This is a genomic window from Nocardia sp. CNY236, assembly GCF_000482385.1.
In the GTDB taxonomy this organism is placed as follows: Bacteria; Actinomycetota; Actinomycetes; order Mycobacteriales; family Mycobacteriaceae; genus Nocardia.
The window spans coordinates 1-47,768 of the sequence record NZ_AXVD01000038.1 but is presented as its reverse complement, the minus strand read 5'-3'; the positions used below and the strand labels follow the sequence as shown (position 1 = coordinate 47,768).

Genomic DNA, 47,768 nt, shown 5'->3' with positions numbered 1-47,768 from the left:
CGACAGCGCCCGTGCCGACCTGCTCGCGTTCACCGCTTTCCCGAAACAGATCTGGCGCCAGATCTGGTCCAACAACCCCCAGGAACGGTTGAACAAGGAAATCCGGCGCCGCACCGACGTCGTCGGCATCTTCCCCGACCGCCAGGCCATCATCCGTCTCCTCGGCGCGGTCCTGGCCGAACAACACGACGAATGGATCGAAGGACGCCGCTACCTCGGCCTCGATGTCCTGACCCGCTCACGCGGGCTCACCGACCCGACCATCGAACAGGAGGAAAACCCCGAAGCGCTCACCGCCTGACCAACAAGGATCACGCGGCGACCGTTCTCTTTACACCACACATTTGGACTTGACCCGACTTCGCCCATGCTTATCGCCGATAAGGTCATATCCTGCGGCGTAGGCTGCGGCTCCAAGTAGCGACGGACCTCATGTTCGAGGTCTCCGCGCCAGGGTGTGGCCTCAATGGTGGGCGCGGGCCATGTCACGCTCCGCAGCAGGGTTGCCTCTCGGTTGTGGCGGGTCGCTGATAAGAGTGGTGGGTTGCTCACTGTTCAGGCTGCGGCCGAGGGTCGAGTGGCCGTCGAATTCCTAGCAGCAGGCGACGATATCCGTGGGTGTCGCTGACCGTGCTGGTTTCGATACTGACTTCCACGGTGTGGTTTGTGATGGTGTGCAGGCGAAGCGGCCGCCAGGGGTCGCGGCGGTAGGTGACGTCCATGCTGTCGGTCCAGCGTGTACGAAACTCCTCGAAACACTGAAGTCGTGTCAACACTTTCCGGGAGGCGGTGGAGGTGCGGTGGCGGCCGAGGATTGTTTTGAGCCGCAGCACGATCTGGGTGGCTTCAAGGTCCCAGTTGGCTAGCACCTGCCGTGCGGGGGGAAGGAAGTGCCACACCACGAGATTGGCCGCGTCCCGTAACCCGGGCAATGCTTGTTCGAGACGATTGTTGATCGCCAGAACGTCCCACAAGGGTGAGAAGTAGCCAGCCAGGATTCCCACTCCGTCGAGATGATCGAGACGTTCCAGGATTTGCGGTGTCTGCCCTACCTGAGCGCGAAGGGTATCCAGCCCGATCAAGGGAATCGCGGGCTCACGTAGTTCACGAATGTGTTTGACCTGCGCAGCTGACAGGCAGTAGCCCGATGCCAACAGTTGCAGTGCTTGCAGGGTGGGAACACGGTTCCCGTCCTCGATCTGCCGTAGATACGCCGCGCTGAGCCCGACCCGGCTGGCGGCCTTCTCGCGCGATAGATGCTTTCTGGTGTCCGCGGGGTGGATGGATTCCCGGATGCGTCGCAGATACGGTCCGAGGGTAGGAAGATCCAGATCCGGTTCCACGGCGGTCTCACCAGGACGGCGCGTACCGACCGTTGTGCGGGTTGGGTGAGGATTGTTGCCGATCATCGGTATTCGTTCTCTCTTTGTCATTTGGCCCCGGTTTCGGGCTGGTGGTCACCGGATGAGGCGGTAGCCGGCCATGCGCCACCCCTCGCTGGTGTGTCGGGTCCATGCGCGGACCTGCATCACCCGGTATGGGGTGGAGGTTCCGTCGATGTGGAGGACGGTTTGGGTGACAGTGGCATCGACCGTGCAGCGTTGCTGATCACAGTCACTGGTTTGTTGTGCGCGGGCGTGGGCGGCGACGACGTCTGCCGCGCGCCGCCACAGCGCCCACTCGGGCACTTCCCGCGCTCCCCCCGCGGGTGCGCTGTCTGCGGCCTCGACTAGCGGCGCGGCCAGCCACGGCTTCGCCCGCGACAGTGCCATCCCGGCACTGACATCACTGGCCGGCCGCCAGGTGAACATCGCGACCAATGCGTGTTCAGCGGCTTGTGATGCGGTTGCGTTGTGCGGTTGCGGCCCATAGGCGGCTGAAGTGACGGGCCCAGGCGCGGCGGAGGGGGGATCGATTCCGTTGCCGGGCAGGGAGGCGATCCATCCCGAGACCACGAGCAATGCACCTCCCACGACGAACGCTCCTCCCACGACCATCGGTATGCGAGTCATACGCCTACACCTGCACCGGGATGGTTCCCGGCGAGCCATGCAGCCGCCAAGGAGGCCACAGCGTGGCGGATCCAGCGGGGTCTGGCCTCGAGATCACGCAATATTCGCGCGTGCGACTGGCCATCCAACGCCGCGATCGCGGTGTCATGTTCCTGCTCCTCGAGCCAGTAGAGCAGCAGGTCTTCGACTGAGGTTCCGCGGCTGCTGCAGCGGTGGGCAGCGAGAATCAACGCTTCGAGATAGTGGTGGGCGATCTCGACGATGAACTCCGGTTGCCGGCCTGGTAACTGCAAACGCTCTGTGCCCGAGACCTCTTGGGCCACGAGGACCTTGATGCTGTCCATCAGCTGCGTCGTCCTGGCCTCGCGCACGTTGTTCTTGAGCTGTTGATCGGCTCCCAGTTGGTCGTGGCGGCGTAGTAGCAGTGACAGACTGTCACGCCAGCGCAGCAAATTCACTGCCGCGCGTGCCTGGGGGAGGGTGAGCGTCGGATCCGGTGGCCCCGCTAGCATACGCGGTAGCGGTGGCCTGGTCGTTGCTTGTGTCGTCATGATAGAACGCTCCGTTTCGGCTATTGGGTCGAGAGGTCGCTGAATTCGTTGAGCGAGGCGAGGATTGTGTCGACATACGGTCGGGTTTGCACCACGTAATCGGCTGCTCCAGTTGGGAATCCGCCCGAGGCCAGCACCGCCGCTTCGCCAGCGTTGTAGGCAGCCAGGTACAACTCGAGTTTCCCGTTGGGTGCGTGCACTCTTCCCTCATCGATCCAGTCATCGATCTTCTGAGCGATGGCGCACATATAGCGGCCTTGACCCATGAGTGCGTCTGCGATGTCGAAGGCCGACACCCGACCGTTTGCGTCGTCGTCAGCGCCGTAGGAGCTCCAGGTGCCCGGCATGAACTGTGCTGGACCCTGCGCGCCGCTACCAGAGACCGCATGCTGGTCGAAACCGCTTTCCGCCGCCCCCTGAGCTGCCAGCAATGCTGCGCTGATCTGCGGGCACAAGGCGCCGGCACGTCGATACCACTGCTCGAATTCCGGTGGCACCGACCCAGATGCGAGATCGCCGTCCTGGCCTACGTCTACCGGCGCACAGTCACCGGCGTGGTTGGGGATGCGACCCGTGGGGCCAATGATCGCGGAGCCGTTGGGATAGCCTCCACCGCGCACCGTGACGTGTACATGGTCGTAGTGATTGGCGGTGTCCCCGCCACGGTCGCTCATCACAGTCCGCTGTCCCTGCGCGGTCGTCGATTCACCCCGCCAGATGAGATAGTCGAGGCGAAATTCCTGGGCCTGCGACATCACGAAGTCAACAATGCTGTCGCCCAGTGCTTTTCCTTCACCAGTGGTGTACTGCGGGATCATGACATCGATCGCTCGGCCCGACGGATGATCGGGAAACGGGTCCGACGGGCGCCACCCGCCGATCGTGCGGACTTCAGGAAACGCTGCGGCTATCGCGCGCGCGGCGCGGATCGCGTCGAGTTGCAGGTGCTCTTCCGATCCCACGCTCGCCGGCAGCGGCGGCAGCGGTGCGCCCGGCGCCGACGCTGCTGCGGCGAGTTCTTCTGTGCCCTGCGAGGACGCGTTTGGTTCAGAGTCTCCGGGGCCGGAGGCGACAGGGTCTGCGGCATCAGCCAGCCACACCGCGGGGTCTGTGGCGTGGCCGCCGGACAGACGACCACCTGCCCAGGTTTCGAAGTGCAGATGAGCCCCGGCCGGGCCAGGCGGAAGGACTTGGCCGTTGTAGCCGACACGCGTAATCTCCTGGCCAGCGTGGACCTGATCACCAGTGTCCACCAGCATGTCGGAGTCGAACATGTGCCCGTAGACAGTCGAGACGATGCTGCCGTCGAGGTTGTGGTCGATCACAATCCAGTTGCCGAATCCGCTGGCCGGACCCGCCGCGGAGACCACACCATCAGCAGCGGCGTAGATCGGTGTGCCCGCTGCGGCGGCGAAGTCGAGGCCCTTGTGGAATTCTTCGCCACGAGGGCCGAATCGCGAACTGATCCGGTAGGTCCCTGCTTTCATCGGCGCGACCGTCGATCCCGCCGGTAGCGAACCGACTCCGCCGGAACCAGCGGGTATACACCGGGAATCGTTCTCGTCGGACTCGTTGATCACCACCACTATCGCCACCAACATCACCGACACGCACACCACGACAGCCATCGCCATGCCACCGGATGACTTCATGGCCCGCTACGAACGTTCATGGTGCGAGCTCACTGGTATCGGCTAGCGAGTGGTGCGAGAAGACGGTCTGCGGGCAACGAAGTTCCCACCTCCCACCGCGTGTGGATCTCAGCAGCCCAACGACGGCCCACCCTTGGGGGTAGGCCTGAACCTCAATCATTTTTTGGTTCGCGCTTCTTCGTGCTCGCCCGCTGTCACGACAATCCACAACCATGGCCCGTCCTACGGGATGCGCGCTGGTGTGGTCTCCTCGGTCGTTCGCCTTTGTGAGCATGAAGTGGGTGTCGTTGGGGTCGCGCCTTGTGGCCGATGGTCCCAGCGATTTGCTGGCGGTGGCGTCACTGTCGGGGAGCGGTGTTGTTATATACCGGCTTCCGGGCGTGGTTGCTATTGCGTAGGAGCACTTCTCGCCCTGCGTCGGTCTGGTGGAGGTTGCGACCGACTTCCTCGGGTTCATCGGCCCGTGTGTCGGCATAGTGTTTCGCCCCGAACCGCCCCTGGCTGCCGATGCGCGAACGATCGTGTTCGCCCCCGACGGCCCTGTCCATGCTCGCGGGAGCCGTAGACGAGCGCGCCGTCGGGGTACAACACGACAAAGTCGGGCTCGGCGTTCATCGACTCGCCTCCGGTGTGCGGTGCAACTGCCCCAATCGCGTCCCGGCCGATGTGGTGCGCATACCCTCAGTCGAGGTGAGGTGACGACCGAGGTCACCGCTGCGACCGGTCAATGCCCGATCAGATCTCTCGATCGCGGTATCTACGTGGTGATGACGACGTGGACGGTTCACGGTGTATCGCATCTACTACTCCATTTCGGTGTGATGTGTGGTGTCGCTGTGCGTTGCTGCGTGCCGCTCGGGCGATAGGAGCGGTGGACACCCGTCGGCGCCGGAATCGGTACTGTTCCCTGACTTTCCTCGGCAACGTGCGGTGCGCACACAAGGCGGGAGAGGCACGAAATGCTGCTGTATGTCGGTCGGTCATGGCGTCTCACCTGCGGTGTCGAAGTCGGCGAAACGGGTGTTGGTGTCGTGGATGCCGGTGGAGCGTTCGGTCTCGGTGAGTTCGACCAGAAACGGGATCCCGGGCTGTCGGCCCTCGCCGACTTTGAGCAAGAATTTGCCTGTTCCGGGTGGGGTCGGCCGAGGAGTGCCAGGTCGGATGGCTTCGCCGGTCAACGCTTGCGGCGCAGACCAGTTGGTGACCATGCCACGTTCGGTGGCAGTGAACGGGATGAACGCCGAAAGTCGAGACACTTCCTCTCCTGGCAGAGCACCAAAAATCTTCGCTCGCGCGCGTTCGAGAAATCCCAGTGCCCGTGAAATTGCCGCGTCGCTACCCAACGCTTGAAGATCTTTGATGGTATGGCTGATCATGATCAGCGCTGTGGCGATCGTGCGTTGCAAGCGGGTGAGTTCATCGACCCGTTCGACCATGAACTCTCCCAAACTCAGTACCTGCCACAACTCGTCCATCACGACCTGGAAGTAGCGTTGCGGTCCCAGCCCGGCATCGGCGAGCATGTTCAACGCCTCGACCGCACTGAATCCCGCACCCCAACACGCCAGCATGACCGCGGCTTTGAGCTTTCGGTCACCTGTGGGGATGTGGGAGACATCGATGCACACCGCGGTCGAGGCCAGATCGATTCCCACCGTGGTAGGGCCGGCGAACACCTGCCCAAAGGGGCCGCGTGTCAACGCCCGCAACGACTGCCGCAACGGCACGACCGCAGTCTGATAGGTCGCGGCGGACTCGGCGGCAGCGTCGAGGTGAAGGTCAGGCCCGCCGGCAACGATCACGTCGAGCAGGTCGTCGAGGACGGGTTGAGTGTGATGGGTGAATCCACGCCCGCCCTCAGTTGTTGGCCGATACAGATACTCCAAGGCGGTAGCGATGATGGTCTCTTCGAAGTCGGCGACCCGCTGCCCTCGCACCAATTCCACCAACGCGCAAATCAGCGAAATCTGTCTCGCCCGCAGTTCTTGGGCCAAGGTCCGCGCGAGCTCGAACATTCCCGCGCCCTGGAGCTGTGCCAGGACTGTGCCCATGACGCCGGAATCAAGTGGGTTGAGCTGCCCATAGCCGTAGCCAAGGTCGATGACCTGCCCACCAACCAACTCCACCAGCGCGCGGTAGTCCGGTTTCACATCAGCCAAGATCAGTGGAGTGATGCCTTGGGCGATGCCACCGAGCACGATACGCCGCACCAGTGAGGACTTGCCGAAACCATTGAGGCCCAGCACGAACAGGCTCGGCGCGGTGATGAACCCGCCGCGCAGAAACCAGTTCATCGGATCGAAGCACACTGGGGCGCCGGTGCGTAGGTGCGGGCCCAGCGGTGTGCCGACCAGCGGCGCCCCCGCCCCAACCGACCACGGCCACAGGCCGACGACTTGCGCGGTGGTGCCTCGCCATTCCGCCGGCCGCCCGACCGCCGACACTCGTCCACCAGTCGGCCCGGCATACCCGTTGTCGGTCAACCGCAGCACGGGGCGATCGAACTGATCGGCCAGCGCAGCCTGTTCATGGACGCCGCGGTTGCGTCGACGGTGATCATCACGTGACAACAGCACCCCGGCCCAGACTGCGCGCACGCCCCCTTTCCGTCGCCGCTGCAGCAGCCTCGTGCGCCGCTCGTCGTCCAACACCTCTGGACCACCCGTACCGCGCGCAGGTCGACTCGTGGTGGGGACGCGAGGGCGGTCCGGGTCGCGAGTATCACGTTCTGCCATAGCTATCCCTCGAACATCTCCGGGACGGTGGCGTGTTCGGGCAGGATCACTCCCACCCCCAACGATCCCGCGAACGCCGCCGATTGGTAGGTGTTGCAGCGGCGAATGGTCAATCGCGCTTGGGTGGACAAGTCCTGGACGAGGGCATCGATGCGGGGCAGGTCTTCTCCCCGGGGCGCGGTCAGGGTGATCAAGATCCCGTAGCGGGTCAAGCCATGGCCACGCGCCTGCTCCTGGCGGGCTTGCTCGGCTCCGGCAACACGGATGCTGGCCGTGGCCGAAACCAGTCCGCCGCGGGTGTTTTGTTCGGCCACCCGGGCGTTGCGGAAGTCGTCGTCGACCAGACGCGTCGCCTCCGCCGCCGAATGCGGCCGGTAGACAACAGCGACCCGTTTGCGCGGCAGATCCGGATTCGGCTCCAACAGTCGCTGCAGTACCCGTTCGGTGACCACACCACGGGGCGCCTCGGTCATCTCCCAGGTGATACTCACCGCCCCGGCGTGTAACAACCGGTCATAGCGTTGCTGCTCGTCTTGCGGGCCAGCCATCTGCCAACTCACCCCATGCCCATTCCGCTCGACCGCTGCGGCTTCTAGATCGGCTTGAGAAGACGGGTCATAGGCGCGGCGCACGAACCCAATCACCTGTTCAGCGCTCATCGGCTCCGCCCGAACTCCGGCCTCGGCCAACGCGGCGAGAATGCCGGGCAGGCGCCGCCCGATCTCGAGGGCCTGTTCTGCGGGGACTTTGCGCCGCTCGGGCGTGGTGGCCTCGAATGTGATCGCGATCCGCGGTTCCAATTGCACTCGCGCGGTGGCCAATTGCGTCGCCAGCTCCCACATCACCTGCGACGCCAACTGGGGTGCCTGCTGATGGGTCATCGCTGACACTTCGCTCATCAACCGGTTGCCTGTCTCGGGCACCGTGTCGATCACCGGCACAATCGCTTTCACATCGGGAGCCGACCCCAGCGACGCCAGAAACGATCCCCACGCCGCAACCCATTGATCCACCAGATCCTGATCGACCGCCTCCCCACCCTGCGGCCACGCCCGCAACACCACGGTGTACTCGTCGAACTTCGGCAGATGGATCATTCCGAAGCGATGTCCGTCCACCGCCTGCCCCTGATACATCCGCGTCGGCGCGAGTAGACCCGGCAACAGCGTCGTACCGCCCGGCATCGCCGAGAACGATCCCGACCGATAGGTGTGTTCACCGCGCCGGCCGCCGCGCCACCATTGCCACAACAACGCCGCGCGGCTATAGCCGGTGCGTCCCCCGATCTGGATCACCAACGGCGCGGTCACCGCTACACCAACCCCCGCGACCACTGCCGCGACGCGCAGCCCCGCGACCGCCTGCGTGAGCACGACCGCCATGATCACCCCACCCGCGGTGATCATCGCCACCCACGACAACCCGAACAAGCCCTCTGTACGTGGCCGTGACCCAGCGCTGTAGGTGCGCTCGATATGCTCATTGCTCACGAAAGCTCCTTTCTGACAGCACATCTCGGCGGCTGTGTCTCAGCGGGGAATGTCATGACGTCCCAGATCCGGCCCGCGAAACGGCGCTGTGCCTGTGGACTCCGTGCCCTCACCGCCACCAGCGGTGTCGGAGCCGATGCGGTCAGCCGCGCGGCCCGCGCCCGTCGCCGCCGAGGCACCCGCCGACCGGGCGGCCCGCTCACCCGAACCTGTCCCCGAGCCCGAGCCCGAGCCCGAGCCCGAACTCGACGGCGCAGACTGCGTCACTGCCGGTTTCGACGCTGCCGAAGCGCCGCGTGGCCCTGGCAGCGGCTTCGGTGACCCGCCGCCACCGGAGCCTCCCCCACCGCCGGGACCTGTCCCCGGTCCGAGTCGAGCAAGTCCGGCATGTCCGGTCGGCGGGCCCGCACCGCCAGAGACGAAGCCAGCTGATCCCGCGCCACCGGCCACCGCACCCCGCCCCAGAAGCGATTTGCCGCCAGTCAACGCCGCGATACCCACCCCGACCGCCGCTCCCGTCGCAGCCGCGCCACTACCGCCGGAGCCGACAGCAGCCAGCGCGGGCGCCACCAACCGCACCAGCGCCGGGAGAATGAACGCCACACTGCACAGCAGGACGATGCCCACCAACGCGCGATGCGCCGAGTCCATCCCTCGCTGCGAATCAACCGTGGTGTTGATTGTGTCCGCAGTGACGAACGCGATCATATACACCAGCGCAGCAACAGGTTTGAACAGCAAAAACGCGATGATCCAGGCGCTGATCCGGTGAAAAGACTGCCGCCCGCCACTCATTCCGGACGCCGCCGCGGTCAACGGATAGATCGCTGCCGCGACCACGAGCAAGGCTTGGCGAATAATGGTCAACACAGTCATCGCCACCGCCCCGCAGATCCCGACGATCGTGACGATGAACACCAACCCTGGTCCGTAGACGCCGAAACGATCAGTACGAACCAGTAGCTCCGCCGCACCGCGAGCGTTTCCGTTGGTGGAGTCGTTGATGACCCACAGTGAAAACGCATCGGTCAGCCTCGCCCCGGCCAACACCGCGAACCCGGCGATCCACGTCGTTGCAGTCGCGCGAGCCATCATCCGAAACGCCTCTTCGGCGTGGTCTGCAGCCATATTGTGGCGAGCGATCCCGATCCGCATCGCGGAGACCACAATCGAGAACGCCAGCAACCACACCTGCAGCTGGCGAGTATAGGAATCCACACGCTGCCACAGCGTGTCCCCACCAGTTCCAGGATCGTCGAGGATACGGTCGTTGGGAATCTGTGCCCACATGATGCTCAGAGCGATCGCTTCGCCCAGACCATGGAGAAAGACCTCGGTCATCTGCCCCACAGTGGAGGCCCAGAGCTTCGATGTGGTGGCCTCGAGAGCCTTGTCCGGGTGAGTGGCGACATTGCCGACCTTGCACACCGCTGAGGAGGCATCACCGAGGAAGCTCCCGAGCGCTGGGATCGATGACAACGTGTCGTGGACCTCATTGCAGGTTTCGTCGAACCCGTAGGTCGTGGACGGCGCGGAATCCGCGGGAGTCGATGGCGCAGTCGGCGGTGTCGAGGGGTCTGGCTGTGCGGTCGCCGGATGGCCAACACCCACAAGGACGACCAGCGCCGCCACAATGAACACCCCGGCCCGCCACCACGTGGTCACGACCATACCGTCCACCCCGTGAGATCACCCACGACCTCGGTCGGCAATTGGCTACCGCTGCCACGCACGCGCCAATCCCCGTTGTGCCAGACCATCGGCACCGTCACGGTCTGCCACGATCGTCGCCCATCAGAATGGCGTTGCCCGTGCGCAGCCAACCGCAGCACCACCAAATCTTCGGCGTAGCTGTCGATCCGGAAAGCGTCCGGCGCCACAAGTGTTCGAGTCACCGAGTCCGGTTGCTGAGCAGGCAATATCCCCGATGCGGCACGCAAATCGAACGCTTCACGCTCCGCGGGAGTCAACAGCATCCGGGCGGCGACAACAGCGCGATCACCCGGGCGCGCGGCAACCTGATTGACACTCATCGCCGCAGCCAACGCCGCCCCTTGCGGCGTGCGCGCGAATCCGCCGGCCACGCCATCAACAATGCTGGTCGGGCCGTCAGAGGTCGAAAACGGGACCACCGCGCCGTAGACCCGTTGCCACCCACCCGGCTCACCTAAGCCCGCAGGCGCAGCAACCAACCACTGCGGGTCACCAGGCTGACGCTGGCTGGCGGATTGATCACGCAACTGTCCTGCCGGATTTCGCGGGACATCCACGCGGCGACCGAACAAATCCACTTCAGGGACCTCGAACCCGTGGCCCGTCGTCGGTGGGGGTGCAGTTGTAGCTGTCACAGGCGCAGAACTGGCGATGGTGGGTTCGGTTTCGGTGCGGCGCAGCGCGAACGTAATCGATGCGGCGATCATGATCACCGCCAGCAACAGCACCGACGCCACCGTCCAGGCACTGATCCGCTGTGGTGGCGTGCCTGGTGTGTTCGGTTCCTCGGTCACAGCGGAGCCTCCAACCTCACAGACGCCTCGACGCTGCCTGCCTCCCGCACGACAGGATCGTCCTCGTCCGGGCCAGGCAGCTGCAGCCGCCAGTCCCCGGCCACCCACACAACGGTCGCAGTATTCACCGCGACAGATCCGTCGGGAAACGAGGTGTAGATATCCACTCGGGAACGCTCGGAGCCGTAGTCGATGATCGTGTAGCCACGCAGCCGTGGCGCTGTCGCGGGGTCAGCGGGAGTCTGGATCGACAACAGCACCCGTGAAGACACCCAGGCGTCTTTGCCGTCTCCTGCTGCGATTTCGTGTGCAGCGATACTGGCCCAATGCTCATCCGGCGCCAACGACATCCGCACGGTGTGCACAATCGCCGCCAACGCCGCCCCTTGCGGGTTTTGAACGAACCCTGTCGCGGCCTGCGCCGTGAACTCATCTGGGCCATCACTGCCGACCGGGACGCTCACCCCGCGGTAGTCCACCCACCGCACACCATCTGGAACGGCTGTGAGGTCAGGTCCGTGCGGCATCGGCGGCCCCTCACCACCACCTGCCCCGCACCCGGCGAGCACAAGCAGCGCGGTGAGTGCCGCGAGCGCCGCAGCAACCTCAATACCACCCAAGCCGCGGGTATGAATTCGGTTCATGCTCAGTCGCTTTCCCACGTGAATGGCAATCACAAGGCAAGATCCATCAGGAGAGATCCAGCGATCGGCCAGGCGACTGTGGCGAAGATCCACGACACCAGCACTCGCGCTACCTCCGCAGGCGCTGCCGGGGGTCCAGGGGGCGGACGAAAGAACTCCCACCCCAAACGCCCACCGACCCAAATCAGGCGCGCGATCAACGCGACTTCCACGCCCCACAACAGCCACCCGAACACCTGCCGCAGCTGGTCGGTAACCTCTGCAGGCATCTGCTTGTAGGCCAGAGTCGTCTGCACCATCGTTATCGTCATCGTCGCCGCTCAGGTGCCGATGATCTGGTCCATGATGGTCCCGGCGCTGGTAGCGACAATGCCGCCGACCAGCGCGCCGACGACCATCTTCGGTGACTCGAGCATTCCGCCGTGCCACTTCTCCCACGCGAAACGGCCACCAGCGAAAATGATTGCGCTCACTCCCGACAACATCACAAACCACTGCAGCCACCGCACCAGCGTGAGCAGCCGATCGGTGCCCGGCGGCGCCTCCGGCTTGAAGTCCTCGACCCCGAGCACAATGGCATGCTCTGTCGCGACCAGTAACCAATTCATGATCGTTCTCCGGACGTGTGCGAGTAGTGCAAGGTGGTGATCGCATCGACGAGTTCGCGACCCATGCTGCGGATGTCCGCTGGTGGTGAGGCAAGTTCATCGCGGTGGTGACTGGCTCCCGGCGAATGCTCACCCGGGCTCCACACCGGCAGTGCATCGTGGCCAGACAACATCCATGCCTCATGCCAGTCGACGTGCCAGACATGCTCGACCAGTCCGCTGTAGAGCGCGCGGTCGCGCCTGATCTGAGCCGGCAGCCGTCCCGGGCGCGCAGCGACAGTGACCAGACCCACGACGGTGCTATCTCCAGCCAGCCCCGCGTGATGCTGGCGCAACAATGCATCCGCAGCCGACAGCCCGACCACGGCTGCGCGGGCCACCACAACCACATACGGTGACTCGCGTTCGGCCGGCGCGGGCCAACGGCGGTGACATTCCGCAGCCGGCGCCAGCAAGCGCTGCAAGGTGGTAGCCCCGGCACCACCGTGCGCTCCCAGCAGCCACACCAACGGTGGCGCTCCACCAGGTATCGCGTTGTGGGGCACAGGAACTGGACGATCCCACACCGCCGCGCGCTGCGCCGGCGGTGGCGCGACAACCGTACGAGCCGACCGCGGCCGCACCCGCTTGCGCCCACCTCGAGGACCCAGACCGACCGAACGGGTGAGGATTTTCATCGTCTCGGCACTCATGCGGACTCCACCGCCAGCACAAACGAGCGAGCATCCCGGGTGACGGTCGAGATCAATTGATGATGAACAACAGTCGAGTCGTCGGGCCATCGTTCGGTGATGGTCACCGCCCAGCGATCCACATCGACAGGGCTGATTTCGACGCAATGAGCAGTGTCTGTCGGGACCGCGTCGATCCCGGCCTGGATTTCGGCGTTCGTGCCGAATCGCCCTTCCGGAGCCAACAGTGCCCGTACCGCGGTGGCGTCGCGATAGGTGTAGTAGGCATACTCCAGCGCCAAGATGACATCTTGGGCTGAGGCGATGGATCCTTCACCGTTACCGCTGACCCGTTCGGCACTGACGTGGCTCTCACACCACGCGTCGGTCACTGTGGGGCTGGACTGCGTCGTGACCTCTACCGCCGCACTGCTGCCCGCAGCCGCCGCTGGAGGCGGCGCATGCGCAGCATCACGCGGCCACACCACGATCGCAGAAGCCACCGCCGTAGCCGTGACCATCAGCCCGATCAGCGCAACCAGTCCTCGTCGTGTTCTCCGTGGCCCAGGAGCCGGTTGAACTACCCGTGTCACCGGTAGTTCAACCGGCTCAGCACGCTCGGTCGGAGCCACCGAATGGGAAAACCAGGTCGTGTAATCAGGCCCCGTCACCGCCGCCCCGTGTGGTTGGCCATCATCGTCGGGGGCCTCGCTCCAGTCGGGCCAGGTCGGTACCAACGGAGAGGTTTGCCGACCGGCAGCGACGTCGCCGGCGTCATCGGGGTCGTTCGACAACATCTCTCCCTCCGTTTTCGCATGTACCTGAGCCGGCACTGAAGCGGTCATTGCGGTGTTGGTGAACGCGTGGGTGATGACCCGAAAGACTCGCCCTCGCTGCGTGTCCGGCTCGTCGTCGGCGCCACGATCGCGCTGGGCCGGCTGTTGCTGGCTGTGGTCGACGGCGCTGAGGAGCTGCCCGAGGCGTTCGAAACGGCCTCAGGGTGTGCGGCAGCCAGATCGTGGACTATGGCGGTAAACCAATCGGCGGTGAACTGCACAGGTGTCGCGCCGTCTGCCCCTACAGGATTGGTGGTGTAGGCGCCACGCCGGGTGATCACGTCGCTGTATTTCACTCCAGCCGCAGTCTCGACCAAACCCGCGTTGTCAGCCACGTTCGATACCAACGCCTCGAACGCTTGATTGACCAGACGCGACGCGGTCGTCGGCGGGATCAGTTCCGGGATTGCGCCCAATAGTTTCTGTCCCAACACCGCCATACCCGCCGCCGGGTTCGCCAACCCTGCTGCGGCGATCTCGGCGATGTTGGCCGGCGTGATCACCGACTTCGCGACCGTAACCACCGAGTTCAACGCGATTGTGCCGACCTTCAATACCGCTTTGAGCACCGCATCGATATCCAACGGCGTATTGGGGTCGGATGCCTCTGCAACACGCCCCGACAACGAGGTGCGAGACGACAGCGACAGCGAGGCCAGCGAATTACCCTTGATGTCGTGGTTGACCACATTCGTCGCCGTCTTGATAGCGGTGAACGCCAACGCCTGAGTCACCGAGGCCAACGCACGCAGCGGATCCCCACCCGACTGATCAGCCGCGGAGGAAATATTGGCGACAACTTGAAGGATTGGTGCCCGCTCTGGAGCGTCACACGCCAGATCGCCCGCGATGCAGAAACTCGCCACCCGCCCGGCCAGGGCACCGAAGTCCACGGCTGCGCCGCGCTGTGAGCCAATGCCGCGGCCAGTCAACGGCTTCTGCGACATCGCCTGAATTCGACCTACCCTTTCACCAGGCGTCCCTGGCGCCGCGTCGGGCACCGTCTTGCCCGGCCGGCCAGGAAACAACGTCGCCGACGCGGATCTGCTCGGATCACCGAACACCGCAATCCCAGCAACTCGATCAGCCGGAACGGTGCTGCTACCGGCTCCTACCTGCTGCGCGAACTGCGCAGCGACCTGAGCGCCTTGACCATCTCCCGCGACCGCAAGCTGACCGCGTGGGCACCGTGAAAGGAACTCCCGCGCGGTCTGTGACAGCTCCGAAACCCCAGCAGAGATGATCTGGTCATACGGAACATCCCCCGCCGCAGAAGGATTCGCTGCACGAGCTGGTGAGCCGACACGTACATACAGACGCTGCACCGACCCGCCGCCGGCCTTCGTCAATAGCGGTCGAAACAGTTGCCCCAGCATCCCTGAGTCGGTGTCAGCCGCTGTATCGGCAGAGGCTTGTTCAATAGGCTGCACACCGATCACCAACAACACCGGACACCCCTGCGTCGATGTCGGTTGCGCGGCAGCGTTCTGCGTGGCAGCCATCACCGCACCTACCGCGACAGCGATCACCGCCACCACCGACCGGCGCCACAGGCCTGTCATGCCGGCGCCTCATCAACACCAGCGCCAGAACCCTCCGATCCATCACTGGTGAGCGCACTGTCCTCACTCACCTCCCCCGCCTCCGGTGGCTCAGCCATCACAGGTGGCGCGGAAGCGATAGGCTCAGCAGACTCAACCGGTGCCGGTGGTACATGTGCTGCGCCTGGCTCAGGGGGCGCGGGTGGTGCGCCCGGCTCCGGCGGTGCGGCCGCGTCGGGATGTTCAGCTGGATCGGGAGGGTCGATATTCGAGGTCGAACCCAAAGCCGCAGCCCCTGCGGCGCCGACTCCTGCACCGACTGCCACCCCCAGCACTTGTGTTGGAACACCCACCACCACCGCGCCGCCCATGCAGCCGGCAACCCCGCCGACAAATGCCCCCAACGGGGCCGCGAGCCCGCCTGTCGCTGCTCCGCCGATCACACCACCGGCGACGCCGCCGACAGCCATTCCCGCCGCGCAGCCTGACAAGCCGCCCACTGCCCCCCCGATACCGGAGCCGACGTAGGAACCAGTGATCCCGCCAACCATTGTTGCGGCCGCCCTGCGATCGGATTGCTCCACGGGAAGCCCCGCTGCATCGAACCCAGCGGCGATCCACCATTCAGCGGTGTCCGCCAGATCCTGCGCCACCGCTTGCGCTTCTGGTGGGACCCAGTCCGGCACCACGACAGCTTCGGTGCCGATCCGCAGCATGCGGGCAGGCGGAACGGAAGGTGGGACAGCCTCTGGAGCAGGATCCTGCTCCGTATGCTGCTCGTCGTCGATCACCGGATCGGGCGCAGGGTTTGTGACCACCGGATCGGGCGCAGGGTTTGTGACCACCGGATCAGGCGGTGGAGTCGTGACCACAGGATCTGGCGTGCGAGTGGTGATTACAGGCTGGGTCTGTTGCCGCGGGCGCGGGCGGGCAGGCTTCGGCACCAGATCGACAACAGTTGGGATGTCGTCCGGTTTCTGAGTTTGGTCTTCGGCCGGTGACGGTGGCGGTGGCGGTGGTGTGCTCAACCCCGGCTGCGCTTGTCCTGGTGACTCCAGTCCAGGTTGATCAGCATGAGCCGGTCCCGCCGCCAGCGCCGCAACCGCCACAGTCGCAGCAACCGCCAGCATCGGCTTCTGTCGAATAGTCATAATTCCTCAAATCCGCAATCCCGCGACAAACAGCTCGGATTCGCCACTGTCAGAAAGATCGTCGGCCGCAAGATCCCAAAGTCCGCTGTGACGACCGCACGTGATGTTGGTGGCGGCCAACACAACCCACGATGCTTCACCACACTGCTGTCGGAGAGGGCCTGCAACCACTATCGCTACCCGCTGCCGGTACCCAGCGGTGACGGTGGCAGCAATCCGGAGACGACCCCGATCAACCTCTTGATCATCGATTCTGCAGCAGCGGCCAGAGTTCGGCCGATACCTGGCGTGGGGTCAGGCATCGGCGCGGGAACAATAGGCACACCTGTTGTCTTGACCCGAAACGTCTCATTCACCGGCGTTGATACCGAATCGGCAGACAATTCCCCAGTGACTGTACCCGTGGGCTGCATCCCAAGTCGCTGATCATCCCCGACAGCCGCAGCGCAGGTTCCCGCCAGTGCTGCGGAAATGAGAATTGCCAACATACCGAGCAACGCAACACGGTGGAAACGATGCCGAATACCCTCGCTCATTATTGGAAACTCCTGATCCGATGGGCCCCTGCGACCATGTCGTGGGTCATGCCTCGATCGGTGACCTGACAACAGTCGCCGAGGATATGCCCCCATCCACAGGATGCGATCACCCATCACGTACGCGATGTTCACTCGATTCGGAATGTCGCCGACCTTCAATGGCATACGCCAAGAATCCAACGACGCCGCATCTGACTCCGCCACCAGCGAGAGACCAGGAAACCCGTCACTATCGGGCGCACTTGTACTGTAGGCCGGCAAGCGTTCAACCGCAACGCTGTTGGCAGTATAAGCCAGGCATGTGTCGCAACGGCGCCTACAGCTACCTCGCCGCCGACACCTTTCAACGCATGCCAGCGATCGCCATGCCCACAACTCGAAGAATCCGACAGAGGCCTCGATCACCGGAACTGATGAGCGCGCCGATCAATTCCACGTATTCAACCGAAATACACCCAGACTGGGTGCATTTCGAGCACTCTCAACTGAAAATCATGCACCAAATGCACCCCAACTGGGTGCCCCCCTGGCCTTGACAGAATACCGGCCACATCGGCTACTTTGAGAATCGGCAGGAGATTCTCTGCTTGGCGAGGAACTGAGAACTCACAATGCGTCGGGAAAACCCGGCCGATACCCGAGCGAGTTCTCATCTGGCGCTGTCTTTCTTCCCCCGAGGAGACAGCGCCAGAATCCGCTAACACCCGCCACAACGAGCCAGCCAGTACCGATTCCTACACCGGTCGTCCTCGAGCGCTGCGCATCTCACCCGCATGGGCATCACTGATCCGCCAAATCTGTGCCACCATCCATCCAGCCTTGCACCATGTGAGCTCGCGGCATGAACCGACCACGTGGGCTCTCCCGCACATGCGATACGGTCGAAGATGGCTCTACCGTACAAGTTCTGCACCAGTCAACTCACAAGCCCGCGACGCGCCGCCTCCACACCGCCTGTGGTGTAGCGGCGGTCCTGCTGCGGGACACGACCGAACACGGCCCCTCTACCGCACATGCGGGCCGCTGGCTATCGAGCCGTACGAGGACAGGTGGACCGATCCACAGCTGGCACGCGACAGCGAGGACTGATGGCGAGAACTTGACCCATCCGCCGACAACTGCCCGCGGCCTTCCTCCTCGACACCTGGAGCTGCCCGCAGCAATCGGCCAGACCGCCTCCCGGAGGCAGATGCGGGCGGACTGATGTCCGCCCACCCCCGCCTGTGGTGCTGTCGCTGCCGCCGGCGACGTGCCCGCCGCACGCGTTCGAACACCACAGGCGCGGCCTTTCATCCGACTCGAAGCCACTCCCACAGACACCGCACCCTGCACCGAAACCCTTCCGCCGTACCGGGCTTCCTAGCGCGATCAGGTGGTTTGGCAGCACTAACACCATAAGATCGATAGCCCGCCCGGCTCCCAGGCATGGAACCAACCCCACCAGGGGACACAGCTAGCTCGTCTCTGCTGGCCAGCACAACTGCTGCGCCCACGCCGCGGCGAGGTCAGGCTGGTCGATGAACGCCGGCAGGCGGGGAATATCGACGAAATCCAACAGCGTCGTGCTCAACTGGGGGGCAAGCGCGCTATAGCGAGTGCTGAGCTGGCGACCGATCTGGGTAGCACGTAGGGCAGAAAGCCGACCGTTGACCGCATACCAGTCGTAGTGCGCTGTCAGACGTTCAAGGCAATACACAGCAGTGAGCTCGGTCAACAACGAGCGAGCGGCAGGGTCGTCGCTGGTTTGTGCCCATTCGGACAAGGCGTCAGCGGCCACTCGTTCGGCCACAGCGACCGCGATGTCGTTCGCAGTGGAACTGGGTCCGCACTCACCGACTGCGCGGGGCTCGCCGGTTCTCGCAGCGGCGACCAGCGCCTGCTCGCGTTCGTGCAACATCAACTGCCACCATGGCAGATCCGTGTCGTCGAGGACCGTGAGGTGGGAGATGTCTGCGTGAGCGGGAATGTGGCCGGTGGCGGCGAGTTCGGGGGTGCGACCGGACGCGACCCTGATCGCGCGGTTGCTGCCTTCGGCAATGCGGATTCCGTTGACCCTGAGGATGTAGTCACCGAGATGATTCATGCACGACAATCCCTGTGCTGCGCACAGCTGCAGGCAATCGTCCAAGACGCGGTATGCGGTATCAGATGCCTCTGGTTTGGCCAGCATCGCCAACGCCGGGCCCGACGGATGCTCCTCGGCCAGTCGTCTGCGGGCAAGACCAGCCAACGCGGTGGCCGCATACAGTCGCGCTAGGGCCGAAATCAAAGTGCGTTGGGTCGCGTCATCATCGATCAGGCGGCGTGTCTTATGCGCGATGATGTATCGCTGAGTGGCATAGCGGACTGTGATCGCCCACCCGGCCCGCCCACACGCGGCGGCTGCCCCAGCGAACAGTGCGCGCCCCGTTTGCAGTGACCCGATCGCGGCATGGAAACGGTCATGGCGCCCAAGGTCGCAGTGGAATACGCCGCTGTCGACGTCGAATCGCGCCAACTGACCACACAACAGACTATCGGCTGGGACCGCGGCATTGTCGAAGCGGAACACCGCATGGTCCATAGGCGGTCCCAAAAGATTTTTCGGCAGTGCAACGACCGAAACACCCTCGGCCAAACCATGTGTGGTGCGCAGTCTCACGACAAATGGCCACACACCCTCGTCGTTGCCATCGATGATCAACCGCGCGATCACGACGACGGTCTTGGGTACATCCGGGTCAGCGATGTTCGGCCAGAACTTGACCGCATCGGCACTGGGAGTGTGCAACCGAAACACCCGCCCACCCCGATCCCATACCGCGCGGGTGCCGAGGTTGAGCAGATCGTTGCCGTGGCCGAGTTCAGTGGCAGCAAGCACCCCGACGGCGCGGGCATCATCGAGCTCATCCAGACATTGACGCTGGTAGTCACTGCCGTTGCCGAGCCTTTCGATACTCGCGACGGCGAGATTGAAATGCGACAGCGGTGGTAACAATCGTGGCGCGAATATCGCTGCATTGTCATAGATCGCCGACAACATCTGCATGTCACGAGCAATTGCACGGGCCGAACCGCCCAGCTGCGCGACAAGGCTCCGCAGCAGCACGTATCCGTGGTGCGCCTCCTGGTGATAGCCGCGGTCGGCAACAGGCCTGTCATCCAGGCCGACAATCACCTCCCGCACTCGCCGCTGTTCGGGAAGGCCAACACCGCGCCTGCCGTGCCCCGCAGCGACGCCCGCGGGACGGTGAGCCGTGCTGGCGTGGACAGCGCGCCGGTATGCGGGGCCGTTATGGGTGGTGGATGTGGTCACAACAATGTCCTCAATTCTCGAGCGATCGAAGTGCAGTCCGCCGCCCAGTGGGACGGAATGCATCAGTGCGCGGCATGCCTTCAGCTGGGGCGAACATCACCCGACTCGCCTACGACGCCGCAGGGTGCGCCGCGGGCACTGATGGCGGCCCGGTCTCGGGCTCAATCGGGTGCTGCGGCGGGTGATTCAACGACATCGGTTGGAAATCCAGCGCCGGGTCGCGTCGGGTCATTCGCGCGTAGGTTCGGGCGGTCGACGGCCACGGGTTGGTCACCCGACCAGAGTCCGTCTTGTACCAGCTCGATCCCCCCTCTGGCCACACTGTGCGCGAAATCGCCTCCCGCAGCCACTGGTCGTAGTCCCCCACGGATCGGTCGCTGACCTCGATCGCAGCCGCACCGGACTGCTCGCGCAACCGGATCGCGGCCATTATGTATCGCAGCTGGTTCTGCTTCATATCAACGTTGGACCCGGCGGGGTTGAACGTGTTGGGTCCAGCCATAATGAAGGCGTTGGGGAATCCTGGCACCGCCAGGCCCAGAAACGTCGCGCCCCCTTCATCCCAATAGTGGTGCAGTACTCGGCCGCCGCGGCCGGTGACGACCATCGGGGCCAAGAACTCCGTCGCGCGGAACCCGGTCGCGTAGATGATGGTGTCCGCCGAGTGAACGGCACCGTCGACAGTTTGGATTCCGCTCTCGGTGACACGACCGATTGCAGTGGTCGTCACCGAAACGTTGTCGCGGCCGAGGGCACGATAGTAGCTCTTCGACAACACGATCCGTTTGGCGCCGATCCGATGGCGTGGGGTCAGCGCGGCGCGCAGCCGGGAATTGCGAACCTGCACGCGCAGATAGGCTCGGGCAAACCATTCGGCCGGACGAGCTGACCAGCCGTTGGTCATCACGGGGGCCAACACGAGATCCGCTGCGTAGTACAGTGCTGCCCGATAGATTCTGTGTGCCAGCGGGATTCGGTGCAACGCCCAGCGAGTTGGGCGGCTGAACTGGGCACGCGGTTTGGGCAGTACCCAGGTCGGTGTCCGCTGAAAGACCTCGACATGCGCAGCCGTCGCGGCGAGCTCGGGGATCACCTGGGCGGCGCTGGCGCCTGTTCCGATGACCGCGACGCGCCTGCCGGTGAAGTCACGGCGATGGTCCCATTGCGCTGAGTGGAACCACGATCCGGTGAACGTGTCGCGGCCAGGGATGTCGGGCAGATAGCGGCGATGAAGCATCCCCGCAGCGAATATGACGATCTCGGCGTAGATCGTGTGCCCATCCGCGGTGACCAGCGTCCAGGTTGCGTCCTTGTCATCGAAATCGGCTTGGGCGATAGCAGTGTTGAACCGCAAATGCTTCATCAAGCCGTGCTCGCGGGCCACGGTACGCAGATAGTCGAGAGTTTCACGTTGGCCCGGGTAGCGAACATCCCCCTGATAGGGCGCCTCAGCCAGCGAATACAGGTGGGCGGGAACATCACAGTTGCACCCGGGATAGGTGTTTTCGCGCCACACGCCGCCGACCTCGGCGGCCTCCTCGAAGATCAAGAAATCTGATAGTCCCTCGCGCTGGAGCGCGAGGCCCGCTGCCAGGCCACCGAAGCCTGCCCCGACGACTGCGACCTTCATCGATTGTGAATCCATAGAGCTGCTGCCTCACTGCATCAGCTGTCCGATACCCGCTCCAGCCTGCGTTCTGATAGTTGAGTTGCGCGACGATCCACCCGCCGCGAATTACCCCCGAACTCCCACACGACGGGCACCGTTGCCGCGCCGAGGGATCACGCCGCCGGTCAAGGAGGATGCTGACCGCGCACCGCACCCGCCCTACACAACGTGTGATCTGTCTGCCGACCAGTCCGCTGTCCCTCGACGACACTCGACAGCAGACCGACCGGCTGCACCGCCATCACAGACACTGAGGACACCGCTGCTGGCGGCGTAGCCTCGAAAAGGGTGGTCGATACCGTTGTCAACCGCGACCGCCGACCATCCGCCGCCAGCCTGGTCCGCCGCGCCTGAATCCGTGCACAAACCAGCCGCTCCGCGCTAGGCGGACCTTTCGTCACCGCGATCAGTGGCCAGGGATGTCGGGTCTGTGGCCCACATTTTGGCGGCGTTGCCGTCCGGTGCGTCACTGGCTGCCTGGCAGCCGACCACAGGCCTACTCCAGCGACACCCAACCCAGCGGGGAGATGATCGAGGCTCATACGGCCTCCAATCGGCTCTGCTCGCCCGGAACGTTTCGCTGGCACGCATGTCGAACTCCCAGCCGCACATCGAGCATCGCCTGGGGAGCCTCACCGCGGGTGAGTACGCTCCAGCGGGCGTGCACGGAAAACCAATCCGCCACGCCCCAGCGCATCCGCCACTGGCTGTGCGCGGTGTCGTCCCCGCTGAGCAACCGTTTTCGGACACAGGCCAAACCCGCCACATCCCGTGGATGCACGACCGGTACGTCGCGTAGCCACCGGTTCAGCGGTGGACTGCCCTGGGAAATCCATTCATGCACAAGCCCAGTTCGCAGATCCACAAGTCCGACCGCGTGATCCGGCGGGATCGGCACCGCCTGGATCAACCGGGTCGCCAACGCCGGAGCAGGAACCGGGCAGCTGGCGCCGATATCGTGGACAACCGCGCGTACTGTTCGCTCGCGGCCACGGCCGCTGCCACAGGCTGCGATGGACACATGTCGGCGCCTTCCACTGCTGACTCCCGCCGTTACCGCAGTACCAGACCACAGGCGTGGCTCTGCGGTGGTCTCGGCGAACAGCCCCAACAATCCGGGCTGATCCTCGATCCGCTCGAAGTGCCGCATCAAATCCGGCAGAGCGCGCGTGGTCGCGGCATCCGCACCACTATCGAGCAAATGCTCCAGCTTGCATGTGGTGCCTACGAACCCACCATCGGCCGCGACCCAGGCCCACACACCGACCTCGGGCAACGCGGGCACCGCGCTCTGCGGCGGACCTGACCACACATGCACAGCACACACGGTCTGATCCGGCCCCAACACCGGTACGGCAACCACACGCATCCCTCCACCAGAGGGGCGAGACACCGCCAACACCTGCCGCTGCCCACTGGTGATGACCCGCTCGAGCAATGCCGGCAACTGCCTGGACACCGTGGCACTTCCAGCGATCCGGGTGCGCGAGAGCCGTGTGAAGCGTCGTGGACGTGTCCCCTCAGCAAGCACCCATCGCGGCGCGGCGTCGGCCAACGATTCCACCAGCACCCACGCCGGGGCATCTGTCCCCGCACGCGACCCCGCCGCCGGCGCGGCGTAAGCCGCGGGCGCGATCACCGAGGTCCTCCTCGACCAGTGCGCACGCAGTCGCGGCACTCGCTGTTCGCGCACCGCGGGCGATGCCCGCACACAGCAATCGCGACGTTCGCGACAATCGTGGCCGCTATCACCGCTGAATACATCAGCGCCGAAGTCGCCATCACGACCGCACCCCGGTCTGCTCATCGATGTCGAAGGACTCACCATCGAAAAGATCCTGCGCTTCGAATGGCCAGCCAATCGATTTCGGTGGCGGTGCGGCCATCGCGATCGCAGAGTTGAGCGCCACCGTCACCACTGCGAACCCGACGAGAAACGCGATGTCTGCGATCAACGGGCCACCTCCATCATGGCGACAGACCTACGCACTGAGTGACGAAGCCGCTCAACCCCGACGACTGACCTGCCGACTCGGACTCCAGCGGCGTCGAGGTCGCCCACACCGTCGCCGACACCGCAATCACAGCGGCAAAGCCCCCGACGATACCCGCTACCGGCCATCGCATTTCCGATCCACGCTCAACGGTCAAATCCCCTGTTCTACAGCTCATTGCACATTCCGGTTTCTGCCCCACCGCGCCACTGCCCGCGCTGACCCACGACGTACGGGGCTGGCGGCAGTAGCGGCCGCGGGAGGTGAGACCATCGCTCAGGTGTCGGTCGGTTTCTCCCGTTCCAGCAACTGGGTCTGCATACGCAATTCACGCTCCACCTCGCGTAGGGCAGTCAGCACTGTTCCCATCAGCTTCATCGCGACCGGCAATTCGCCACGGCGCCGGTGGGCTTTGGCGATACTCACCATCGCCGAGTTGAGTTTCGTCAACAGCAACGACTCGCACACCGGGTCGCCCGCAGTGGCGGCTTGCTGAGCCAGCACATATGCCGTATGCGACAAGCTCGGTCCCTGACCCTCGCCAAATGGTCGGCGGCGGCTACCGGGCTGCAGTCCACCGCGAGCGAGCTCGTGCGATGCGCTGGCGATCGGGCCGACGGAGGTTCCCTCCACACGCAGCGACCAAATCGACAGCACTCCCGCCAGCCGGGTGGCCGCCCACCGCCAGGCCTGGTGATCAAACGCATCCACCTGCCACAGCCAGTCCGTGAATTGCGTGGCGTCGACCAACGCTCGCCGCCACATCACCGGAGACGTCAGCAGCACCGATTCGCGTCGCTGCAAGTCGCTGACCACCCGTGTCTGGCGCCACTCCGCCGTGGCCTCCAGGTGCGCCTGTTCACTGTGATCCCATTCCAGACGTAGCTCATCGAGCCGACAGTCCAGACCCAGATCGCCGTCGAATATTTCCGGACCCAACGGAGCTATGCGCGGATCGCGCAGCCGATACCCCACGATCATCGAGCCGGCCATATTGGTCAGTGGTTGCAGCATGACACCTGGCGTGCGCAGCCTGCGCACGAACTCGGCCTCGCTGATGCTGGCGATCGCGGCCGCTCGAACGATGCGGCGCAGCAGCTCGAAGCCCGAAGCAGCGTCGCGCCGCTCGATGCCCGCGAGCGCATTCTCGGCCTCGGAGCGATCCGCGGCGTGAAGGCCACTTGTAGACAGCCCGTATCGCTCCAACCAACCCAGTGCCGAACGCATACGATCCGGTTGTTCGCTGTAGTTCACTATGTCTCCGTGCAATTCGGTGATGATGACGCCCAAGATGCGGCCCACACTCCGCCGGTCCGCGCGCCCGAGACTCTGCTGTGTCATGAGTTGTCAGCCAGCCCTCTGCACGCCCACCCGAGGCGTGCGCTGGTCGATAGGGCGATGGCACAGCCTTTGCGGTCGAACCAGCCCGTACGCCCTTACGGACGCGGTGGTGTGGTCGCCCACACCACGACCCATACGTCGGTGTTGCGGCACCGACTGCGGAAGCGATCATCAGGAACCGCGCCCTGCGGCGCCCGTCCAGTGCAGAGAGCAGCGAGGTCGGCGTAACGCTCTCCCCCACCTGTGCGACCAGGTCCACTGTTGTCGCCGCAGTTGTCGGATCCGTGTTGGCCTGTCCACCTGTTGTGCCTGGGCTACGAGCCTTGCGGCAGTTGGCGCTGCGGCCGCACCATGTCCACACCAGGTGGTGCGCCGCCGCGTCGACGTCACTGAGATCTCCCGCCGCCGGTGCACCCGACGACCGTGCGATGAACCCACCTGCACACGCTGCGCTGGCTGCTGTGCAGCGACCTGATGGTGCACGCAGGGTGCGCACAGCCGGCAGATGACTCATCGAGCGTTCCTGGCGGCCAAGTCCTGCGACATCGCGGCGAACCAATCGGCTGCTCTACCAGTCTGACCAGTGGCCCCATAGCTGGTGTGTGCAGCAGGGACAGTGGCGTAGTGCAGCACAGTGGCCGGATTCAGCAAGTCCGCGTTGGCGGCTACCTCCGCGCTTAGCGCCGCGCCGACCTGACCGGCCAACCGCGGAAGGTGTCCTAACGGATCCGCCGCGATCGCGGCGGCGATCTGCTCGGTCTTGTCCGCGGCGGCCTGCATCTGCTGCGGCGACGGCGCAGGTGTGCGCGGATCAGCGGCATCCGCCAACCGCTGCGACACCGTTTCGGCCGGACGGTAGTCCACCTGCCCACTAGGCGAGACGGTCACGTCAGATAGGACAATGGTGTTGCTGGCCTCAGCGACAGTTTGCCCTGAGATCTGCGTCAAACTCGGGATCGCCGCGAGTGGATTGCGCAAATCTGCCTGTGCCGCGATACCCGACGCCACGCGCAGCGCTGACGCACGACCGGGCGCATCACAGGCAAGATCACCTGGCGAGCAAAACTCACCCACCCGCCCAGCCAAGGCCCCGAAATCAGTTCCATCCGAGGCGATCCCGCCACTGACTGGAACCGGAGCCAGTCGAATCTCAGAGGTTCTCGCGCCATCAGTGCCGGGTGGCGCACTCGGCGAGAACTGTCGCGGCCGTCCCGGGAGCGGCTCTCCACCAGGCGGTCGTGTCGGATCGCTCAGCAACGCCACGCCCGCAACCCGATCCGGAGCCACCGGACCCTTTCCGGCACCGACGTCTTGAGCCCATTCCGAGACCACCGCAGAGCCGGACGAGTAGCCCGCGGCCGCGATCTGTGTATTCGGGCACTGCTGCACCACCTGCGCGGCAGTAGCATCCAGCCGCGACCTCGCGTGTGTCATCGAGACGGTAAATGGATCAGTGCCCGCTCCCGTGCCAATGGCGCCGCCGAACGACGCCGGATAGGGAATATAGATGCGGTCGATATCGGTGCCGTTGGCAAGCATCGGCGCGAACATCGTGCCGAGCATCCCGCTATCGTGTTGTGTCGGCGCAGTCAGCGACGACTCCGATGTACCCTGAACCCCCAGCACCAACAGCGATGGGCATCCCGGTAGCGGAACCGGACCCGTCTCAGCCGCGCCAGCGCCAGCACCGTTGACCAACACAGCAGCGGTTGTCACTGCCGCAGCCCCCCACGCCCCGGCCCTCGAGCGGGCACTCCGACGTTCGTACTTCCTCACACGCCTGCCCTTATCCCAGATGCCGCCGATAGCGCGACAGAATTTGCGATGCGGATCAGCAGCGGGTGAGTCACTGACGCAGGACAAAGAATTCCCCTCCCTCGATGAGTATCTTTCGCACGAGACGGCCCACACTGCAATCCATCGTCATCGGACCGAATACTCACAGATCCCGGACTCCCCGTTGAATCCAGAAATCTGTGAGTACTCGCCGAATCGGACCAAAGTGCGCTGGGCCCGAACTGGTCAGAAAATCCCGACCGACTGAATGAGCTGCAGCCCGTTCACCACGGCCGACAAACCGTTGTTTATGATGCTGGAGACTGTATACACCAGACCCAGAATGTCCATGGACGAATCAATCCTTTCCTAACTGAGACACGGATCTCGCGCCTCAGAATCCGGCAGACAGCCCAGAACAAACCAGGGAACACCTCATCAAGGCGTACCCTTCGCTGCCGATTCCAGGCACAACAGAGAAATCGTGCTACCCGCACAGAACACATGCGTGAACAAAAACGGGCGTACTCCTCCCCCACCTCCCGGACAATTGGCTCACCATCCATTCCGGTCTGCTACCGCCCGGATGGCGTCGATCCCACCCCGAAGAGCAGGACTGACTAGGAGTATTCGGCAGCAGCGCAACCCTGTCAACGCCCGTAAGGCACCCAATTTGTATGCACTGACCCCAAATGGCGCACCGCAATATGACCGCTGTCACGGAATAGGTTGAAACCCACCCAGCGCGGGTGGCTAAATTGTGAAATACAACGATGAGCCGACCCCGAATTGCTCTTTCGTCGTCACGACAACAGGCTCCCGTAGTCGCCACCCCACCGGCCCGAGTGACGTGACAGTCGTCGCAGTGGCGACACTGGACAACAGACGGCCGAGGCACTCGCCCCGGAAGCCAGATGCACTGATCCCCGCCGACCGCGCAAGCCAACGCCACACCAGATCGCCACGCGCACAACGCCACCAAGACCAGACGCAACCGAGCCGGCACGGGCAACGGCCTCGATACCGCCGCCAGCCGGCCGCGCTCGTATGCCACATGTGATCTCCGCTACGCACGCCAGCCGTTGGCGCACGGCGCGCACCCGCATCCCGCCCACGAGCGCGAGGAGTCGGCACAATCGATGACAACTGTTTCGATCCCGCAGGAGGTAGTCCCCATGACAGAACCCAACATCGACTGGCTACAACGGTACTGGGATCTTTTCGAGCCACTCGATGAGCACACCCGCCGAGTGATCGCACGAACCCTGGGCAATCACGCTCAAGAGGTCGGAATCGAACCCGACCGTGAGACGGTGGCCGATCTAATCGCTGCCGCAACAGGAGAAATCACATCCGAGGAGTACAACCAGCGGTCGGCAGAGTGGGCAACACGAGGCGATATCGCGCGGCGCTGATGTCTGAACCACCGCAGTGGCGAGATCCCTACCTATGGCCCGCACCACACGACACCGTTCTGCGCAACCGGTATGGACTCAAAGACCCCGACCAGCTCAAGCGTCGCGAATACCGCGAAACCCTGCTACGGGAAACGGAAATCAGGCAAGGACGTGCCGATATCCCCACCACTGGCACTGCTGAGGAATGGCGCGCAATCCATCTCCATTTGTTCTCCAATGTCTACCCGTGGGCAGGAGAGTATCGCACTGTCCGACTGTTCAAGTCTGGACTGGAATTCGCCGCCCCGTCTGGGCTCGAACAAATCCTCGCGGATACAACCGGTGAAATATCCCAGATAGATTGGTCCGCACTGGATTTGAATGGGTTCATCGACCGCGCCGCCCGCGCGCACATGCTGCTCAACTATGCCCATCCGTTCCGGGAAGGCAATGGACGCAGTGAAAAAATATTCCTGGACCGCCAGATTGCATCAGCCCGATACGAACTGGACTACACGCAGGTCACAACCCACGAATGGAACACCGCAGCCGTGTGGTCTCTATCGCATAAATCGCACGGTCAGAAGCCAACGGATCACCGAGATCTCCTCGGAGTATTTCGCCGCATCACCGTTCCACGCTCCAACCCGTCAGCCACAGAGAAGCCATTGGACCCAACCATTCATCGCGACCTCAACACGATTCTCGCGACGATCCGGGAACAAGTATCCGGCAGCAGTATCGGCGATGCGATCGACGCTGCTGGGTTGACGAAATCGATCCAGTCCACCTCACAGACCGCCGCTGTCTCCGAACAAACGGATCGTCAGCAGCAGCAGCAACCATCGGCCGCCCCCAGCCTGGAATACTGACCGCGCCACAAACGGGCGGTGTCAGGAGTCGGTGCGCCATGAGTCGGTCGGCTGGGAGGATTCCGGTTCGAGTGTCGTGGTCAGGTGTTGTGTTGGGTGGGTCAGGAGAAGATCTCTCGGCGGTGGGCGGTCGGTGAGAGCGGGCGGGAGATCGCGTGGTCGCTGGATCGGCATGACTCGGTGGTGAACCGGGAGGTCGCCGCGGGTGGTGGCCGCGCCGGCTATCGAGCGGTGGAGTCGGATCGGCGGGCAGTGATGTGTCGACCTCGACCGAAACTGCGTCGGGTAGAAGTGGATACGTGGTTGCTGGCGCGGGTGAACGCGGGGTTGGCGCAGAAGTGGTCGCCGCGGCAGATCAGCCGCCGGTTGTTGTTGGTGGTGGACTTCCCCGGCGACGACACTATGCGGGTGTCGCATGAACAGCGGTATGAGGCCCTGTATGTGCAGCGGGACCGGTTGACGGTGGTGTTGGCCAGTGTGTTGCGCCGGGGTGGCACGACGCGCGTCGGGCGTGCCTCCTGGCGCCGGATCGCCGAGTCGAAAAGCAGGTCATCGCGTCGATGGTGATGATCACCGACCGGCCCGCCGCGGTCGCCGATCGCGCTGTCGCCGGACACTGGGAAGAGGATCTGGTGATGGCATACCGCTGAAGGATGGCGCGCAGTCCTATGGTAACCGGTTCAGAAAGTTTGGCCCGCGCTGGTTTTGGATGAATTCATCAACCATGCGGCCCGCCCACATGCTTCTCAACTGCGCTCCGCTCTTTCGGGAGGCAATTAGCGGCAGCGAGCGAATCGAACGATCCCGACACAACGCCACAGACAACCAAGCACGCGGTCGCCACCCACAGCGGATAGACCATCATGAAAGCCCCCACAACCTCAGAAGGACGAAGCAGTCTTGGATTGCGCAGCTCAACGATCGGTGACCGGACTCCGAAGGTACAGCGAATAGATGACAGAGGATGGGGCTGGCGGGAACTGAGAGAAGGTTTGTCTGGTGCTATACACTGTGCATTGGCCGGTTTCGGGATCTTCAATTGCTATTGAGTTGTCATCGATCACGTCCTGCGGTGGATCTTGCGACCAGAGTGAAGAGAATTCCGGGAATTGCTGCCATTGCTCATAGGCTTCCGCGAATCGAGTGGGATCGATGAAGGGACGCATGATACGGATCGCGAAGAGCATCGCGCTGATACGGTCCTTCCTTCCCCTGATAGCCTCGCACGCAGGATCGTCCATCATCACAGTGATGATGTTGGTTGGGCGCTCCGAGCCGGGCGGCGCAACCCTGACCGCGGGGACGACACGATCCCATTCGCTATTGGTCGCGAAGATGTCGTAGAGGATATTCTGATAGCATGCGGGTCCCTTGAAACTTTCAAGATAATCAAGGTCGTCAGGGGTGGGGTCGCGATACTCGCCAGAGGAAACTAGGTTGAACTCCGGATTGACAAATGCCCGCAGCATCAAGGCGAAATACCACTTAACATTCAGCTCTTTGACCAACTGAACGATAAAGGTGTCCGAAGGGATACGAGACCCGTTCTCCCATTTTTCGACAGTGGCCGCGGAGGAGTCCAATAGGGCACCCATCTGCTTCAGGGTCAGCCCTCGTTCGGAGCCACGAGGAGAGAGGTGGCGCACCTTTTCTGGAACAAGCGACGTTCTCCGTAGAAATCGTAGGCACTCCGACAGAGTAGCCGGTTCCTGGCCTGTGCCAAGCGGTTTGACTCTTTCCAAATCGTCGTCGACCACTTGCTTCCGATCCTCCTACAGCGCATTCCTCTGTCGTGCCCTCAGTGCCCGTACGGCCCAGCAGTATTCATCCGGGTATGTCACACTGTAGGTGTGGCCTGCTCTCCGCCCTGGCGCTGAGGTGAACCTGCCACCCTACTACCTCGCCGCATGACCATCGTGTACCTCCAACGATGCTGCATCCCGCCATAACAGGCGATGATGCTACTCAGCGGGACTCAGTCGACATCTAGCGCAACTGTGTGCTGCCGGCAAGGACTACCCTCACCTCCCGCATCGCCTTGGTCGTCCCATCCGGGGCCTGGCGGGGCGTACTCGCGAAGAGCTGCTCGAGCGCAGCGTCAACAAGGGGTGGGTCCGACGCCGGGCAATATCACCCGAGAGATCGCCACGTTCGCACGATCCGCTTGCGGCCATTCCTATATCACATACCTGCTGGTGGTTACCACTTCCCGCAACGCTGATCAATAGTCCTGCACCACTCTGTATCGAAGTTGTCGCTGGGTGCAGCGGCACAATAGTGCATTCCTCATGCAGATGAAAATTCACCCTGCCTGGGTGGCATCCAAGGTAAAAGTCACCCAAAGTGTCTGGCTTAAAACTGTTGACGCTGCGCAATTGTCCTTGAATGCTGGGAGAGCGGTTGTCATCTCGCAGGATGGGGGTCCTACTTCGTCTTCCGGAGTGCGGTCCAGCCGCGGCGATCAAACCCCGAATAACACAAAGCCGTTGAGTCCTAGGCCAACTCGGCATGGGCATCGGCCCGCTCTCGAGAAAGCAGCTGGATGGGTCCGAAACAGGTACAACTGGACTACTACTGGGCGCGAAGGACCAAGGGAACGTTGACCGCCGTACAGGAAGCGCAGGTCTACGCACAGCTCGCTGGCCGCGCCGCGCGCGACCTCCCCCACGCCCTGCTTGCCAAAGTCCGCGCCCACCAGACAGGAACCGGACGTCTGGACCTGGACAATCTTCGGATCCCCGATACCTCCCTGACTCGTGCCGCCGTCACTGCTGCACAATCAACTCTCAGTCCCAGCCTTCTCGAGCATTCATTCCGCACGTACCTGTTCGGCCGGGCTCTGGCCGAACTCGACAACAGCGACTATGACCCAGAACTGCTCTATGCGGCGTCCCTACTACACGACATCGCCCTCGAAGACCCTGTGCCGGGCACCTGCTTTTCTGTCCGCGGCGCACGCCGAGCACGTGACATCGCCCACCAGTCCGGCATATCCAGCGACCGTGCAGACGAACTCGCCGCAGCAATCGCCACCCACATGACACTCAATGTCCGACCGGACACACCCGCCGGGATCGTTGGCGCCGGCACAGCTGTCGACCTCTTCGGCATGCGCGTCGATGACCTCGACCCCCACTTCGTCCGACGAGCAGTCGCGCGCCACCCCCGCCACAGACTCAAACCTGTTGTGATGGAAGCGATGAAACGAGAGGCTGCAGCACACCCGCGCGGACGCACCGCGATTCTCCTCCGGTGGCCTCCCACCCTCGCACGTATCCGTCAAGCACCCTTCGCGGAGTGATCTCATGCATGCCGAGTTCCACGGTAGCCAAAGCCAACTCGAGTGGTCGGTGTGTCGCGCCGACTTCACTGACCCGACATCGGGCAGTATGCTCCATGCTGGTTCAAGTTGGTTCAGGTTGATGCCGGGCCTACAGTGGAGCACCACAGGACCAGGCTGATCCGTTTTGAGAGGAGGTTGCGCTTGTGCCAACTAGATTCAAGGGAGACCGACAGCATCTCCGGGTGAATCGGAAGGCCGTTGAGCGGCTCAACGACCAAGTGAAGCGTCAGATCGCAGGAGAGCAGGTGTACACCTCCACGGTGGTGAATGACATTCTGTGCTTCTTGGCTGGTATGCAGAAGGCGCACGCGGCAAGAGAGCGTCTGGACGACGAGCACATCGTGAGGGCCATCCACCCCGACGCATTGCGTCGGATCGTGGAGCTGGCAGGCGAGATCGAGGCCGCTCGCTCCACAGACCCGATTGCCGAAGACGAACAGGAGACAGGAGCGAATCTGCACCTCATGCGAGTTTCCTGACCTAATCGACCACGACCGACCTCGTCCGCAGGAGGCCAACCAGGACACCGATCAAACAACCACCGGACCTTAACTCCGGTCTCGTTCCCAACTAAATATGACGATGTCGGGCCCGCACAAAGGAAAAGAACCCCTCGACTGGGCAAGTCGAGGGGCCCACTGGGTCCCAAGTGTGGTCGATGAGTTGGCGCTCATCTCCCTGATGTCGTCCTCCCGGCCGAAAGGACTCGATTAACTTGACGGGTCTCACGATACAGCATGTCCCAAAATGGGTCCACTGAGCCACGCGAACAGAGGACCACACTCCAGATTCTTCGCAGCTCAAGGCACTCCTGCAGTCGAAGCCGACACTGCTGCGCCTCCCACGAAGCCACCCGCGGCGATAGCCCGCTCGTGGTCCTCGCACTCACAGCAACCTCGCCCTGCCGACGACCCACACCAGGTGTGGCGTGCTCTCGCTCCCCACATCGCTGCCCGTAAATCGGTGCGCCTGTACTGTGCAGCGACAGGCAAATACGACCGCTGGGCACGGCTGAACCCACGGCAACGACCCGATATTCCAGCCGCTGTCCCGATTTATTCAGCGGGTCGGCGCACCACCCTATTGGTGCTCGACTTCGACCCGAGGCCACCCAGCCACACTCCGCCCACAACCATGTCGGCGCAAGCGGCTGTCGACCGTGATGTCCACCAGGCCGTTGCCTGGATCCGCCAATGCGGTGGACAGGCCGTGGTCGATAGCTCCACACGCCATGGAATGCATGTCTATGTTCCACTGGCCGAGTCACTGCGCCGGGACCGGCTCACGCATCTGCTGACCCTGCTCAAAGCACGCCTGCCCACCCTAGATATCACCCCAATGCTCAACCCCAACACCGGGTGCATCACCCCGCCCGGTTCGCCCTGCAAGTCAGGCGGACACCGGCGACTGGTGAATATGACTATCACCCAGGCAATCGCTGCATTCACAACCCGCTCTGCCCCGGGGCTGCCGCATCGGCTGGCGAACCTGTTGGATCATCGTCCGCTCAGCGCCACCGCCGCGAATGACACTGAGGACCCCCCGACAGACCGCACATCCGCGCCCGCAGACTACAAACCCGGACCTGCCGAGGACGCGAGAATCGCACACCCCTCCGCAGCACCCCTACGCCCCTGGGTCCCCGCCTTTCTGACCACAGGCACACCCCCGGACCTCGTCGACCCGAGCGGGCGCCCATTCACCCGCAGCCATGCCCGACTCAGCATCCTGGAACAGCACGCCGCCCGCGGCTGGTCACTCATCGACATCAAGGCCACCCGCCACGACCCCACCTGGGCCGGGTTCTGGTCTGGATACGCCCACCGCCGCGACGCACAAAAGCGACTCACGATCGACTGGGAACGCGCCTACCAACACGCCGAGAAGCGACTCAGCCCAACCGGACAGAAATCGTCTCAACCCGCGCATAAACACAAACCAACGCACACAGGGGGGGTGGGGGGCCTCCGCTGGAAACTTGCAGCGGCGCGAAAATGGGTTCTGATGTCAGGCCACTTCACAGGACGTCAGCAATGGACCGCGCTGGTAGTGATCACCGCGTTGGCCTACGGGATCTCGCTCACCGACGGGCAAACCGTGGCGACCGGGGGGCGCTGGCTGTCGATAGCCAGTGGCTTGACCGGAGAAGCATCAGTATGGACCGTCCTTCGAAAGTTGAGATCGATTGACGGATCGCCACTGATCTACCTCGAAGGGTGGAACGCACGCGCCCACACAGGAGATCGCTACACACTGGTCACCCCAAAGCTCGACGGCCGCACACTGCACGCAGCCGAATGGGAGGCATTTGCTGCACGCATCGAACCGATTGATCCGGTCTGGAGTGAACTCGGCCTCGCGGCATGGTGGTGCTATGAGATTCTGCGGGCGATCCAACCCAACGCCGGAGAATCCGTCCACCCCAACGACCTCGCGGCCGCAGCCCACATCAGCGTCAAGACCGTTCACCGCGCGCTAGTGAAGCTGCAAGACCACGGGCTTGTCGACCACGGTTGGGGATGGGTCGCCCACACGGGTCGGTCTCCTCGTCGCCTACCGATACTCACCGCACAGGTCGATGAACGTCGCGCCGCGCGGATCACCCGCCACAGAGCCATTCGCGCCGAATTCTGGGCCTTCATCGACCTGATCAGCGCCAACTACCACATCACCGACATCCCCAACTACGTCTCCCACACCGAACCAGCTCACCACCCCGCCGCCCGCGACATCGTCCTCGACCGCCGACACACCCCCAACCAACCACCTCCACCAACCCCGCAACCGAAACCTCGAAACAAGCAATCCCCCACGCACATCGCCGACACACACGCCCTGGCACTACTACAAAACGTTCTCGGCGCAACACCACTCGCGACAATCGCACAAAGAGGCAAGTCACCCCCAACCAACAGTGATCCGTCTCGTCGACGAGCCCGCAAACGTGGTGATCATCGATAACCACGTGCACAACCGCTCAGAACGACCGCCCCACGCACCCGCCGCCCGCGGGTGATCCATGGATCGCCGAGGTCCACCCGCGATCGAGCGACAACCCTCAGCCTGGATCCACCGGCCAATATCCGATGATCAACCGACCTTGAATTTCTGATTTCGGGTGTGAGGGGCCGGCCGGCCTCGAAGCCGGTGTGTCCAGGGTCCTCGGTCGGCGGGTTGCGCGGTGCAGGCGAGGTTGAGCCAGGCGGCGTTGGCGTTGAACTTTCCCGATGGCAGGTGCGTCAGCGGTCCGGAGATCAGATTGGCGAAGAACTACTCGACCACGGCATGTCGGCGGTGCATGGCTTCGGCCTCGACCAGTGCGAAGGTGACGTCGGTGAACACGGCGTGATACCGGTAGGCCGGCAGGAGTCCTCCTGGCCGTCGGTGCTGTTCAGGCGGCGGACGCGGCGGACGATCAGCCGGGCGGTGACGCGGTGGCGCTTCCTGGATTCGAAAGCGGTGTAGGTGGTGAGGTGACCATGACTGAGACCGATTTCGAATTCACTGGCGCCTAAGCACTGAGCGCTCCTATGCCACGCTGGCACGGATACTGGGGACCAGAAACTGTTGATGTTGAGACATTCGTCGCGCAGTGTTACGAAACCTGTTGCCAGGCACAGGGCTGCGCAAAGGTCCTCACCCGCCGCAGCATTGGTCGTACAGGTTACTGGCGTAGCCGGGCAGCACCACCGTTGCTTGTTTATAGTATCCATATGGATACTGAGGTAGCGGCGGGTCCGGACGACGAATCGGAGCCGCCGAACCCGCCTCGGCACTACTCGACGGGCAGGCTCACCGCCGCGCAGGCGCGGGTGCTCAACAGGTGGCGGCGCCAGCTCACGACGACCGATCCGCGCTGGCGCACTCGCGGTCAGCGGCCGCCGGCGTCGAGTTCGGATTGCCTCGCGGCCGCGGTGATCGATCTGCTCGACCACGCCGAACCCGACCATCTCGAGCTGATCCGCTACGCCGCCCGGATCCGCGAGAGCATGACCGCGACCCGCGGCCGTGACCTCCCGGCAGTATCAGTGGTGTCGTTCTACCTACCCGGCGACTACGCCGACCGGCTCGACACGCGGTTGACCGCCGCCCAGGAGCATCACCACGACCTGCTCGCTGGCGCCCGCGACCGAGTACTCACCGAACTGCCCGGCGCGACCAACACCGCGCAGGCGCTACGGATGATGAGCGTGGTCACCGAACTGGGCGTGCCACCCAAGGTCTACAAACTGCCCGCCGGCACCATCGCCCGCCTCGCGATCGACCGCTGGGCGCGCCGCTCCCCCACCACCGTGGTCGCCGCCGCCGTCGGCTACGCACGCCACCACCACGAACAAGCCCACCGCGCCCGCTCCGACATGGGAATCGCCGACACCTGACCGAAAGTATCCATACGTATGCGCTACTACCGGTTTCACTGGGCTGACTGCCCGGAGTTCAGTCCTGAGAATGCGTTTTCGGCACTATGGGGGACAGAGCGCTCCGCCGATGGTGAACGCACGCGCTGCGGGTGTGAGGGGCGTGACTGGGGAGTCCAACGAGACTGCCCGGAATGCAGACACGACGATCCTGACTGTCTCGCGTGTAACGGCGCTGGCATGCTCGAAGAAGTGAGCTGCTCGCTTTGTGGTGGCACCGGCTGGCAGGACTGCGTGCGCGGCTATTCCTGCCTGACCGATCCGGAACAACTGATCGAGTACATGGCAGACCGCACCCTGATCGGCGAAAACGACGGCCAGGTCATCGTTTTCGAAGGCATCCAGACCGATACCGGATTCGACGACGAGCCGACCGTGGTACCTACCAAAATCCTCCAGCGTCTGAGCTGGCAGGAATTTCTGGCCGATACGGCCGAGCGAGAGGAACGATGACGCACCCGGTCAGGTACCTCTCACTCGGATCCGCACCGCTAAATTACAAATGTCAGCTGGCTCCAGACCCCGAAGGCCGTCCTCAATGCCCCCTCAGCATCCGCCGCCGACGCTACCGAGACGCCGCGTGATTGGCCAGCGGGCATCCTGGTCGCCGGGACGCTCTACCACCTGGACGCCGCGGCCACCACTGACACCCTGGCTGTGCTGGCCGACGGCACCGCCGCCGTGCGCCAGGAGCCCGCCGGCCGATGGGTGCCCGCCGACCCGCCCTGGCGCCCTGGACGTATGGAGCGCCGATTGTGTCGATCGTGACCGCATCATCGCCCAGCAGGCCGATCAACTGGGGGATTCTGTGGCCGATGAGCTGCTACTGCCGGAGTTGCAGGAGACGCTCGAGGCCATGCTGGATGCCTGGGATATGCCTGAGTAGGTCAACGGGCCGGGCGTAACCGCGCCCGACGTAACTATCACGGACACAACGTAATTTATCAACATCGAGAGGATTGATCATGACCGCTGCTGTCACTGTCGCCGACATCATCGCCCTGCGAGACGCCCCGCATGAGGACCAGGTCGCACGTCTCGCCGCCAACATCGCGGCTGGATTCGGTGAGGTGGCGGTGTGAGCGGCACCGGGATCCTCACTCAGCCGGTTGTGCGGCTGACACATCACCCGCTACAGAGGGCCGGCGCCTTCGCGCTGCTCCAGCTGGCCGGTCTCGACCCGGTCCAGCGGCATCCCGAATCGCTGACCGAAACGGAGTTCAGGACAGCATGGCACACGATGACCGAGGACGTGGTTGCCACAGCCAGGCTCCGCGATGCCAAGGCACCCGGCGCGTTCTGGCTCGCAGCCAGCTACATATTCTGGCCGAATTCGAAGATGAATCTTAGCATTCGCGCGACGCTGACCGAACGGCAGCGGGCGGAGCAGATCCAGAGCTGGCGGGCACTGCCGGATGCCGCGTCCCCCGCGCTGCCGGGTGTGCCGTGCATCCTGTGCGGGCAGGCGGCGTGCGGCTTCTACGGCAAGGTCGACGTCCCCCTGGCGACCAGAGTGGGTGAACGCAATTCGACAGTCCCCGGACATGACGGGCTGGCATTGTGCCGGGGCTGCCTGGCCAGCTTCTACGCCCTGCCCTATGGATGTGATATCCGCGACGTGGCATCGGTACTGCACAGCTGGGACGACGCCACGCTGGCCTGCTTCACCGCCCGTCAGGTGCGCTACACGCGAGACCGGATCGCTGCGAAACCGGCCGGGCAACCGTATTCGCGTGAAGCCCAGGCGCTTCGCGCGCTTCGGTCCTGCAATGACCCGCTACGTGACGGAGTGGCGCTGCACGTATTCAGCAACTCCAACAAGCGCCAATTCGTGGAGGTGTATGAGGTCGATCAGCCCCTGGCGGAATGGGTGCGGTCCGCCATGCGGTCCCCCGACGTGAGGGAGGGGTTCCGGTACCTCGTCCGCGCCCACTACTCACCGGAATTCTCGGGTTCGGGACGGCTGGCCTACAACATCTTCCGCTACCCCCATCGGGTGCCGATGAGGGTAGCGGATTTCCTTTCCCAGCTCACCGCCGAGGAAGGCGCGCCACCACCGGAGACGGAGGCACTCGCACAACTGTATCGCTCGCTCCTCACGGAGGCATTCGGCGTCGCGCGCCACGAGATCGACCAGATCACGCGTCTCGGCATCAGCATCGGAACACTGCTGAAAAAGGAGCCGGGCCGGGTCGCGCGCGGCGCGCTCAGCGAGTTCGTGCATGCCCAGTCCGGCGGGGAGCCGCTCCGGGCCTGGCTGATGAGGCAGGCAACCAAGCTGACACTCGATGCGTCGACGACCCAGCCACTGGTGACCACCGAGCAATGGCGGTTGCTGTTCGAGCCCGGTGACCGGGTCCGGTTCAATCGTGACCTGCTGCTCGTCGCGGTACTCGAACAGCTGGCGCGGCATCGTTGGCTGTCTGGCACGCCCGGGGATCGCGACGACTGGGACGACGACATTCTGATAGCGCACGAGTGACTCGCACGCCGCATCCACCGGCGCCTGCCATGGTCGAAGTTCCTAAGCATCATCTGTGACCAGTCGTGACCCGCCGGCTGGGCAGGATTTGCAGCCAAGACCACCCCAGCGTGGTCGGGTCGGGTTTCGTGGAGTACGAGTAGGTCCCTGGGAGGTTCTAGCTCCCAGGGACCTACTCCTCGCGGCCGCGGTGATCGATCCCCTCGACCATCTTCGGATTCGCCGGAGCAGGAACAACACTCAGGTTCACACCACACAACTGACGCACCGCATTGGCGCGCCGTGCTCATCACCCCGGACTGTCCGTCCCCACAGACCACCGACCAGATCAATGCTCAGAGTCGGCGATTGGAAACACACAGAATCCCACACGTGGGATTTTGCCCCGCGTGTCGACTACTGCTATCTGATAGCAACGATTAGGTTGGCGAGCATGGCACAGCGCGACAAAGGCGTGAGAAACCTCGTGCAGGTCCGCCTACCCAGCCCGGTGTATGGCGAGCTGAAGGACCTCGCACCCACGCGGACAATGGGGCCCTACACAGCTGACCTCGTGGCCCTGAATCTCGCTCGCCCAGACTTGGTGACCGACTGGCACGGTGTCGGGTCGCTGCCGACGACGCGCGCGGTCTACGACGCGGCATTCCACGAGGCCACCCGCCTTGGCGTCCCGCTGGAGAAAGTCGTGACAGAGCTGCTCGCAGAAGCACTGCACCGGCCTGACTTGGCCACGACTGCCGAAACCACAGAGCGGCAGGAGGTGCTGCCGATCGGCAACGACGCCGCCGCCTAACCGGAGCACCCTCCTATCCGGTGACACCCTGAATACAGCTCGGCCCCCCTACCGCCTGGAAAACGCTGGGGGGCCGCACGCAGAACCCTTCGAGGGCTGCCGCTTGGCACCAGATCGGCACCTCGAGCGGTTGTGCATTACGAAAGGGACTGTATAACGTTGAGCAGGTCTCACAGTAGCGGTTTGCCTGCACACAGAGCAACCGCGACACACGCAAATACCGCAACCGCACCACCGGATCGTGTGTGGTCAGTGCTCACTCCTTTGATCGCCGCCCGCCGATCACACCGCCGCTACAACCTAGCCACCAAGACCTACGACAATCGCGCCCGCGGCTACCTGCCACGCACACCTCCAGCAGTGGCAGTCTGCGTGCCCATCTTCCACAGCGGCTACGCCCGCTGTCTTGTATTCGATCTGGACGCGAAGAGCCGCGCCAGCGCCGCCCAGGTCGCCGCGGACTACGCTCGCCTGACAGCCTGGATCAGCGCAGCCGGAGGCCGATACATCTCCGACACCTCGACCACCAGCGCGGGCCGACACATCTACGTTCCCCTCCCAGCAGGTGTGGCGATACGTCGCGGTGACATCGAAACCCTCATGCGGCTGCTCGCTCGACTGCTGCCCAGCCTCGACATCTCCCCGATGCTCAACCCCAGCACCGGGGCCATCGCTCCACCGGGATCGACAAGCAAGCAAGGTGGCATCCGGATGCTGGACGGCACCTTAGGTGACGCAGTAGAAGCATTCACCACACGCAGCGATCGAGGATTCCTCGCACGTCTCACAACATCGCTCGGCATCACCGGAATGCCACCGGCTACAAAGGGACCAACCGCGCCGCGGCCGGGCTCCGACACCAACATGTTGGACACACGATGGTGGGCCGGAAGCGGCGACAATACACGACTGAGGTCGGAATTCCGTTGGAGCACACACCTACCCACCACAATCACGAACTACGCACAAACCGGAACCCGGCCCGCAAACCGACGGTGGCCGACCCACAGCGAGGCCCGCCAGTCGGTTCTCGCCCACTGCGCGGTCCGCGGCTGGTCGCTAGCCGAGGTGCGCGCCCAGCTGCCACAACGCGGTGGTGACTGGACCGGGCTCAGCGCAGCCTACAACCGATACCAACGAAACACCGACAGCCAGCTACGAGCCGACTGGAGCAAAGCTTGTTACTGGGCGAGCCGAATTACCGAAGAAGTCCGGGCCAGTGCACACAAGTTCCCACAGCACACAGGGGGGTGGGCGCCCCGAACCACCACCACACGTCACGCGCGCTGGCTGGCAGCATCAACGGCATGGGTCGACCAGCAATGGCCCAACGCCGCGCGCCGCTGGACAGTGCTAGCCGTACTACAAGCCCTGTCGTACGCAAGCGCCACAACAGGAACCCTGGTGAACGACACACCTGTGGCAGAGATCGGCGTGCGCTCACTGTCGATCATGGCAGGACTCCTGTCGGAAACAACCGTTGCGGCAATCCTGCGGCAGTTGCGCGACACGCCAGGGGCGCCAATCCTTCGGGTACGGCGGGCAGCGGGACGTTTAGCAGACAGATACGCGCTCACCACACCCGTCAATGCGCAAGGCAAACCATACGTGGTCGACGAAACAGCCACCCGCCGAATACAAGTAGCGCCAATACACGCCGCATGGAACGTGCTGGGCTTACGAGGCCGGCGGGTATTCGAACTCGTCGCATTCAGTGGCCTGGAGCGAATAGAGGACATCCGGGCCGCCACCCACATGTCGAGATCCGCGTGCTACGACACCACACTCTCTCTGATCGTGACGGGACTGCTGACACGCGAGCGCGGCCGACTGCGGCGTGGGACGGTGTCCCTCGATGAGATTGCGCACGCCCACGGTCTACCGGACCGGCAGAAAACACGGATCGCCAGACACCGCATTGAACGTCACCAATGGTGGACATGGCTTCAGGCACGATTCGACCAACAATGGACACCAGACCCAACCCCCGCCGAGCTGCCCCGAAGCTTGGCGCCACCATGGGAAGACGCCGACTGGGCGCAGTGGTGTGACGCAGTAGCACACGCCGGGCCACCAGACGAGCACCTCCACCACTACGCCGCCGCCACACATGTACTTACAGACCACCTTGAAGCAGAACAAGTCCACACCCCACCTCGATACCGCAGGCACACTCCCGATCAACATCGACCACCGGGGCCGCCGCGACCGCAACAGCCACCCAATAAGGTATCCAGACAATAAGGGCGTCGCTCCGGAACCCTGCGCGAAGGAGCAGCACACCACCGCCACGCATCCCCCGCACAAAGTTCCGAATCGCGCAGATCACGGTGTGCAACGAATTCGGCCGGTTCACAGGCAGAGTCACCGATCCCGAACGTGACAACGGGAATCGGGCGGATACCCCGGCCGACGCCCACCCGGATGATTCGGAATTCGGGTATCGGCTGCCGGCCGATGAGGCCTGCGCTGCCGGCGAGGTGATGGCAGATCGGACCGCGTGGTGAATGTGTTCATAGCAGGGCTGATAGAGCGAGTTCAAAAGAGGCGTGGCACGAGCCGCCGGGCGAGTCCACCGTTCATGACGATGGCGACAGCCTGCTCGATCGCGTCCTCGACCACGTCGGCGCCGATGTGATCGACTATGGCGTGTCCGAGCACGCGTCGGGTATGCCCGTCACGGAGAGCGCACAGATACATGTCGCCCTCTCCGCAGGTCAGATACGTGAAATCGGTGGTCCACACCGCGTCAGGGCGACCTCGATCGAACACACGCGACACCAGATCCGGCGGGAACGAGACGTCCGGATCCACAACTGTCGTGCGGACTTTGAACGTGCGCGGACTGATACCCTCGATCCCGATCTCGGCCATGATCGCCGCGACCGTCTTATAGTTCACTGTCTGCCCGCGCTCGCGCAGCTCATCGGTGATTCGCGGCGATCCGTGTGCCGTCCGAATCGGTGTGGATGTCGAGAATTTTCACCGTCAGATCCGCGCGACGCTGCTGAGGTGGTGTGAGAACGGTTGCGGCCCTGCGCTTGAGGTACTGGTAGTACCCGGAGGTGGAAACCTTCAACAACCGTGCCATACGGGTGATGGAAAACCCTCGCCCCTCAGCGGCGGTAGTGCCGGCGCTCTCGGCGATGTCGTCGGGGCCGGCGTACTTCACCATCAGATCGAACCGGGCCGGCTCTCCTGCATCGCGGCAAAGTACGCCGAAGCTTTTACCAAGAAGGCGTTGTCCTTCTCGAGCTCACCGACCTGGCGCCGCAGCCGCTGCAACTCGGCTCGCTCGGCCGCGTCCAGGGGCTTCTCACCAAGGATCTCGGCGGCGGCAACGCGCCGCTCATCTTTGACCCAGTTACTCAACAATCCGTCATTGAGGCCCAGTTCCCGGGACTTCGACCGGAATCGATCACCCGATGCGCTGCCTCGACCTTGTACCCGGCCGTGAACGACCGACGCTTACCAGGAGGCATGAGGACATCCTTCCAGCAGGACCACAAGTCCTGCGAATCAGGTGTCCACTATCCGGGGGGAACCTCACGCGGCGCCCCTGATAGCTGCCACGGATGTACGCAGCCGCGACAGAAAGGACCGGATTCGAATGATCTCGCATATCAGCAACAGCTACGACCTCGCCGCCGTGCTCAATGCCCCCCCAGCAGCCCCTGCCGACGCCACCGAGACGCCGCGTGATTGGCCCGCGGGCATCTGGGTAGCCGGGACGGTCTATCCCCTGGACGCCGAAGCCTCAACTTCAACTTTGGTCGTGCTGGCTGATGGCACCGCCGCCGTGCGTCAGGAACCCAGTGGCCTGTGGGCGCCCGCCGACCGAGAAGAGTGGACCGCAAATGGAGACGCGCGCGGCGCGGTGCGTGATTGCCGCAGCGTGCACGCGTGGGACGCGAACGGATTCGTCGAAACCGAGATCTATTCGACTGTCGAGGCAGCCGCCTGCGCCTATCAGCGGAAGCTGGAGATCCTCGCCGGGTGGGAGCAGGCCGGCGACGACGCGGTGGGTGACACCTGGTTGTGGATGGGCTGATGAATCTGCCGCAGCGCTACTGGGAGTGGGTCATCAGCTGACCAGCCAGCCATGGCAGTGGCTGACGATTAAAATTCATGTAGATACCAAAATATGCGCACGAGACGATAATTTTGCAGTCGACGTTTTCCTCGTTGGAACGTTTGGTCTGAGGGGGATCAACCAACTGCCCCCCGCCATGGACAACCCCATGCGAGAGCGAGATGACACCCGCGACCCGGGCGGTGGTATCCTATACTGGTTTTCGTCACGTGATGATTGACTTTGTGGGATGGCGGGGACACCTGGCGAAGGTTCGCCGGAATTAGGGGGCGGCGCGCACAACTGTCGCAACGAGCTCTGCCCCGTGTCCAGGGTCCGCGGCAAGCACACAGCTTGTGCGCGGAAGAACAACCACGCCTCGCAGGCGAGGTCGCTCCCCCGCTCCACCTGTCAAGAGTCCAGATCGATGGATGAATCTCCGAGAGTGGCATTTGGGGTCAGATACCATTCAACGGCGATGGAGATCAGCTGTGACCGATTCTTCGCCCCGACCTCCTCCATGATCGCATCGAGTTCGATTATCTCTTCCTCGCTGAACGCAGGCTGCCAGAGAGTTCGTGTCTTAGCACCGAATGCGCGACTGGTCAGGCGCCGCGATTGCGGACGCGCGGGGAATCTGCTCCCCTGACGAGGTACACCCTTCTCACGGAGCTTGATGAGACCCTGAAGGACTTCTTCCTCCAATGCCCGCTCGACGGCCTCGATGACGAGCGCACCACGAATCATGCCTGATTTCCGCGCCTCTTTCAAAGCGGCACTTGTGATGTATACCGACACTCGGTGACTGACCGCGTCATCAACATCAACAACGAGCGTTTCGATGTCCTCGGCGCTATGTGGCTCATCAGGCTTGGGGGTGGGCGTCACAGAGGCGATCGGGCGACGAGGCTCCTCGCTGGATGTCGGCTGTGGCCGCGTGGTTGCGGCCGGCGACGGTGGCGGGCTTTGCGCTTGTCGGTGAGTTGCTCCGGCGGCAGCCACTACGCCCCTGGACGAAGCAGCAGGGTTCTTGGCGGATCGCTCCCACGTCTGTGCGGGTTTGCGAGGAGTCGGAGCGGTTTCCCCCGACTCTGATGCGCCGGCTGTAGGTGGCGCATCAGGCAACCTGCCTTCCACAGGATCGATGGCAGGGGTCTTCGGCGATGCGCTAAGAATGGTGGCCGTCGAGGGCTTCTTCTTGGTGCCGCCGAGGACTCGTTTTCGGGTATTTCCAGGCTCAGTGCTTGACTCAGTCACGCTGCGTCACCGCGCTTTCCCAGAACTACTGCTTTATCTTCGATGATCTCGGATGCGACACCCTCGTAGGCTCCCGTGTGTTCCGGGAACTCACCAAAGTTGCGGTAGCGCCTACGTTGAGGCACGACGGTTCGGAGATACGGCCACTGCAATTCCGGATCATCCGCTGCCGTAACCGCTTCGGCCAATTCCGAAGTGCGGGTGTCGTTCCGACACCAGACCACTTGGGCACCGATCTCACGCTCGGTTTCGTCAGCAACCTCACCAGCCTTCTCAAGGGTGCCATTGATGGTGACAACTTCGATCCTGCTGGGCGTGATGGCGAGGATCAGTTCCACCGACCCTCCAACCTCTGGGTCAACACGCAGGGCCTGCCCGAACTGAGTTCCAGCGTTGCCGGGGAGGTCGATGATGAGGTGCTTGAACCCTCCGTCCCGACGAAGGCTCCGCGAGGTAGACGCCAATCCAGTCTCGATGGTGTGCTGCACAACGGTGAATGGAGGTTCGTCCCCGGTCAACTCCCTATATGTCGCTGCCCACTTCGCGCTACTCTGCGATCCTGCATCAGCGTCGACGACCAACGTCCTACCACTCCGCGCCAGCACGATACCCAGGTGTATTGCACTGGTCGTCTTCACAGTTCCACCCTTACCTCCTCCCACAACCCAAGTTGCTCGGTAGTCATCAGGTGGGACGTACAGCGGATATTTCTCGCAGGTCTGCATGAGCATAGCTCCGATGGACATGTATTGGGCTCCCTAGGTGCGAGTCTTGGCATTGTGCAGCACATTACTCCTCTCTAGACCACTTCTTTCAATGTGCCACGCCTACAATCAAGTACGAGAGCGTCTAAGCTGGGTGGAATGCCTTCCTGGGTGCATCAGTGCATGCCTTTGAAGACGCATCTGTAACCACATCGGTAGATGCATCGGCGTCTACCAGGAGATATAAGCTGAACGTGTGCCAAATTCAGCCAAATCATCACTGTGATGCTTTGACTGAATGAGACAGTGTGCATATGGGGGTCGTGACTGCCAGTGTTGCTCACAGGGGGCAAATTGCGGTTGTGCTCTGTGGGACTCGCGGGGTGGAAATTCTGGCCGATTTCCGCTGAAACAGCCATAGTTATTCGTAATACACATGATCGAATCTAGACGATCGACAGCCATGTCGAGGCATGCAGACTCGACTGTGTATCTTGATCTATGGATCAACGAATCTGCATGCCTCTCAGCGGACTTCACACCTGAACATCTTCAATAGCTCACAATGGGAGAGTCGCGCCGAAGCTGAGGTCTATACGCCAACCGAGGGAGTCGGCGGGGCCTCTATCGCCGATATCGGCAGGATCCAACATCGCATTTCGGCCGCGGCTACCGCGAAGCGGACATGGATGACGTAGCGGGGGCTGCTCAGTCCGCAGTGGGTTTCTCCGCAGGTTTCGTCGGCCCATCTGCAGTAGTGTCGGCCCTTTGCATAGAGATGCCGAATTGACCCGCAAATCATCACTGTGACGAAATGTCCTGGACAGGCAGGAGGAGGTCAGGTGGGGTGCGCATTGCAGCTTGGGGTGAGCTCCGGGCGGCTGGGGTTGCCAGCAGTGTGACCATCCGATCACACTCCACCCCGGGGCAATGATGTTGCTTTGTCTCAGGACAGTGGGGGGCTCGATGGACACATCGGTTCCGGCATACGTGAGAAGCCTTGTGGCGCGCACGTGCGAGTGTGGCGGCGCCTGATCTCCCTGCATCAGGCGGGGAGGCCTGGGATCAACTAGTTCTAAAACTGACGGAGGTTGTTGACACTGTGGGCTCCTGATACGAAGGAGTCCCGTGCCCGAACGTGTATGGAGTGAGAAGGATCTGGTCCGGCGTGCGAACCGGCGTCTTGCGGTGCTTCGGCATGCCGAGGAGGTCAGCGGCAACGTGGCCGCGACCTGCCGCTACTACGGCATCAGCCGCAACATCTTCTACCGATGGAAGCGCCGCTACGAGGACGAAGGGCTCGACGGGCTCGAGGATCGCTCCAGCGCTCCGCTGCACTGCCCGACCGTCACAGAACCCGAGGTGGTCACCAAGATCATCCACTTGCGCCAGCACTACCACTTCGGTCCGATGAAGAT

42 protein-coding genes are annotated in these 47,768 nt (G+C 63.4%); 14 read left to right on the top strand and 28 right to left on the bottom strand.

Features of this window, described 5'->3' with window-relative positions; translation table 11 throughout:
- Positions 1-301, top strand: a 301-nt coding sequence (locus tag K940_RS0118440) for an IS256 family transposase (RefSeq protein WP_028478738.1), incomplete at its 5' end; no start/stop codon positions are given.
- 247 nt (positions 302-548) lie between these two features.
- On the opposite strand, the gene K940_RS0118435 is transcribed toward K940_RS0118440, so the two are convergent.
- The 22 genes from K940_RS0118435 to K940_RS29055 all read right to left on the bottom strand — a co-directional run bounded on the left by K940_RS0118435 (position 549) and on the right by K940_RS29055 (position 26,937).
- Positions 549-1,409 carry a helix-turn-helix domain-containing protein gene (locus tag K940_RS0118435; RefSeq protein ID WP_028478737.1) on the bottom strand — a complete coding sequence of 287 codons (861 nt, stop codon included), beginning with the start codon at positions 1,407-1,409 and terminating at the stop codon, positions 549-551.
- A 48-nt stretch (positions 1,410-1,457) separates the two neighbouring features.
- Positions 1,458-2,012 (bottom strand): hypothetical protein, encoded by a 555-nt coding sequence (locus tag K940_RS0118430; protein WP_028478736.1) that lies wholly within the window; start codon positions 2,010-2,012, stop codon positions 1,458-1,460.
- Entirely contained in the window at positions 2,009-2,563 is a 555-nt protein-coding gene (locus K940_RS0118425) for a hypothetical protein (RefSeq protein WP_155980954.1), read from the bottom strand. Before K940_RS0118425 ends, K940_RS0118430 begins: the two co-directional genes overlap by 4 nt.
- A 20-nt stretch (positions 2,564-2,583) precedes the next feature.
- Positions 2,584-4,215: a M23 family metallopeptidase gene (locus K940_RS0118420; RefSeq protein ID WP_028478734.1), complete on the bottom strand. Its 1,632-nt coding sequence runs from the start codon at positions 4,213-4,215 to the stop codon at positions 2,584-2,586.
- A gap of 980 nt (positions 4,216-5,195) precedes the next feature.
- Positions 5,196-6,950 carry a hypothetical protein gene (locus tag K940_RS0118400; protein ID WP_231390427.1) on the bottom strand — a complete coding sequence of 585 codons (1,755 nt, stop codon included), beginning with the start codon at positions 6,948-6,950 and terminating at the stop codon, positions 5,196-5,198.
- 2 nt (positions 6,951-6,952) lie between these two features.
- Positions 6,953-8,440, bottom strand: coding sequence for an SCO6880 family protein (locus K940_RS0118395; protein ID WP_028478731.1), 1,488 nt, complete (start codon positions 8,438-8,440; stop codon positions 6,953-6,955).
- 39 nt (positions 8,441-8,479) lie between these two features.
- Positions 8,480-10,111, bottom strand: coding sequence for a hypothetical protein (locus K940_RS30955; RefSeq protein WP_196812264.1), 1,632 nt, complete (start codon positions 10,109-10,111; stop codon positions 8,480-8,482).
- Positions 10,102-10,947: a hypothetical protein gene (locus K940_RS0118385; RefSeq protein WP_051407336.1), complete on the bottom strand. Its 846-nt coding sequence runs from the start codon at positions 10,945-10,947 to the stop codon at positions 10,102-10,104. The genes K940_RS30955 and K940_RS0118385 overlap by 10 nt, the downstream gene beginning before the upstream one ends.
- Positions 10,944-11,591 carry a hypothetical protein gene (locus K940_RS29095; protein ID WP_231390426.1) on the bottom strand — a complete coding sequence of 216 codons (648 nt, stop codon included), beginning with the start codon at positions 11,589-11,591 and terminating at the stop codon, positions 10,944-10,946. The genes K940_RS0118385 and K940_RS29095 overlap by 4 nt, the downstream gene beginning before the upstream one ends.
- Before the next feature lie 29 nt (positions 11,592-11,620).
- Positions 11,621-11,890 carry a hypothetical protein gene (locus K940_RS29090; protein ID WP_196812263.1) on the bottom strand — a complete coding sequence of 90 codons (270 nt, stop codon included), beginning with the start codon at positions 11,888-11,890 and terminating at the stop codon, positions 11,621-11,623.
- 21 nt (positions 11,891-11,911) lie between these two features.
- A complete protein-coding gene (locus K940_RS0118370; RefSeq protein WP_028478729.1) occupies positions 11,912-12,199 on the bottom strand; it encodes a hypothetical protein in 288 nt (95 codons plus the stop codon).
- Positions 12,196-12,891, bottom strand: a complete 696-nt coding sequence (locus tag K940_RS29085) for a DUF6668 family protein (RefSeq protein WP_231390425.1) — start codon at positions 12,889-12,891, stop codon at positions 12,196-12,198. Before K940_RS29085 ends, K940_RS0118370 begins: the two co-directional genes overlap by 4 nt.
- Complete coding sequence (locus tag K940_RS32450) at positions 12,888-13,391, bottom strand: hypothetical protein (RefSeq protein WP_155980952.1); 504 nt, start codon at positions 13,389-13,391, stop codon at positions 12,888-12,890. Before K940_RS32450 ends, K940_RS29085 begins: the two co-directional genes overlap by 4 nt.
- 320 nt (positions 13,392-13,711) lie before the next feature.
- Positions 13,712-15,268 carry a cutinase family protein gene (locus K940_RS29075; RefSeq protein WP_036529174.1) on the bottom strand — a complete coding sequence of 519 codons (1,557 nt, stop codon included), beginning with the start codon at positions 15,266-15,268 and terminating at the stop codon, positions 13,712-13,714.
- Positions 15,265-16,398, bottom strand: a complete 1,134-nt coding sequence (locus tag K940_RS33100) for a hypothetical protein (protein ID WP_196812262.1) — start codon at positions 16,396-16,398, stop codon at positions 15,265-15,267. The genes K940_RS29075 and K940_RS33100 overlap by 4 nt, the downstream gene beginning before the upstream one ends.
- 176 nt (positions 16,399-16,574) lie before the next feature.
- On the bottom strand, positions 16,575-16,700 hold the full coding sequence (locus K940_RS33950; RefSeq protein ID WP_255342607.1) for a hypothetical protein: 126 nt from the start codon (positions 16,698-16,700) through the stop codon (positions 16,575-16,577).
- A gap of 1,690 nt (positions 16,701-18,390) precedes the next feature.
- A complete protein-coding gene (locus K940_RS0118340; protein WP_196812261.1) occupies positions 18,391-20,232 on the bottom strand; it encodes an acyl-CoA dehydrogenase family protein in 1,842 nt (613 codons plus the stop codon).
- A gap of 109 nt (positions 20,233-20,341) precedes the next feature.
- Positions 20,342-21,862: an NAD(P)/FAD-dependent oxidoreductase gene (locus tag K940_RS29065; RefSeq protein WP_231390424.1), complete on the bottom strand. Its 1,521-nt coding sequence runs from the start codon at positions 21,860-21,862 to the stop codon at positions 20,342-20,344.
- Between the two features lie 577 nt (positions 21,863-22,439).
- Positions 22,440-23,540 carry a GAF domain-containing protein gene (locus tag K940_RS0118330; RefSeq protein ID WP_155980951.1) on the bottom strand — a complete coding sequence of 367 codons (1,101 nt, stop codon included), beginning with the start codon at positions 23,538-23,540 and terminating at the stop codon, positions 22,440-22,442.
- A 142-nt stretch (positions 23,541-23,682) separates the two neighbouring features.
- Positions 23,683-23,856: a hypothetical protein gene (locus K940_RS32445; protein WP_155980950.1), complete on the bottom strand. Its 174-nt coding sequence runs from the start codon at positions 23,854-23,856 to the stop codon at positions 23,683-23,685.
- Positions 23,857-24,171: 315 nt separating this feature from the next.
- Complete coding sequence (locus K940_RS30940) at positions 24,172-25,236, bottom strand: hypothetical protein (protein ID WP_028478723.1); 1,065 nt, start codon at positions 25,234-25,236, stop codon at positions 24,172-24,174.
- Between the two features lie 510 nt (positions 25,237-25,746).
- A complete protein-coding gene (locus K940_RS29055) occupies positions 25,747-26,937 on the bottom strand; it encodes a cutinase family protein (protein ID WP_036529184.1) in 1,191 nt (396 codons plus the stop codon).
- Between the two features lie 1,250 nt (positions 26,938-28,187).
- Here K940_RS29055 and K940_RS0118305 point away from each other — a divergent pair.
- The 3 genes from K940_RS0118305 (at position 28,188) to K940_RS29045 (ending at position 29,848) form a co-directional block, all read left to right on the top strand.
- The gene (locus K940_RS0118305) at positions 28,188-28,427 is read left to right on the top strand and encodes a hypothetical protein (RefSeq protein ID WP_028478722.1); all 240 of its coding nucleotides are present in this window, start codon (positions 28,188-28,190) and stop codon (positions 28,425-28,427) included.
- Positions 28,427-29,281, top strand: a complete 855-nt coding sequence (locus K940_RS29050) for a Fic family protein (RefSeq protein WP_051407333.1) — start codon at positions 28,427-28,429, stop codon at positions 29,279-29,281. The genes K940_RS0118305 and K940_RS29050 overlap by 1 nt, the downstream gene beginning before the upstream one ends.
- A 96-nt stretch (positions 29,282-29,377) precedes the next feature.
- Positions 29,378-29,848, top strand: a complete 471-nt coding sequence (locus K940_RS29045) for a hypothetical protein (protein WP_051407332.1) — start codon at positions 29,378-29,380, stop codon at positions 29,846-29,848.
- Between the two features lie 347 nt (positions 29,849-30,195).
- Here K940_RS29045 and K940_RS0118290 read toward each other — a convergent pair whose 3' ends face one another.
- The gene (locus K940_RS0118290) at positions 30,196-31,038 is read right to left on the bottom strand and encodes a helix-turn-helix transcriptional regulator (protein ID WP_155980949.1); all 843 of its coding nucleotides are present in this window, start codon (positions 31,036-31,038) and stop codon (positions 30,196-30,198) included.
- Between the two features lie 785 nt (positions 31,039-31,823).
- On the opposite strand from K940_RS0118290, the gene K940_RS0118285 reads away from it, so the two are divergent.
- The 8 genes from K940_RS0118285 to K940_RS0118240 all read left to right on the top strand — a co-directional run bounded on the left by K940_RS0118285 (position 31,824) and on the right by K940_RS0118240 (position 42,561).
- Positions 31,824-32,582: an HD domain-containing protein gene (locus tag K940_RS0118285; RefSeq protein WP_028478720.1), complete on the top strand. Its 759-nt coding sequence runs from the start codon at positions 31,824-31,826 to the stop codon at positions 32,580-32,582.
- Between the two features lie 224 nt (positions 32,583-32,806).
- Positions 32,807-33,103: a hypothetical protein gene (locus K940_RS0118280; RefSeq protein WP_028478719.1), complete on the top strand. Its 297-nt coding sequence runs from the start codon at positions 32,807-32,809 to the stop codon at positions 33,101-33,103.
- A 937-nt stretch (positions 33,104-34,040) separates the two neighbouring features.
- Positions 34,041-35,585, top strand: a complete 1,545-nt coding sequence (locus K940_RS33095) for a winged helix-turn-helix domain-containing protein (protein ID WP_196812260.1) — start codon at positions 34,041-34,043, stop codon at positions 35,583-35,585.
- 752 nt (positions 35,586-36,337) lie between these two features.
- On the top strand, positions 36,338-37,003 hold the full coding sequence (locus tag K940_RS0118265) for a hypothetical protein (protein ID WP_028478716.1): 666 nt from the start codon (positions 36,338-36,340) through the stop codon (positions 37,001-37,003).
- Positions 37,004-37,222: 219 nt separating this feature from the next.
- Positions 37,223-37,495, top strand: a complete 273-nt coding sequence (locus tag K940_RS0118260) for a hypothetical protein (protein ID WP_028478715.1) — start codon at positions 37,223-37,225, stop codon at positions 37,493-37,495.
- Between the two features lie 625 nt (positions 37,496-38,120).
- Complete coding sequence (locus K940_RS0118250; RefSeq protein ID WP_028478714.1) at positions 38,121-39,524, top strand: hypothetical protein; 1,404 nt, start codon at positions 38,121-38,123, stop codon at positions 39,522-39,524.
- A gap of 433 nt (positions 39,525-39,957) precedes the next feature.
- The gene (locus K940_RS0118245) at positions 39,958-40,317 is read left to right on the top strand and encodes a hypothetical protein (protein ID WP_028478713.1); all 360 of its coding nucleotides are present in this window, start codon (positions 39,958-39,960) and stop codon (positions 40,315-40,317) included.
- A gap of 252 nt (positions 40,318-40,569) precedes the next feature.
- Positions 40,570-42,561 carry a hypothetical protein gene (locus K940_RS0118240; protein ID WP_028478712.1) on the top strand — a complete coding sequence of 664 codons (1,992 nt, stop codon included), beginning with the start codon at positions 40,570-40,572 and terminating at the stop codon, positions 42,559-42,561.
- Positions 42,562-42,855: 294 nt separating this feature from the next.
- On the opposite strand, the gene K940_RS32435 is transcribed toward K940_RS0118240, so the two are convergent.
- From K940_RS32435 to K940_RS29035, 3 genes are read right to left on the bottom strand one after another with little or no spacing between them, the layout of a single operon-like run.
- Positions 42,856-43,218: a DDE-type integrase/transposase/recombinase gene (locus tag K940_RS32435; protein WP_155980947.1), complete on the bottom strand. Its 363-nt coding sequence runs from the start codon at positions 43,216-43,218 to the stop codon at positions 42,856-42,858.
- A gap of 22 nt (positions 43,219-43,240) precedes the next feature.
- On the bottom strand, positions 43,241-43,492 hold the full coding sequence (locus K940_RS32430; RefSeq protein WP_155980946.1) for a hypothetical protein: 252 nt from the start codon (positions 43,490-43,492) through the stop codon (positions 43,241-43,243).
- Entirely contained in the window at positions 43,492-43,689 is a 198-nt protein-coding gene (locus K940_RS29035; protein WP_231390423.1) for a hypothetical protein, read from the bottom strand. Before K940_RS29035 ends, K940_RS32430 begins: the two co-directional genes overlap by 1 nt.
- A 238-nt stretch (positions 43,690-43,927) precedes the next feature.
- Here K940_RS29035 and K940_RS0118220 point away from each other — a divergent pair, with 238 nt between their 5' ends.
- Positions 43,928-44,368 (top strand): hypothetical protein, encoded by a 441-nt coding sequence (locus K940_RS0118220; protein ID WP_028478711.1) that lies wholly within the window; start codon positions 43,928-43,930, stop codon positions 44,366-44,368.
- 432 nt (positions 44,369-44,800) lie between these two features.
- On the opposite strand, the gene K940_RS0118215 is transcribed toward K940_RS0118220, so the two are convergent.
- Positions 44,801-45,277, bottom strand: a complete 477-nt coding sequence (locus K940_RS0118215) for a hypothetical protein (RefSeq protein WP_155980945.1) — start codon at positions 45,275-45,277, stop codon at positions 44,801-44,803.
- A 365-nt stretch (positions 45,278-45,642) separates the two neighbouring features.
- On the bottom strand, positions 45,643-46,392 hold the full coding sequence (locus tag K940_RS0118210) for a hypothetical protein (RefSeq protein ID WP_081706462.1): 750 nt from the start codon (positions 46,390-46,392) through the stop codon (positions 45,643-45,645).
- A 1,086-nt stretch (positions 46,393-47,478) separates the two neighbouring features.
- Here K940_RS0118210 and K940_RS29030 point away from each other — a divergent pair.
- A partial coding sequence (locus K940_RS29030) for a leucine zipper domain-containing protein (protein WP_036529173.1) occupies positions 47,479-47,768 on the top strand: 290 nt, incomplete at its 3' end.

Excerpts from the sequence above, each read along its gene's own strand:
- K940_RS29095 (WP_231390426.1), bottom strand. The coding sequence starts at position 11,591 with ATGAACCGAATTCATACCCGCGGCTTGGGTGGTATTGAGGTTGCTGCG.
- K940_RS29065 (WP_231390424.1), bottom strand. The coding sequence starts at position 21,862 with ATGAAGGTCGCAGTCGTCGGGGCAGGCTTCGGTGGCCTGGCAGCGGGC.
- K940_RS0118265 (WP_028478716.1), top strand. The coding sequence starts at position 36,338 with ATGGATACTGAGGTAGCGGCGGGTCCGGACGACGAATCGGAGCCGCCG.
- K940_RS29085 (WP_231390425.1), bottom strand. The coding sequence starts at position 12,891 with ATGAGTGCCGAGACGATGAAAATCCTCACCCGTTCGGTCGGTCTGGGT.
- K940_RS0118425 (WP_155980954.1), bottom strand. The coding sequence starts at position 2,563 with ATGACGACACAAGCAACGACCAGGCCACCGCTACCGCGTATGCTAGCG.
- K940_RS0118430 (WP_028478736.1), bottom strand. The coding sequence starts at position 2,012 with ATGACTCGCATACCGATGGTCGTGGGAGGAGCGTTCGTCGTGGGAGGT.
- K940_RS0118370 (WP_028478729.1), bottom strand. The coding sequence starts at position 12,199 with ATGAATTGGTTACTGGTCGCGACAGAGCATGCCATTGTGCTCGGGGTC.
- K940_RS29075 (WP_036529174.1), bottom strand. The coding sequence starts at position 15,268 with ATGACAGGCCTGTGGCGCCGGTCGGTGGTGGCGGTGATCGCTGTCGCG.
- K940_RS0118260 (WP_028478715.1), top strand. The coding sequence starts at position 37,223 with ATGCTCGAAGAAGTGAGCTGCTCGCTTTGTGGTGGCACCGGCTGGCAG.
- K940_RS32430 (WP_155980946.1), bottom strand. The coding sequence starts at position 43,492 with ATGGTGAAGTACGCCGGCCCCGACGACATCGCCGAGAGCGCCGGCACT.
- K940_RS0118285 (WP_028478720.1), top strand. The coding sequence starts at position 31,824 with ATGGGTCCGAAACAGGTACAACTGGACTACTACTGGGCGCGAAGGACC.
- K940_RS30955 (WP_196812264.1), bottom strand. The coding sequence starts at position 10,111 with ATGGTCGTGACCACGTGGTGGCGGGCCGGGGTGTTCATTGTGGCGGCG.
- K940_RS30940 (WP_028478723.1), bottom strand. The coding sequence starts at position 25,236 with ATGACACAGCAGAGTCTCGGGCGCGCGGACCGGCGGAGTGTGGGCCGC.
- K940_RS33095 (WP_196812260.1), top strand. The coding sequence starts at position 34,041 with ATGACTATCACCCAGGCAATCGCTGCATTCACAACCCGCTCTGCCCCG.
- K940_RS0118245 (WP_028478713.1), top strand. The coding sequence starts at position 39,958 with ATGGCACAGCGCGACAAAGGCGTGAGAAACCTCGTGCAGGTCCGCCTA.
- K940_RS32450 (WP_155980952.1), bottom strand. The coding sequence starts at position 13,391 with ATGGTCACGGCTACGGCGGTGGCTTCTGCGATCGTGGTGTGGCCGCGT.
- K940_RS0118435 (WP_028478737.1), bottom strand. The coding sequence starts at position 1,409 with ATGATCGGCAACAATCCTCACCCAACCCGCACAACGGTCGGTACGCGC.
- K940_RS0118210 (WP_081706462.1), bottom strand. The coding sequence starts at position 46,392 with ATGTCCATCGGAGCTATGCTCATGCAGACCTGCGAGAAATATCCGCTG.
- K940_RS0118220 (WP_028478711.1), top strand. The coding sequence starts at position 43,928 with ATGATCTCGCATATCAGCAACAGCTACGACCTCGCCGCCGTGCTCAAT.
- K940_RS0118420 (WP_028478734.1), bottom strand. The coding sequence starts at position 4,215 with ATGAAGTCATCCGGTGGCATGGCGATGGCTGTCGTGGTGTGCGTGTCG.
- K940_RS33950 (WP_255342607.1), bottom strand. The coding sequence starts at position 16,700 with ATGCCTGACCCCACGCCAGGTATCGGCCGAACTCTGGCCGCTGCTGCA.
- K940_RS29090 (WP_196812263.1), bottom strand. The coding sequence starts at position 11,890 with ATGGTGCAGACGACTCTGGCCTACAAGCAGATGCCTGCAGAGGTTACC.
- K940_RS0118400 (WP_231390427.1), bottom strand. The coding sequence starts at position 6,950 with ATGGCAGAACGTGATACTCGCGACCCGGACCGCCCTCGCGTCCCCACC.
- K940_RS0118305 (WP_028478722.1), top strand. The coding sequence starts at position 28,188 with ATGACAGAACCCAACATCGACTGGCTACAACGGTACTGGGATCTTTTC.
- K940_RS29050 (WP_051407333.1), top strand. The coding sequence starts at position 28,427 with ATGTCTGAACCACCGCAGTGGCGAGATCCCTACCTATGGCCCGCACCA.
- K940_RS33100 (WP_196812262.1), bottom strand. The coding sequence starts at position 16,398 with ATGACTATTCGACAGAAGCCGATGCTGGCGGTTGCTGCGACTGTGGCG.